This window comes from Rhizobacter fulvus (assembly GCF_964020785.1).
In genome coordinates this window covers 1,014,766-1,071,085 of the sequence record NZ_OZ224516.1, presented here as the reverse complement: position 1 = coordinate 1,071,085, position 56,320 = coordinate 1,014,766, and the positions used below count along the sequence as shown (strand labels likewise).

Annotated in this window: 49 protein-coding genes (2 of these 49 running past the window's edge); 23 read left to right on the top strand and 26 right to left on the bottom strand. The window is 69.8% G+C overall.

Annotated features, from left to right (window positions below):
• The 5 genes in view from era to nagZ are tightly spaced (at most 10 nt apart) and all read left to right on the top strand, a layout consistent with a single transcriptional unit that may run on beyond the window.
• A protein-coding gene (gene era / locus ACWH49_RS05165) for a GTPase Era (protein WP_448170490.1) crosses the window boundary here: on the top strand, positions 1-716 show its 3' portion. It extends 223 nt beyond the left edge of the window; the window shows 716 of its 939 coding nt (coding positions 224-939); its start codon lies off the left edge, out of view; the stop codon is at positions 714-716.
• A 10-nt stretch (positions 717-726) separates the two neighbouring features.
• Entirely contained in the window at positions 727-1,494 is a 768-nt protein-coding gene (recO, locus tag ACWH49_RS05160; RefSeq protein ID WP_448170489.1) for a DNA repair protein RecO, read from the top strand.
• A gap of 9 nt (positions 1,495-1,503) precedes the next feature.
• Positions 1,504-2,298 carry a pyridoxine 5'-phosphate synthase gene (locus ACWH49_RS05155; protein WP_448170488.1) on the top strand — a complete coding sequence of 265 codons (795 nt, stop codon included), beginning with the start codon at positions 1,504-1,506 and terminating at the stop codon, positions 2,296-2,298.
• Positions 2,295-2,699: a holo-ACP synthase gene (gene acpS / locus ACWH49_RS05150; RefSeq protein WP_448170487.1), complete on the top strand. Its 405-nt coding sequence runs from the start codon at positions 2,295-2,297 to the stop codon at positions 2,697-2,699. Before ACWH49_RS05155 ends, acpS begins: the two co-directional genes overlap by 4 nt.
• On the top strand, positions 2,696-3,787 hold the full coding sequence (gene nagZ, locus ACWH49_RS05145; protein WP_448170486.1) for a beta-N-acetylhexosaminidase: 1,092 nt from the start codon (positions 2,696-2,698) through the stop codon (positions 3,785-3,787). The genes acpS and nagZ overlap by 4 nt, the downstream gene beginning before the upstream one ends.
• Before the next feature lie 57 nt (positions 3,788-3,844).
• Here the strand turns inward: nagZ and ACWH49_RS05140 are convergent, their stop codons facing one another.
• A complete protein-coding gene (locus ACWH49_RS05140; protein WP_448170485.1) occupies positions 3,845-6,937 on the bottom strand; it encodes an Rne/Rng family ribonuclease in 3,093 nt (1,030 codons plus the stop codon).
• Positions 6,938-7,621: 684 nt separating this feature from the next.
• On the opposite strand from ACWH49_RS05140, the gene ACWH49_RS05135 reads away from it, so the two are divergent.
• From ACWH49_RS05135 to sppA, 4 genes are read left to right on the top strand one after another with little or no spacing between them, the layout of a single operon-like run.
• Positions 7,622-8,563 carry an RluA family pseudouridine synthase gene (locus tag ACWH49_RS05135; protein WP_448170484.1) on the top strand — a complete coding sequence of 314 codons (942 nt, stop codon included), beginning with the start codon at positions 7,622-7,624 and terminating at the stop codon, positions 8,561-8,563.
• A complete protein-coding gene (locus ACWH49_RS05130) occupies positions 8,560-9,210 on the top strand; it encodes an HAD family hydrolase (RefSeq protein WP_448170483.1) in 651 nt (216 codons plus the stop codon). The genes ACWH49_RS05135 and ACWH49_RS05130 overlap by 4 nt, the downstream gene beginning before the upstream one ends.
• Entirely contained in the window at positions 9,203-9,604 is a 402-nt protein-coding gene (locus tag ACWH49_RS05125) for a Rieske (2Fe-2S) protein (RefSeq protein ID WP_448170482.1), read from the top strand. The genes ACWH49_RS05130 and ACWH49_RS05125 overlap by 8 nt, the downstream gene beginning before the upstream one ends.
• Positions 9,605-9,632: 28 nt before the next feature.
• On the top strand, positions 9,633-10,637 hold the full coding sequence (gene sppA / locus ACWH49_RS05120) for a signal peptide peptidase SppA (RefSeq protein ID WP_448170481.1): 1,005 nt from the start codon (positions 9,633-9,635) through the stop codon (positions 10,635-10,637).
• Between the two features lie 22 nt (positions 10,638-10,659).
• On the opposite strand, the gene ACWH49_RS05115 is transcribed toward sppA, so the two are convergent.
• The 6 genes from ACWH49_RS05115 to ureE form a co-directional block, all read right to left on the bottom strand.
• Positions 10,660-13,074 carry a putative bifunctional diguanylate cyclase/phosphodiesterase gene (locus ACWH49_RS05115; RefSeq protein ID WP_448170480.1) on the bottom strand — a complete coding sequence of 805 codons (2,415 nt, stop codon included), beginning with the start codon at positions 13,072-13,074 and terminating at the stop codon, positions 10,660-10,662.
• Position 13,075: 1 nt separating this feature from the next.
• Positions 13,076-13,699: a methylamine utilization protein gene (locus ACWH49_RS05110; protein ID WP_448170479.1), complete on the bottom strand. Its 624-nt coding sequence runs from the start codon at positions 13,697-13,699 to the stop codon at positions 13,076-13,078.
• 124 nt (positions 13,700-13,823) lie between these two features.
• A complete protein-coding gene (gene ureG / locus ACWH49_RS05105; protein ID WP_448170478.1) occupies positions 13,824-14,489 on the bottom strand; it encodes an urease accessory protein UreG in 666 nt (221 codons plus the stop codon).
• Positions 14,490-14,591: 102 nt separating this feature from the next.
• Complete coding sequence (locus ACWH49_RS05100; protein WP_448170477.1) at positions 14,592-15,113, bottom strand: class IV adenylate cyclase; 522 nt, start codon at positions 15,111-15,113, stop codon at positions 14,592-14,594.
• A gap of 16 nt (positions 15,114-15,129) precedes the next feature.
• On the bottom strand, positions 15,130-15,855 hold the full coding sequence (locus ACWH49_RS05095) for an urease accessory protein UreF (RefSeq protein WP_448170476.1): 726 nt from the start codon (positions 15,853-15,855) through the stop codon (positions 15,130-15,132).
• 7 nt (positions 15,856-15,862) lie between these two features.
• A complete protein-coding gene (gene ureE / locus ACWH49_RS05090; protein WP_448170475.1) occupies positions 15,863-16,459 on the bottom strand; it encodes an urease accessory protein UreE in 597 nt (198 codons plus the stop codon).
• A gap of 222 nt (positions 16,460-16,681) precedes the next feature.
• Between ureE and ACWH49_RS05085 the strand changes: the two genes are divergently transcribed.
• From ACWH49_RS05085 to ACWH49_RS05065, 5 genes are all read left to right on the top strand, one after another.
• Positions 16,682-17,713, top strand: a complete 1,032-nt coding sequence (locus ACWH49_RS05085) for a porin (RefSeq protein WP_448170474.1) — start codon at positions 16,682-16,684, stop codon at positions 17,711-17,713.
• Between the two features lie 184 nt (positions 17,714-17,897).
• Positions 17,898-19,448: a hypothetical protein gene (locus ACWH49_RS05080; RefSeq protein ID WP_448170473.1), complete on the top strand. Its 1,551-nt coding sequence runs from the start codon at positions 17,898-17,900 to the stop codon at positions 19,446-19,448.
• A 78-nt stretch (positions 19,449-19,526) separates the two neighbouring features.
• Positions 19,527-20,216 (top strand): heavy metal response regulator transcription factor, encoded by a 690-nt coding sequence (locus tag ACWH49_RS05075; protein WP_448170472.1) that lies wholly within the window; start codon positions 19,527-19,529, stop codon positions 20,214-20,216.
• On the top strand, positions 20,213-21,724 hold the full coding sequence (locus ACWH49_RS05070) for a heavy metal sensor histidine kinase (protein ID WP_448170471.1): 1,512 nt from the start codon (positions 20,213-20,215) through the stop codon (positions 21,722-21,724). The genes ACWH49_RS05075 and ACWH49_RS05070 overlap by 4 nt, the downstream gene beginning before the upstream one ends.
• A 70-nt stretch (positions 21,725-21,794) precedes the next feature.
• Positions 21,795-22,181, top strand: coding sequence for a hypothetical protein (locus tag ACWH49_RS05065; protein ID WP_448170470.1), 387 nt, complete (start codon positions 21,795-21,797; stop codon positions 22,179-22,181).
• Positions 22,182-22,194: 13 nt separating this feature from the next.
• On the opposite strand, the gene ACWH49_RS05060 is transcribed toward ACWH49_RS05065, so the two are convergent.
• From ACWH49_RS05060 to ureA, 5 genes are all read right to left on the bottom strand, one after another.
• Positions 22,195-24,186 (bottom strand): ATP-binding protein, encoded by a 1,992-nt coding sequence (locus tag ACWH49_RS05060; RefSeq protein WP_448170469.1) that lies wholly within the window; start codon positions 24,184-24,186, stop codon positions 22,195-22,197.
• Positions 24,187-24,327: 141 nt separating this feature from the next.
• Positions 24,328-26,307: a sensor histidine kinase gene (locus ACWH49_RS05055; RefSeq protein ID WP_448170468.1), complete on the bottom strand. Its 1,980-nt coding sequence runs from the start codon at positions 26,305-26,307 to the stop codon at positions 24,328-24,330.
• A 112-nt stretch (positions 26,308-26,419) separates the two neighbouring features.
• Positions 26,420-28,135 (bottom strand): urease subunit alpha, encoded by a 1,716-nt coding sequence (gene ureC, locus ACWH49_RS05050; protein ID WP_448170467.1) that lies wholly within the window; start codon positions 28,133-28,135, stop codon positions 26,420-26,422.
• A 73-nt stretch (positions 28,136-28,208) separates the two neighbouring features.
• Complete coding sequence (locus ACWH49_RS05045; RefSeq protein WP_448170466.1) at positions 28,209-28,514, bottom strand: urease subunit beta; 306 nt, start codon at positions 28,512-28,514, stop codon at positions 28,209-28,211.
• Positions 28,515-28,528: 14 nt separating this feature from the next.
• Positions 28,529-28,831 carry an urease subunit gamma gene (gene ureA, locus ACWH49_RS05040; protein WP_056464993.1) on the bottom strand — a complete coding sequence of 101 codons (303 nt, stop codon included), beginning with the start codon at positions 28,829-28,831 and terminating at the stop codon, positions 28,529-28,531.
• 76 nt (positions 28,832-28,907) lie between these two features.
• Between ureA and ACWH49_RS05035 the strand changes: the two genes are divergently transcribed.
• Both ACWH49_RS05035 and ACWH49_RS05030 read left to right on the top strand, forming a co-directional pair.
• Positions 28,908-32,450: an ATP-binding protein gene (locus ACWH49_RS05035; protein WP_448170465.1), complete on the top strand. Its 3,543-nt coding sequence runs from the start codon at positions 28,908-28,910 to the stop codon at positions 32,448-32,450.
• Positions 32,443-33,438, top strand: a complete 996-nt coding sequence (locus ACWH49_RS05030) for a response regulator (protein WP_448170464.1) — start codon at positions 32,443-32,445, stop codon at positions 33,436-33,438. Before ACWH49_RS05035 ends, ACWH49_RS05030 begins: the two co-directional genes overlap by 8 nt.
• 2 nt (positions 33,439-33,440) lie before the next feature.
• Here ACWH49_RS05030 and ACWH49_RS05025 read toward each other — a convergent pair whose 3' ends face one another.
• Together ACWH49_RS05025 and ACWH49_RS05020 are read right to left on the bottom strand one after the other, a co-directional pair.
• On the bottom strand, positions 33,441-33,932 hold the full coding sequence (locus ACWH49_RS05025) for a hemerythrin domain-containing protein (protein WP_448170463.1): 492 nt from the start codon (positions 33,930-33,932) through the stop codon (positions 33,441-33,443).
• Positions 33,933-33,961: 29 nt separating this feature from the next.
• Positions 33,962-36,400 (bottom strand): catalase, encoded by a 2,439-nt coding sequence (locus ACWH49_RS05020; protein ID WP_448170462.1) that lies wholly within the window; start codon positions 36,398-36,400, stop codon positions 33,962-33,964.
• Positions 36,401-36,622: 222 nt separating this feature from the next.
• Here ACWH49_RS05020 and urtA point away from each other — a divergent pair, with 222 nt between their 5' ends.
• From urtA to urtE, 5 genes are all read left to right on the top strand, one after another.
• Positions 36,623-37,906 (top strand): urea ABC transporter substrate-binding protein, encoded by a 1,284-nt coding sequence (gene urtA, locus ACWH49_RS05015; protein ID WP_448170461.1) that lies wholly within the window; start codon positions 36,623-36,625, stop codon positions 37,904-37,906.
• A 10-nt stretch (positions 37,907-37,916) separates the two neighbouring features.
• Positions 37,917-39,503, top strand: coding sequence for an urea ABC transporter permease subunit UrtB (urtB, locus tag ACWH49_RS05010; protein WP_448170460.1), 1,587 nt, complete (start codon positions 37,917-37,919; stop codon positions 39,501-39,503).
• Positions 39,500-40,618, top strand: a complete 1,119-nt coding sequence (gene urtC / locus ACWH49_RS05005; protein WP_448170459.1) for an urea ABC transporter permease subunit UrtC — start codon at positions 39,500-39,502, stop codon at positions 40,616-40,618. The genes urtB and urtC overlap by 4 nt, the downstream gene beginning before the upstream one ends.
• On the top strand, positions 40,615-41,505 hold the full coding sequence (gene urtD, locus ACWH49_RS05000) for an urea ABC transporter ATP-binding protein UrtD (RefSeq protein WP_448170458.1): 891 nt from the start codon (positions 40,615-40,617) through the stop codon (positions 41,503-41,505). The genes urtC and urtD overlap by 4 nt, the downstream gene beginning before the upstream one ends.
• A gap of 561 nt (positions 41,506-42,066) precedes the next feature.
• On the top strand, positions 42,067-42,774 hold the full coding sequence (gene urtE / locus ACWH49_RS04995; protein WP_448170457.1) for an urea ABC transporter ATP-binding subunit UrtE: 708 nt from the start codon (positions 42,067-42,069) through the stop codon (positions 42,772-42,774).
• A 10-nt stretch (positions 42,775-42,784) separates the two neighbouring features.
• On the opposite strand, the gene ACWH49_RS04990 is transcribed toward urtE, so the two are convergent.
• Together ACWH49_RS04990 and ACWH49_RS04985 are read right to left on the bottom strand one after the other, a co-directional pair.
• Positions 42,785-43,516, bottom strand: a complete 732-nt coding sequence (locus tag ACWH49_RS04990) for a general secretion pathway protein GspB (protein WP_448170456.1) — start codon at positions 43,514-43,516, stop codon at positions 42,785-42,787.
• 12 nt (positions 43,517-43,528) lie between these two features.
• The gene (locus ACWH49_RS04985) at positions 43,529-45,211 is read right to left on the bottom strand and encodes an ExeA family protein (protein ID WP_448170455.1); all 1,683 of its coding nucleotides are present in this window, start codon (positions 45,209-45,211) and stop codon (positions 43,529-43,531) included.
• Between the two features lie 80 nt (positions 45,212-45,291).
• Between ACWH49_RS04985 and ACWH49_RS04980 the strand changes: the two genes are divergently transcribed.
• Positions 45,292-45,966 (top strand): glutathione S-transferase family protein, encoded by a 675-nt coding sequence (locus ACWH49_RS04980; RefSeq protein WP_448170454.1) that lies wholly within the window; start codon positions 45,292-45,294, stop codon positions 45,964-45,966.
• A 10-nt stretch (positions 45,967-45,976) separates the two neighbouring features.
• On the opposite strand, the gene ACWH49_RS04975 is transcribed toward ACWH49_RS04980, so the two are convergent.
• The 6 genes from ACWH49_RS04975 to ACWH49_RS04950 all read right to left on the bottom strand — a co-directional run bounded on the left by ACWH49_RS04975 (position 45,977) and on the right by ACWH49_RS04950 (position 50,878).
• A complete protein-coding gene (locus ACWH49_RS04975; protein WP_448170453.1) occupies positions 45,977-46,312 on the bottom strand; it encodes a hypothetical protein in 336 nt (111 codons plus the stop codon).
• 87 nt (positions 46,313-46,399) lie between these two features.
• Entirely contained in the window at positions 46,400-47,245 is an 846-nt protein-coding gene (locus ACWH49_RS04970; RefSeq protein WP_448170452.1) for an urease accessory protein UreD, read from the bottom strand.
• Positions 47,245-47,715 carry a nucleoside deaminase gene (locus tag ACWH49_RS04965; protein WP_056464979.1) on the bottom strand — a complete coding sequence of 157 codons (471 nt, stop codon included), beginning with the start codon at positions 47,713-47,715 and terminating at the stop codon, positions 47,245-47,247. Before ACWH49_RS04965 ends, ACWH49_RS04970 begins: the two co-directional genes overlap by 1 nt.
• A gap of 88 nt (positions 47,716-47,803) precedes the next feature.
• A complete protein-coding gene (locus ACWH49_RS04960; protein ID WP_448170451.1) occupies positions 47,804-48,568 on the bottom strand; it encodes an ABC transporter permease in 765 nt (254 codons plus the stop codon).
• Between the two features lie 439 nt (positions 48,569-49,007).
• The gene (locus ACWH49_RS04955) at positions 49,008-49,832 is read right to left on the bottom strand and encodes an ABC transporter ATP-binding protein (protein WP_448170450.1); all 825 of its coding nucleotides are present in this window, start codon (positions 49,830-49,832) and stop codon (positions 49,008-49,010) included.
• Between the two features lie 8 nt (positions 49,833-49,840).
• Entirely contained in the window at positions 49,841-50,878 is a 1,038-nt protein-coding gene (locus ACWH49_RS04950) for an ABC transporter substrate-binding protein (protein ID WP_448174307.1), read from the bottom strand.
• Between the two features lie 208 nt (positions 50,879-51,086).
• On the opposite strand from ACWH49_RS04950, the gene ACWH49_RS04945 reads away from it, so the two are divergent.
• Entirely contained in the window at positions 51,087-52,088 is a 1,002-nt protein-coding gene (locus ACWH49_RS04945) for an SGNH/GDSL hydrolase family protein (protein WP_448170449.1), read from the top strand.
• Positions 52,089-52,092: 4 nt separating this feature from the next.
• Here the strand turns inward: ACWH49_RS04945 and ACWH49_RS04940 are convergent, their stop codons facing one another.
• The 4 genes in view from ACWH49_RS04940 to ACWH49_RS04925 are tightly spaced (at most 23 nt apart) and all read right to left on the bottom strand, a layout consistent with a single transcriptional unit that may run on beyond the window.
• The gene (locus ACWH49_RS04940; protein WP_448170448.1) at positions 52,093-53,319 is read right to left on the bottom strand and encodes a M20 family metallopeptidase; all 1,227 of its coding nucleotides are present in this window, start codon (positions 53,317-53,319) and stop codon (positions 52,093-52,095) included.
• A gap of 5 nt (positions 53,320-53,324) precedes the next feature.
• Positions 53,325-55,106 carry a 2-oxo-4-hydroxy-4-carboxy-5-ureidoimidazoline decarboxylase gene (gene uraD / locus ACWH49_RS04935; protein WP_448170447.1) on the bottom strand — a complete coding sequence of 594 codons (1,782 nt, stop codon included), beginning with the start codon at positions 55,104-55,106 and terminating at the stop codon, positions 53,325-53,327.
• 23 nt (positions 55,107-55,129) lie between these two features.
• Positions 55,130-56,053, bottom strand: a complete 924-nt coding sequence (puuE, locus tag ACWH49_RS04930; protein ID WP_448174306.1) for an allantoinase PuuE — start codon at positions 56,051-56,053, stop codon at positions 55,130-55,132.
• Between the two features lie 15 nt (positions 56,054-56,068).
• Positions 56,069-56,320: the 3' portion of a GntR family transcriptional regulator gene (locus ACWH49_RS04925; protein ID WP_448170446.1), read on the bottom strand. The gene runs 498 nt beyond the window's last position; 252 of the gene's 750 nt are visible here — the last part of the coding sequence; its start codon lies beyond the right edge, outside the window — the gene reads right to left on this strand; it ends in the stop codon at positions 56,069-56,071.

The window sequence follows — 56,320 nt, the reverse complement described above, 5'->3', positions numbered from 1 at the left end:
CCGGCTTCCAGACCAAGCACAGCGCCGCGCTGAACCGCACGCTCAACCGCACCGTGACCGGCGTGCTGAGCGATGTCGATGTGGTGCTGTTCGTCGTCGAGGCCGGCCGTTTCGGGCTGGACGACGCGAAGGTGCTGGCGCTCATGCAGGACCTGGGCAAGAGCGGCGGCAAACCGGTCTTCCTGATCGCCAACAAGCTCGACACGGTGGTGCGCCGCGCCGACCTGGCGCCCTGGCTGAAGGGCATGCAGGATCGCCACGCGTTTGCGGAGTTCGTGCCGCTGTCGGCCAAGAAGGATGCCGACGTGCAGCGCCTGCTCGGCATCGTCAAGCCTTACCTGCCGGAGCAGCCCTGGCTGTACGAAGAAGACGCGCTGACCGACCGCACCGACAAGTTCCTTGCCAGCGAGATCATCCGCGAGAAGCTGTTCCGCCTGACCGGCGACGAGCTGCCCTATACCTCCACGGTTGTGATCGACAAGTTCGAGGAAGAGGGCAACCTGCGCCGGATCTCGGCCAGCATCGTCGTCGAGCGCGATTCGCACAAGGGCATCGTGATCGGCAACGGCGGCGAGCGCCTGAAGCGCATCGGCTCCGAGGCGCGCCAGGAACTCGAGACGCTGATGGATGCCAAGGTCTTCCTCGAGCTGTGGGTCAAGGTGCGTTCGGGCTGGGCCGACGACGAAGCGCACCTGCGTTCGTACGGCTACGAGTAAGTCGAACCGGATGGCGACGCGGGCCACGCGACCCTCCACGTCCCTGGCGGCCTTCGTGCTGCACCGCTACGACTGGAGCGAGTCCAGCCTGATCCTCGATCTGTTCACCCGCGAGCAGGGCCGGATCGCGGTCGCCGCGAAGGGCGCGAAGCGGCCGTATTCGCAGCTGCGCAGCGTGCTGCTGCCGTTCCAGCGCATCACCGTCTCGCTCGGCAAGGCGGTGCTGCACGAGGAGGGCGCGAGCGACGTGCAGACCCTGCGCGGCGCCGAATGGGCCGGCGGGGCCGCGATGCTCACCGGCGCCGCGCTGTTCAGCGGCTTCTACCTGAACGAACTGCTGATGAAGCTGCTCGCGCGGCACGACCCGCATGCCGCGCTGTTCGACGTCTACGCCGCCACCTTGCCCGGCCTGGCCGATCCGGACGACGCCCACGCGCAGGCGGCGTTGCGGGCGTTCGAGCTCAAGCTGCTGCAGGAGATCGGGCTGCTGCCGGACCTCAGTCTGCTCACCTCGACCCAGCAACCGGTCCAGCCGGCCGCCCGCTACGCCTTGCTGCCTGACGCCGGCGTCACGACCGCCCCGGGCGGGGACCTGCCGGGCGAGGCGCTGATCGGCCTGCAGGCCGCGCTCGAGCACGGCAGCCTGCCGGCGCTGCAGCAGGCCTGTCGCAGTTGCCTGGGCGCGCTGAAGCTGCCGCTGCGCGGGCTGATCCAGCATCACCTCGGCTCGACGCCGCTGCGCACCCGCCAAGTCCTGACCGGCCTGCAAAGCCTGTAAATTCGCGCCATGAATCCCCTCCTCACCACCGGCCTGGATGCGCACCGCGGCACGACCGCGCTGTCGGTCAACGTCAACAAGGTTGCGTTGTTGCGCAACACGCGCGATCTCGGCATCCCGAGCGTGCTGCGCGCCGCGACGTTGGCGCTGGAGGCGGGGGCCCACGGCATCACGGTGCACCCGCGGCCCGACGAGCGGCACATCCGCCGCCATGACGTGCACGAGCTGGCCGAGCTGATTCAGCAGTGGCCGCAGGCCGAATACAACATCGAGGGCAACCCCTTCCATAACCTGATGGGCTTCGTGCGCGACCTCGTCGCGCGCGGGCTGCCGTGCCACCAGGTCACCTTCGTGCCCGACAGCGTCGAGCAGTCCACCTCCGACCACGGCTGGCAGTTCCCGCACGACGCCGAGCGCCTCGCGCCGCTGATCGACGAGGCGCGGGCACTCGGCGTGCGCGTCAGCCTGTTCATGGACCCGCAGCCCGAGGCCATGGCGGCGGCGCGCGCGCTGCGCGCCGATCGCGTCGAGCTCTACACCGAGACTTATGCGCGTGCGCACCTCGCCGGCGAGGCCGCCAGCGTGCTGCCGGTCTTCACCGCGACTGCGCACGCGGCGCTCCGCGAAGGCCTCGGCATCAACGCCGGCCACGACCTGAACCGCGGCAACCTGACCGACTTCCTGCGCGCGGTGCCCGGCGTGCAGGAGGTCTCGATCGGCCACGCGCTGATCGCCGACGCGCTGGAACTCGGCTACACCGAGACGGTGCGCGACTACCTGCGCTGCATCCACGCGGCCGCATGATCTACGGCATCGGCACCGACATCTGCGACGTCAGGCGCATCGCCGCATCGCTGTCGCGCCGCGGCGAGCGCTTCGCCGAGAAGGTGCTCGGTCCGCACGAGATCCAGGTCTTCCGCAGCCGCCTGGCCAAGGTCGAGGCGCGCGGCATCAGCTACCTCGCGACCCGCTTCTCCGCCAAGGAGGCGTTCTCGAAGGCCATCGGCATGGGCATGCGCATGCCGATGACCTGGCGCCACTGCGAGGTCATCAAGGCCCCGAGCGGCAAGCCCGAGATCCGCCTGCACGGCGCGCTGGCCGAGTGGTTCGACGCGCGCGGCCTGCAGGCGCACGTCAGCGTCACCGACGAAACCGACTACGCGGCGAGCTTCGTCGTCGTCGAAACCAAAGAACCCCGACCATGAGCACCTCCGTGACGCATAGCCCCGTCGTCCTCGACATCGCCGGCACCACCCTCGGCACCGACGATCGCCGGCGCCTTCAGCACCCGCTGACCGGCGGGCTGATCCTGTTCGCGCGCAACTGGCAGGACCGGCTGCAGCTCACCGAGCTGACCGCCGAGATCAAGTCGATCCGGCCCGACGTGCTGATTTGCGTCGACCACGAGGGGGGCCGCGTGCAGCGTTTCCGCACCGACGGGTTCACGCACCTGCCGCCGATGCGCGTGCTCGGCGAGATGTGGATGAACGACGGCAAGCGCGGCCCCGGCAGCGGCGCGATGGCAGCGACCGATGCCGCCACCGCGGCCGGCCACGTGCTCGGCGCGGAGTTGCGCGCCTGCGGCGTCGACTTCAGCTTCACGCCGGTGCTCGACCTCGACCACGGCCCGAGCGGCGTGATCGGCGACCGCGCGCTCCACCGCGACCCGCGCGTCGCGACCGTGCTGGCGAAGAGCCTGATGCACGGCCTGCTGCTGGCCGGCATGCACAACTGCGGGAAGCACTTTCCGGGGCACGGCTTCGTCGCGGCCGACAGCCACCTCGAGATCCCGGTGGACAAGCGCAGCCTGAAGGCCATCCTCGCGGACGATGCACGGCCCTACGAGTGGCTCAGCACGGCGCTCACCAGCGTGATGCCGGCCCATGTGATCTACCCGAAGGTGGACGCGCTGCCGGCCGGTTTCTCGGCGCGCTGGCTGAAGGACATCCTGCGCCAGCAGCTCGGCTTCACCGGCGCGATCTTCAGCGACGACCTGAGCATGGCCGGGGCGCGCCGCATCAACGGTGCCGAAGTCACCTACGCGGAGGCCGGCGCGATCGCGTTGGCGGCCGGTTGCGACCTGGTGCTGCTGTGCAACCAGTCCACGCCTGGCGACACGGCGATCGACGCGCTGCTCGACGGTCTGCTCGACGCGCAATCCAAGGGCCTGTGGCAGCTCGACCCGGACAGCGAGTCGCGCCGGCTCGACCTGCTGCCGCAGACGGCGCCGCTGACCTGGGACGAGCTGATGCACCACCCGGCCTACCAGCGCGCGCTCGAACGCCTGCCCTGACATGAAAAAGCGCCGCCGGGCGTGAGCCGCGGCGGCGTCGGCGCGCGCGTCGCGCGGTCAGGCTTGCGGCTGCGAGCCCTGCGCGGTTTCGAACGGCAGCTTGATCTGCGAGAGGTCCTTTCGGGTCTCGACCAGCACCAGCGGACCGTCGTCCACGACGATCGCCGGCTTGCGCTCGCGCGGCACGTGCACCGGCTTCGGCTCACTGGCCATCGCCGCCTGCACTGCGCGGACCTTGTCGGCGTCGGAGTTCACCCACTGCAGGCCCGCGGCTTCCGCGACGGCCTGGAGCGAGTCGGTCGGCAGCACGAAGGCCTGCACCGGCGCGGCGACGGGCGCCGGCGCGGACGCCGACATCGTTGCCGGTGCCGGTGCCGGTGCCGGGGCCGGGGCCGGGGCCGCGGCGGCGGGTGCAGCCACCGGCGCGTCGGCCAAGGCGGCCGGCGCCTCGACCGCGGCCGCCACATCGGTGGGCTCTATGGCGGTTGGCGCCAGCGCCACCGGTTCGGCGATCACCGGTGCCACCGATGCCGCGAACTCGGCCTCGTGGAACGCTGCGGTGGCGAGTTCGCCACCCTGGATCAGGCCCTCGGCGGCGACTGCATCGCCTTCCGGCGTGCGCTCGCGTCGGTTGCGGTCGCGCCCGCGGCCACGGCGACGGCCTTCGCCGCCTTCGCTGCCCTCGGGGCGCGGTGCGCCGGCCTCGGACTCGACGACGGCCTCGGTTGCCGCCAGCTCGTCTGCGACCGGCTCTTCGGTGTGCTCGGCGGCCGAGACGGCCTGGCCACCGTCGGACACCGCGGCGCCGTTCTCTTCACGATCACGCCCGCCGCGACCGCCGCGGCGATTGCGACGGCGACCGCCCTGGCGCTCGCCCTGGGCTTCACCGCCTTCGGGCGATTCGGCACCGGGCAGGGTGTCGACGAAGCCTTCCTGCGCGGTCGTTGCCGACTCACCGACTGCCGCGTCGGCCACCGGACGCGGACCACGGTCGGGGCGCGGTCCACGCCGGCCTTCGCCACCGCGTTCACCGCGTTCGCCACGCGGCGGACGCTCGTCGGTGCGTGCTGCCGTCGCGTCGAGCGCGTCGGTGCGCACGGCGCCTTCCTCACCGGCAGGACGTTCGGCGTTGCGGTCCGGTCGACGGCCACGGCCCTCGCCGCGATTGCCGTCACCGCGCGCTTCGCCGCCTCGCTCACCGCGGTTCTCGCCACGTTCGCCGCGGCCTTCGCCGCGCTTGCCGTCCCGGTTGCCGTCGCGACCGCCCTCGCGAGCGCCATCGCGGCCGCCGCGCCCGCCGCGGCCACCACGGTCGCCGCGACCTTCGCGTTCACCGCGGCCACCCTCGGCCGGCTTCGCGGATGCAGCGACCGGCGCGGGAGCCGGTGCCGCGACCGGCGCCGGTGCCGGCTCGACGCCGAACATCTTCTTGACCCAGCCGAAGAACCCGCCGCCCGCCGGGGCAGGTGCGGGGGCCGGCGCGGCGACGACCGGCGCCGGTGCGGGCGCGGCCACGACAGGCGCCGGCTTCGGCGGCGCGATCGGCGCCGGCGTCTCGGGCAGGATGCCCTTGATGACCGGCTCCTGCTTGGCCTTGGTCTTCTCGCGGCGCGTGATGCCGACTTCCTCTTCCGGCTCGTCGATCATCGTGTAGCTGGCTTGCAGGTTCTCCAGGCGCGGGTCGTCGTGACGCAGGCGTTCGAGCCGGTAGTTCGGCGTCTCGAGCGTCTTGTTCGGCACCAGCAGCACGGTGACGCGCTGCTTCAGCTCGATCTTGGTGATCTCGGTGCGCTTCTCGTTCAGCAGGAACGAGGTCACTTCCACCGGCACCTGCACGTGCACGGCGGCGGTGTTGTCCTTCATCGACTCTTCCTGGACCATGCGCAGGATCTGCAGCGCGCTGGATTCGGTGTCGCGGATGTGGCCGGTGCCGTTGCAGCGCGGGCAGGTGATGTGGCTGCCTTCGCTGAGCGCCGGGCGCAGGCGCTGGCGGCTGAGTTCGAGCAGGCCGAACTTGCTGATCGAGCTGAACTGCACGCGGGCGCGGTCTTGCCGAAGCGCATCGCGCAGCCGGGTCTCGACTTCGCGGCGGTTCTTCGACTCTTCCATGTCGATGAAGTCCACGACGATCAGGCCGCCCAGGTCGCGCAGGCGCATCTGGCGCGCGATCTCGTCGGCCGCTTCGAGGTTGGTGCGGGTGGCGGTCTCTTCGATGTCCGAACCGCGGGTCGAGCGGGCCGAGTTCACGTCGACCGAGACCAGCGCCTCGGTGTGGTCGATCACGATGGCGCCGCCCGAGGGCAGGTTCACGGTGCGCGAGAACGCGGTCTCGATCTGGTGCTCGATCTGGAAGCGGCTGAACAGCGGCGCGTCGTCGCGGTAGCGCTTGACCTTGTGGGCCGTCTCCGGCATCACGTGGGCCATGAACTGCTGGGCCTGGTCGTAGATGTCGTCGGTGTCGATCAGGATCTCGCCGACATCGGCGGTGAAGTAGTCGCGGATCGCGCGGATCACCAGGCTCGACTCCTGGTAAATCAGGAACGCGCCCTTGCCGGCCTTGGCCGCACCGTCGATCGCGGTCCACAGCTTCAGCATGTAGTTCAGGTCCCACTGCAGCTCGGGCGCGGTGCGGCCGATGCCGGCGGTGCGGGCGATCAGGCTCATGCCCTTCGGGTACTCGAGCTGGTCGAGGTTCTCCTTCAGCTCCTCGCGGTCCTCGCCCTCGATGCGGCGCGACACGCCGCCGCCGCGCGGATTGTTCGGCATCAGGACGAGGTAGCGGCCGGCCAGCGAGACGAACGTGGTCAGTGCCGCGCCCTTGTTGCCGCGCTCTTCCTTCTCGACCTGGACCAGCAGTTCCTGGCCGTTGCTGATGCAGTCCTGGATGCGCGCGTCGCGCACCGAGGCGCCTTCGCGGAAGTAGTTCTTCGAGATTTCCTTGAACGGCAGGAAGCCGTGGCGGTCTTCGCCGTAGTCGACGAAACAGGCCTCGAGCGAGGGCTCGACGCGGGTCACGACCGCCTTGTAGATGTTGCCCTTGCGTTGCTCACGGCCTTCGATCTCGGTCTCGAAGTCCATCAGCTTCTGGCCATCGACGATCGCCAGGCGGCGCTCTTCGGGCTGCGTCGCGTTGATCAGCATGCGTTTCATGGGTGCACTCCTTCGCCCGGCCGCCCGTGGAGTGGGGCGGGCCGCGCATCACCAACAGCCGCTTCCCGGCGGGTGCCGGTGGGCGACGATCCGATGCACGAGAAACGAGAAACGAAGCGAAGGGTGTCGCCCTGGACTGCGGTGTCGGGATCGGTCAGTGGACCGGCCGAGCGCCCTGCAGCGTTGGCGCGTGCGTGACAGCGTCGCCGCCGCATGTCGGCCACCGGCGATCCACGCCGGGCAGGCCCGCCGCACCGCAGGCTCTTGGCCGGGGCAGCAGGCGCGCGCAGCGCCGTGGTTCGGGGGTGGGGATCAACATCGGTCGGGGTCCGCTGGACGCCGGCAGAAACATGGGACTCCGGTGCCGTGTCCGGCGACCGGAGCCGGTCTCCTGCCTGGGTAAACCTTTGGTCTGAGCTCGTTCTTGTTTGCTCTGCCGCTTCGGGCCCTGGGCCGCGCCGTCACGTGGGGGCGGCGCCCGCTTGGGGCTTCGAGGCGTTGCATCACCATTTGTCGTCGGGCCTTTCGGGCCCAACCACCTCGTGTCGGCTGGGTGCGATGCTTCGGAGACTAAACTCTGAAAAATCAAACACTTACAGCAGCAACGTGGTGCGACGCATTATAGGGGCCAATCCGGTCCCACCGGCCGGGGTCAAAACCCCGGCATCCGCCCCGGCTTTGGCGGTGCGGCGCGTCCTGATCGACGAGGCGTCCGAAGGCCAGCGGCTGGACAACTTCCTCGTCAAGCTGCTCAAGGGCGTGCCCAAGACCCATGTCTACCGGGTGATCCGCTCGGGCGAGGTGCGGGTCAACAAGGGCCGGGCCGACGTCGACACCCGGCTGGCGCTGGGCGACGAGATCCGCGTGCCGCCGGTACGGGTGGCCGACCGCAGCGACGCGCCCTTGGCCCCGGCGCGCGAGTTTCCGGTGGTCTACGAGGACGAGTTCCTGATCGCGATCGACAAGCCGGCGGGCGTGGCGGTGCACGGCGGCAGCGGCGTCAGCTCGGGCGTGATCGAGCAGCTGCGCCAGGCCCGTCCGACCGCCAGGTTCCTCGAACTGGTGCATCGGCTCGACAAGGAGACCTCCGGGCTGCTGCTGATCGCGAAGAAGCGGTCGGCGCTGGTCGCGCTGCAGGACCAGCTGCGCCAGCGCGAAACCGGCAAGACCTACGCGGCGCTGGTGATCGGCGCGTGGCCGGCCTCCAAGAAGGTCATCGACGTCGCGCTGCACAAGTTCCTGACCGCCGAGGGCGAGCGCCGCGTCCACGCGGTCGCCGAGGACAGCATTGAGGCCAAGCGCTCGATCACGCTGGTGCGCGTCGCACAGACGTTTGCCGCCTACACGCTGCTCGACGTGACCATCAAGACCGGCCGCACCCACCAGATCCGCGTCCACCTGACGCATGAAGGCCACGCGATCGTCGGCGACGAGAAATACGGCGATTTCGCGCTGAACAAGGCGCTGGCGCGCGGCGAGGCGGTGAAGGGCGCCCGCTTCGACCGGATGTTCCTGCACGCCCGCAGACTCCGCTTCGCGCACCCGGGTTCGGGCGAGACGATCGAGCTCGAGGCGCCGCTGCCGGCAGAATGCGAGGCTTTGCTGAAGGCGCTGGCTTCCACATGAATTTTGACTTGGTCGTCTTCGACTGGGATGGCACGCTGTTCGATTCGACCGCGCTGATCGCCCGCTGCATCCAGGCCGCGTGCGCCGATGTCGGCGCTGCGGTGCCGAGCGACGAGCGCGCCAGCTACGTGATCGGCATGGGCCTGATCCAGGCGCTCGAATACGCCGCACCCGACCTGCCGCGCGAGCGCTACAAGGCGCTCGGCGAGCGTTACCGCCACCACTACTTTGCCCGCCAGCACGAGATCGTGTTCTTCGACGGCACGCTGGCGATGCTGCAGGCGTTGAAGGCGCGCGGCCAACTGCTCGCCGTAGCGACCGGCAAATCCCGCCGCGGCCTCGACGATGCGCTCAACACCTCGGCGCTGCGCGGCCTGTTCGACGCGACCCGCACCGCGGACGAGACCGCGTCCAAGCCCGACCCGCGCATGCTGGTCGAGCTGATGGACGAGTTCCAGGTCGCGCCGGCGCGCACGCTGATGGTCGGCGACACCACGCACGACCTGCAGCTGGCGCGCAATGCCGGTACCGCCAGCGTCGCGGTCAGCTTCGGCGCCCATGATCCGGCCACGTTCGACGGCCACGGCGCACGCCACGTCGCGCATTCGACGGCCGACCTGCACAACTGGCTGCTGCGCCATGGATGAGCCCACCGCCGCGCCCGCGACCGCGCGGCCCGAGCCGCTGCCGCTGTGCGCCTCTGGCGAACTGGTCGAGAAGGGCAACGCGTTCGTGTTCGACGTGCTGCATTTCCGCGAACCGGCGCGCGCCTTCGTGCTGCGCTTCGACGGGCGGATCGTGGCGTACCTGAACCGCTGCCTGCACGTGCCGACCGAGATGGATTGGCAGTACGGCGAGTTCCTCGACAGCGGCAAGGAGTTCATCATGTGTTCGATCCACGGCGCGGTCTACGAGCCGTTGACCGGCCGCTGCGCCGGCGGCCCGTGCGGCCGCGGCAAGCTGACGGTGATCGAGGTCATCGAGCGCGACGGCCAGGTCTATTGGTATCCTTCCCGCGACACCCAACCCGCCTTCGCCTGACCTTGCGGCGCGAGGCTCAAAGGCCCCCATGAGCACCCCAGAAGACCAACTGCCGCCCTTCGGTGCGGCCCCCGCACCCGTTGGCGCCACGCCCGTCGCCACCCCCTCGAGCCAGTGGGACGGTGTCGCCGAGCAGTTTGCGCGCGACATGCTGCGCGACCGCCGCGCCGACCGCCGCTGGCGCAACTTCTTCCGCCTGTCGTGGCTGCTGCTGGTGATGGCGATCGCCTACGCGCTGTTCGCGGCGCGCAACCACGCCGCCACGCCGACCGGCCCGCACACGGCGCTGATCGAGGTGCGCGGCGAGATCGCCGCCGGCGCCGAGGCCAGTGCCGAGAATCTGCTGCCCGGCATCAAGACCGCGTTCGAGGACGACGGCGCCAAGGCGATCGTGCTGCGCATCAACTCGCCGGGCGGCAGCCCGGTGCAGGCCGGCATCCTGTACGACGAGATCCGCCGGCTGAAGAAGCTGCACCCGACCAAGAAGGTCTACGCGGTCGTCGAGGAGACCTGCGCGTCCGGCGCGTACTACATCGCCGTCGCGGCCGACGAGATCTATGCCGACAAGGCCTCGATCGTCGGCTCGATCGGCGTGCTGATGGACAGCTTCGGCGCGACCGGGCTGATGGACAAGCTCGGCGTCGAGCGCCGCCTGATCACCGCCGGCGAGAACAAGGGCATCGGCGACCCGTTCTCGCCGCTGCAGCCCAAGCACCGCGCCTACCTCCAGGCGATGATCGACCAGATCCATCAGCAGTTCATCGCGGTCGTTCGGCAAGGGCGCGGGACGCGGCTGAAGGAGGGCCCCGACACTTTCAGCGGTCTGTTCTGGAACGGCGAGCAGGCGCTCAAGAACGGGCTGATCGACCACCTGGGCAACCTCGACTACGTCGCGCGCGACGTGATCAAGGCCGAGGAGGTGATCGACTACACGCCGAAGGAAAACGTCGCCGAACGGCTCGCCAAGAAGTTCGGCGCCGCGATCGGCTCCGGGGCCGTCAAGGCGATGCCGGGCGGCGTCACGGTGCGCTGACCCGAGAACGCGGCCGCCGCGCTCAGCGCGTGAACGCCGCGAATTCGCTGCGCAGCTGCGCCTGCGGTGGCTCCCAGCGCCCGACCCAGTCGGCGAATTCCAGCTCCGGCATCGGCCGGGCCATGTAGTAGCCCTGCGCCTCGTCGCACTCGAGCGCCCGCAGCAGCGCCCAGGTCTGGGCGTTCTCGACGCCCTCGGCCACGACCGACAGGCCGAGGTTGTGGGCCAGGTCGACGGTCGAGCGCACGATCTTGAGGTCGGCGCGGTCGTGCTCCATCGCCATCACGAAGCTCTTGTCGATCTTGAGTTCGTGCAACGGCAGGCGCTTCAGGTACGCGAGCGAGGAATAGCCGGTGCCGAAGTCGTCGATCGACAGGCGCAGGCCCATGTCGTGCAGGCGTTGCAGCGTCTGCAGTGCGCGCTGCGGGTCGTCCATGATCGCGCTCTCGGTGATCTCCATGCACAGCGTGCGCGGGTTCATCGCGTCGCGCGCCAGCATCTTCTCGAGCTTGGCGGGCAGGTCCTGGTCGAGCAGGTCGCGGGTCGACAGGTTGATCGCGAACTTCAGGTCCAGCCCCTGCGCGCGCAACTCGCCGCTGCGGGCGGCGCAGCGCTCGATCATCCAGCCGGTCAGCACGCGGATGAAGCCGGTCTGCTCGGCGAACGGGATAAAGCGCATCGGCGCGACCATGCCACGGGTCGGGTGCTGCCAGCGCACCAGCGCCTCGGCGCCGAGCACCGCGCCGCTGGCGAGCGACACCTTGGGCTGCAGGAACAGACGGAGTTGGTCGTGGTCGACTGCCGTGCGCAGTTCGCTCAGCAGCGACAGCGACTCCTGGCTCGCCGAATCCAGGCTCGGGTCGTAGACCTTCACGCCGGACTGGCGGTCCTTGGCCGCGTACATCGCGACCTCGGCGCGGCCGAGCAGCGTGTCCGGATCGTCGCCGTGCGCCGGGTAGATCGCGATGCCGACCCCGGCGCCGACGTCGACGGTCTGGTCGTCCAGCGTCAGCGGCAGTTCCAGCGCCTGCTGCAGGCGGTGGGCGATCGTGCAGGCGGTATCGGCATCGGTGTCGGGCAGGCACACGGCGAACTCGTCGCCCGACAGGCGTGCCACGCAGTCCGCATCGCGCAGCACGCCGCTCGACAGCCGCACCGCGATCTGGCGCAGCACCCGGTCGCCGAAGGCGTGGCCGAGCACGTCGTTGACATGCTTGAAGCGGTCGAGGTCGAGCATCAGCACCGCGCACGGCGCACCGCTCGCGCGGGCGCGGACGAGCAGGTCGCCGAGCAGGTTGCGGAACTGCTGCCGATTCGGCAGGCCGGTCAGCTCGTCCCAGTAGGCCAGCCGGCGGATCTGCGCCTCGCGCTGCTGCATGCCGATGCGCATCGCCTCGAACGATTGCGCGAGGTCGTGCACTTCGTCGCGGCTGGTCACGGTGACGGGGGTTGCGTAGTCGCCGGCCCCGAGCCGTTCGGCGCTGGCCGACAACTGCTTGATGGGGCCGGTGACGCGGCGCGCCGTGATCAGGCTGCCGACCCCGAACACCACCAGCCCGGCCAGCGTGATCGCGAGCAGCGTCAGCTGCAGGCGCCGGTAGGGCGCCACCGCCTCGTCGATCGAACGCATCACCACCGCAGCGACCTCGTGCGTGCCATTGCGCGCCAGCGGCACGATGTTCGCGCCAGTGGCCTCGCCTTCGATCTCGAAGCGCTGCGGCCCGGCGTCGGTGCGGATCAGCGCGCCCAAGGGTCGAAGCACGGCGCCGCGCTCGCCGATCGGTAGCACGTTCCAGGCGCCGTCCAGCGGCCGGGCGAGCAGCGCGATCTTCACCGACGACAGTTCCTCCACGTCGTGCAGCAGTTCGCCCGTCACCGCGAAGCCCATCGACACGTGGCCGATCAGCTGCGGCGCGCGTACCGGCACGGTGACGAGCTGGAACGGCCGCCCGTCGAGCACGCGCACGGTGCTGTGGCGGGGCTCGGCCATGCCGGCCCGCAGGTTGGCGCGCACCAGCGGCATCACCTCGGCGTCGTCCGGCCGGGTGGAGGCGATCAACTGCTGCTGACCGTCGGTGAACAGCGCCGCATTGGCGCCGATGCGCTGGCCCTGGTTGTCGAGCGCATCGAGGATCGTGGCGCGGTCGTTGCTGGCGATCGCCGAGCGGAAACCGTAGTCGGCCGCCAGCAGGCGCGCCGCCTCGGTCAGCTGCTGCTCGTTCTGCGCGAGCAGCCGGCGCAGCACGTTCTCGCCGGTCCGCAGCTCGGCGGCGATCTGCACACGCGCGTTCGCGTCGATCGTGTGGCGGATCGTGACAAAGCTGGCCAGTTGCACCAGCAGCAGCAGGCTCAGGAACAGCGCGACGATGCGCACGTCGAGACGTCGCGCGAGCGGTCGCAGCAGACGGCGCGCCGTGCGCGCGGCGAGTTGCCGCATCTCAGACACCGCTTTCCACCGGCACGGCGATCGTCGCGCGCTCGGCGCCGCTGCCGACGTGCACGGCCTGCTCGATCCAGGTGCCGAACTCGGTGAGCCCGGGGTGCCAGGCGCGCAGGCGGTGTTCGCCGGGCGGCAGCTCGATCTGGGCGACGCCCGCGGCGTCGGTCTTCGCGAAGTACGGCGTGTCCACGACCACGACCCACGCGCTCATGCGGTCGTGGATGTTGCAGCCCAGGGTGGCGATCCCGGGCTTGTCGAACACGACCGGCGCGGCCGGCGTGCCGGCGTACAGCTTCAGCTCGAACTTCTGGATCGGCGAGAACGAATAGACGTGATGGCGCACCGTGTCGAAGTTCGGGAACTGCACCGCGGTGCCGGTCTGGAAGACGATCAGCTGCGGCTGGAACTGGCGCTCGCGCTGCGCGATCTGCACCATCGTTCCCGGCGCTGCGGCGGCCCGCGTGCCCTTGACGACCACCGCCACGATCGCCGAGGCGAGCGGCTTGCCGTTGCTGCCGGTCACGATCACCGTGAGCGGGCCGGCTTGCGCGGCGGTCGTGAACAGGCACAGCACTGCGGCGGCGGGCGCGGCCCAATACCATCGGAACGGAGAGGTCGGCATGATCTGGCGCAATCGAAGGCAATGATTCGCCTGACTGTGCCCGCGATGGCGCCCCCGCGATGGCCGCAACTGCGGTCCTTTTGGCCCCCAGTTCGCCCGAACGCGGCTCGGACGGGTGAACGGATCAGGCGGTTTCGGCGGCGGGCCGCAGCATGCCCTTGGTCTCGATGAAGCGCACGACCTCGGCCAGCCCGGTGTTCGTCTTCAGGTTGCTCATCACGAACGGCCGGGCACCGCGCATGCGCTGCGTGTCGGCCGCCATCACGTCGAGGTTGGCGCCGACGTAGGGGGCCAGGTCGGTCTTGTTGATCACGAACAGGTCGCTCTTGGTGATGCCCGGGCCGCCCTTGCGCGGGATCTTCTCGCCGGCCGCGACGTCGATCACGTAGATCGTCAGGTCGCTCAGCTCGGGGCTGAACGTGGCGGCCAGGTTGTCGCCGCCGCTCTCGATGAAGACGATGTCGGCGTCGGGGAACTTCTCGAGCATGCGATCGACCGCCTCGAGGTTGATCGAGGCGTCCTCGCGGATCGCGGTGTGCGGGCAGCCGCCGGTCTCGACGCCCATGATCCGATCGGCTTCCAGCGCGCCGGCCACCGTGAGGAGGCGCTGGTCCTCCTTGGTGTAGATGTCGTTGGTGACGACAACCAGATCGTAGGTGTCGCGCATCGCCTTGCACAACATCTCGACCAGCGTGGTCTTGCCCGAACCGACCGGACCGCCGACGCCGACGCGCAACGGGGGGAGGCGGCGGGTGCGGTTCGCGATGTGGTGCAGGGCGGGGGAGTTCATGCGGTCGATTATGGTGGCGCGATGTCACCCGCGAAGTGGAGTTCGACGCCGCTGCCGGCCGGGTCTTCTTCGGCCTGATCCGCTTCGGTCAAGTGCGGGACGCTAACTCGTCCCAGCCGCGTCAAGCAGGTCGACATACGCGCCCGACACCAGCCGGCCCGGGTCGATCTGCAGCCGATGCAGCAGGTCGTGCGCGACGGCGACGCCGTCCTCCGCGTTCTCGCCGTCGCGCAGCACGACTTCGAGTTCGAGGAAATCGCCGAGCCCGTCGACCCGGTCGAGGTGCACCCTCGTGCGGCCCACCAGCAGCAGCGTGCGCTGCTTGACGACCCGGCCGCCGATCCCGAGCGCGCGCTCGAGGGTGGCGCGCAACGCATCGGGGTCGGCGACCGGCGTGATCGCGTAGTCGGAAGTCTTCGGGCCGGTCGCGTCCGGCCGCTCGTATGCGATCAGCTCGCCTCGCCCGTCGGCGAACACCCGCAGCTTGAGTCGGCCGCTCGCGCAGGCGAAGAACGTGTCGTCCTGCGCGATCGGCTCGGGCGGGCCGTCGGCGAGCGCGCGCGCGCGCGGCAGCACCGCCTCGACGCTGTCGATGCGGGCCTTGATCTCGACGTTCCGGGCCATCCTGTCGTGCCGTGGGTCAGGACCGAAACAGTCGCGAATACTGCATCTCGTGCTGCGCCGACAGGATCGCCAGCATCGGCGTGAACGCCTGGCGCTCACTGTCCAGCAGCGCCGTGGCGCGGTCGACGGCGCCGGGAATCGCGTCGACCAGCGTGGCCAGGATGCGCTGGCCGGCGCTCTGGCCGAGTGGCACGGCTTTCAAGGCGGCCTGCACCATGTTCTCGGCCCAGCCGAACGCGAAGCTCAGCAGCGCCTCGCGCAGCGGCGCGCCAGTCTGTTGCGCGGCCAGCGCGAAAGCGACCGGCCAGGTCGGCGCGGGTGCGAGCGCCCTCAGTTGCGCGACACGGTCGTCTTCGGCAGCGCCGCGGTTCTTCAGCCACTCGACCATCGAGCGGCCCATCTGCTCGGTCTGCTGGCGCAGTTCCGCGGTCTCACGGGTCGTGGTGACCCACGTGTTCAGCTCGACGATGTGCACGATGTCGCCACGCGCCCACGCCTTGAAGGCCTTCGCGACGACCGCGATGTCGCTGCGCGCCAGGTTCAACTGCAACTGGTCGCGCAGCCACGCGCCGGCTTGCGCCTCGCCGGTGACGAGGCCGGCCTCGACCGCCGCCTCGAGCGCCTCGGAATAACTGAAACCGCCGACCGGCAGGGCCGGCGAGGCCAGCCACATCAGCTGCAGCAGCGCGTGGGCTGAGGCAGACGGCGCGGGGCGCGCAGCGGTTCGGCGACGACGGGGCATCGGCCGGTCAGTGCCGGTGGCCGTGGTCGTGACCATGGTCGCAATCGGGGCCGTGGACGTGCGGCTTCGGCGCTGCCGCGGCAGCCGGCGCGTGCGCGTGGCCATGGCCGTGATCGGGGCCGTGACCCTCGTGCCCATGCGCATGCCCACCCGCCGCGTAAGCACCGCCCTCCGGCTCGAACGCCTCGTTCGCGTCGCGCACGTTCAGGTGCATCTGGCGCAGCATGTCGGCGAGCACGTGATCGGGTTCGAGCTTCAGGTGATCGGGCTTCAGTTCGAGCTGCACGTGGCGGTTGCCGAGGTGGTACGCGGCGCGCAGCAGGTCGAACGGCGACCCGTGCTCGGTGCACGCGGTCACCACCATCACCGGCTGCGGCGCCGCGGCGACGACGACCATCGAGCCGTCCTCGGCCACCAGCACGTCGCCGCCCCGCACCACCGTGCCGCGCGGCAGGAACACGCCGAGCGCACGGCCTTGCGAATCGGTCGCGTCGAAGCGGCTTTTCTGGCGCACGTCCCAGTCGAGCGCGACGGTGGCGGCGCGCTTGACCAGCACCGGTGCCAGGCCGCGGCCGCCGGCCAGGATCTTGTTGACGTGGAGCATGGGATTCAGCGTTCGAGTTCCGGACAGCCTCTAGTGTGACAGCGGCGTCCTGTGGCGGTCACGGAACGCATCGTTCCTGTTTGCGGGGGGTGGCGCGAGCATCCCCTGGGGGGTTCGCGCAGCCCACGTGCTCGCGGTGCGCCCGCTTCCTAAGCTTCGTCATGTCCTCGCTCTCGTGGCATGGGACATGGACATGTCCGAAACACCAATCAAAGGAAGAGCATGAAGAAATTTGCAGTCCTGGCAGTGTTCGCTGCCATCTCGGGTGGCGCCTACGCGCAGTCGTCGGTCACCTTGTTCGGCATCATCGACGAAGCCGCCCGCTACACCAAGAACGGCGACCTGAAGCTGAAGTCGCTGGTCAGCGGCGGCATCAACACGAGCCGCATCGGCCTGCGTGGCGTCGAGGACCTGGGCGACGGCCTGAAGGCCGGCTTCTGGATCGAGTCGGGCCTGAACGCCGACAGCGGCACCGCGGGCGACAGCGCCGGCCGCTTCTGGAACCGCCGTTCGACCGTCAGCCTGATGGGCAACTTCGGTGAAATCCGTCTCGGCCGCGACTTCACGCCGACCTACACCGGCTACAGCGACTACGACGCGTTCGGCGACAACGGCGTCGCCGCGTCGGGCAAGTTCGATTCCAGCCTGGGCACCGCGCGCGACACGGGCACCCGGGCCGACAACCAGATCATGTACCTGCTGCCGAGCAACATCGGCGGCGTGTACGGACGGTTCGCGGTCGCCGCAGGCGAGGGCACGGCCGGCAAGAAGTACTTCGGCGGTCGCGTCGGCTACGCCGCGGGCCCGCTCGACGTGTCGGTCGCCTACGGCCAGACCACGGTTGCGCCGCTGTTCGGCGAGGACAAGTTCAAGGTCGCGGATGTCGGCGCGTCGTACGACCTCGGCGTCGTGAAGCTGATGGGCTACTACACCCAGAACAAGTTCGCGAACCAGAAGCTCGCGACCTACAGCCTCGGCGCGATCGCTCCGATCGGCCTGGGCCAGCTGAAGGCGTCGTTCACGCACGCCAACGCCTCGGGGACGACCGCTCTGGGCACCAATGTCGATGCGAACGACGCGAACCAGTTCGCGGTCGGCTACATCTACAACCTGTCCAAGCGCACCGCCGTGTACGGCACCGCCGCGTACGTGAAGAACAAGGGTGCTGCCACGTTCAACGTGAACTCGGCCCTGGCCCTGGCCGGCGGCCAGAAGTCGACCGGCGCGGAAGTCGGCGTCCGCCACTCGTTCTGATCCGGCGATCTCGTCGCCCGGCCTGCCGGGCGATCGATCGCGAGGGCCGCATGCCGCAGGGCGTGCGGCCCTTTTCACGTGCTTGACATATTTAAGTAGTGTTCATTACGAAACTGTAATCCGACCGCCATCTTCGGGACAGCGCCCGATTTCTATCGTCTTGGCATCCCCATCGAGGACCGCCATGCGCCGCCAAGACATCCAGTTGCTCGCCCTCGCCCGCCAGGGCGACCCCGCTGCCCGCTGCGAAGCGGGCCGCCGCTACCTGCTCGGCACCGACGGCTTCGCGCAGCACATCGCGACGGGGCTGGATTACCTGAACCACCCTGCGGTGCGCGACCTGCCGCAGGCGGCGCGCATCGTCGCCGAGAGCCTCGCGCTCGAAGACCTTCTGCAGCTGCGGCAGGAAGGTGCGCTGGCGCAGGCCGCCGCCGCCGGCAGCGCGCCGGCACAGGTCAAGCTGGGCGTCTGGCTGTGCGTGCGCCACGGCCGCCTCGACGAGGGCGCGCGCTGGCTCGATCGCGCCGGTGCCGCCGGGCACGAGGCGGCGGTGCGCGCGATCGCGGCGCTGCGCCAGCCCGACGCCGACGACCCGATGACCGCGTTCCTTGCCACGCTGACGGATTCGGGCGACCTGAAGGGCGCGCTGGTCGCGACCATCGCCGCGCAACAGGCCTTGGCCGAGCGCGACCTCCCGCGCCTGGCGGCCAGCCTGCGCACTGCACTGGCACTCACGCCCACGACGACGCCCGAGCTCGCGGAACTGGTCGCGGCCGCGGTGCGGCTGGCCGAGCAGTCCGCGCATCCCATTCTCGGCATCGAGGCCGCCGCGATCGAGGCTGCACTCGATCACCGCACCAGCCGCGGCGACCGCGACGCCGCGTATGCGCTGGGCCGGGCGCTGTGCGGCATCCCGTGCGGCGTGCTCGAACCGGCCACGCTCGCGGCCGGCCCGAACATGCGCAAGGGCGTCGCGCTGCTGCTGCGGGCCGCCGATGCGGGCGTCGAGGCCGCGTGGCTCCACCTGTACCGGACGCATGGCGACCACAGCCTGTCGGTCGCGAACCCGCAGATGGCGCGCTTCTGCCTCGAGAAGGCCGCGTTCGGCGGCCAGGTGGAAGCGCAACGCAAGCTCGGCGCGCTGATGCTGCGCGTGGCCGACACGCTGGAGGATTCGGAGCAGGCGATCGAGTGGCTGCACCGTGCCGCCGCCGCGCAGGACGCGCATGCCGTCGGCCTGCTGCAGTCGCTGGTGCTGCCGCTCGAAGGGGACGATGCACAGGCCGACGCGGCGATCGCGCTGGTCCGCCGCGACGACCCGTGGCTCGCAGTGCGCATGCAGCTCGCGCGCCGCTTCGGCCTGACCAAGCTCGAGGCGCTGTGCGTCGATCCGGCCGACGGCCTGCGGCCGTGGGGCCTGGTGGTCGGCAAGAACCCGTTCATCGCGCAGATTCGCCTGTCCGCGCCGCGCGCGATTCCCGCGCTCGGCGACGCCGCGATGGAGGCTGCGCGCAGCGCCGCGTCGTTCTTCGGCCAGGCCAGCCGCGATGCGCAGGCGTTCGAGGGCGACCTGCGGCGCCGTTCGCTGCGCCAGCGCCGCGCGTTCGAGCGCCACGGGCTGGACGAGGCGATGTTCTTCGCCAACGCGACCTCGATGACGCTGGAGGCGCTCCGGCTCGGCCCGAAGTGGGCGTTCCGTGCCAGGGAGCCATTGCAGCTCGCACTGGCCGCGTAGCTCGCCGTCGGCGCCCGATCGCCGATACTGACGCCCCATGCAAGCCCTTCGGCCCCGCCACCCGCGGGGCCGCTGTCCATGCGCATCCTGATCGTCGAGGACGAACCGAAGACCGCCGCCTACGTCCGCAAGGGGCTGAGCGAGCACGCCTATGTGGTCGACGTGGCCGACAACGGCATCGAGGGGCTGCATCTCGCCACGTCGGGGAGCTACGACCTGATCCTGCTCGACGTGATGCTGCCCGGCGCCGACGGCTGGACCGTGCTGGAAGCGCTGCGCCGCCAGCGTCAGACGCCGGTGCTGTTCCTCAGCGCGCGCGACGCGGTGGCTGATCGCGTCAAGGGTCTGGAACTCGGCGCCGACGACTACCTGGTCAAGCCGTTCGCGTTCTCCGAGCTGCTGGCGCGCATCCGCACGCTGCTGCGGCGCGGCGCCGCGCAGGTCGAGCAGCACGCGCGCATCGCCGATCTGGAGCTCGACCGCGTGCGCCGCCGCGTCAGCCGCGGCGGCACGCGCATCGACCTGACGGCCAAGGAGTACGCGCTGCTCGACTACTTCGTCCGCCATGTCGGCGAAGTGGTCTCGCGCACGCTGATCGCCGAGCACGTCTGGGACATGAACTTCGACAGCGACACCAACGTCGTCGACGTCGCGGTGCGGCGCCTGCGCGCCAAGCTCGACGACCCGTTCGCGACCAAGCTGATCCAGACGATCCGCGGCGTCGGCTACGTATTTGAACCGCGCGATCCGCGTGACGAGGCACCTTGAAACTGCACTGCCTGCGCAGCCTGAAGCGCTCGCTGACGGCGCAGATCAGCCTGTCGATCGCGGTGATCTCGATCGTGCTGGTGGCCGGCAGCGGCCTGCTGATCAACCGGCTGGCGACGCGCGAACTGCGCGAGGGCAACGAACTGATCATGTTCGCGAACCTCGCGCTGTTGCGCGAGGACCTGGCCGCCGCCCGCTTCGACCTGACGCAGACGCCGCAGCGACTGGTCAAGCGCATCGATCTGCAGCTCGGCCACCTGCACATGGCGCTGCTGGACGCGCAACGCCACGTGATCGCGGCGTCCGAGCGCTTCGAGATCCCGCTGGCGGCGCTGCCAAAGAACCCGATGGCGGTCGACGACCTGCCGGCCGGCATCGAGCATGCCGACGTGCGCGCGCTCGGCAAGGCGCTGGGCCCGCTGACGACGGTGTGGACCTCGCCCGACCACCGCAGCTTCCGGCTTCTGTTCGCGCGCATCCCGGTGCCGGCTGGCTCGCTCGCGGGTGACGCCACGCGCACGCTGCTGGTGGTGTTCGCGTACGAGCTGACGCAAACGCGCGAGATCGTCAAGAACGAGCTGCAGATCTTCGTCGGCACGCTCCTGATCGGCGCGCTCGCGGCCGGCGCGCTCGGCGTGTGGATCGCGCGCCGCATCGTCGCCGGGCCGCGGCGCCTGGCGGCCGCCGCCAACCGGATCAGCGAGCGGCCGATGAGCGAACGGCTGTCGGTTGTCGATACGCCGACCGAACTGGTCGAGTCGACGCACGCGTTCAACCGCATGCTCGATCGACTGGAGGCCTCGTTCCGGCGCCTGTCCGAGTTCTCGTCGGACCTGGCGCACGATCTGCGCACGCCGATCAACAACCTGCTGGGCGAGGCGCAGGTCACGCTGGCCAAGCCGCGCAGCGCCGACGAGTACCGCGCGGTGCTGGAGTCGGCGGTCGAGGACTACGAGCGGATCTCGCGGCTGATCGAGAACATGCTGTTCCTGGCCCGTGCCGACGACCCGCACGCGGCGACCCACCGGCGCTGGATCGACCTGCAGCCGGTGCTGGAGCGCGGGCGGGGCTACTTCGAGATGCTGGCCGAGGAGCGCGGCGTGGCGCTGGAGCTGCGCATGCACGGCGTCGAGCCGGCGTGGCAGCAGGTGTGGGCCGACGAGACGATGCTGGTCCGCGCGCTCGGCAACCTGGTCTCGAACGCGCTGCGCTATGCGCCGCGCGGCAGCGCTGTCATCGTCGAGACCACGCCGCACGACGGCGGGGGCTGCACGCTGGAGGTCTCGAACGACGGGCCGCCGATCGCCGACGCGCACCTGGAGCGGGTGTTCGAGCGCAGTTTCCGGGTCGACGAGTCGCGATCCGGTTCGGCGGCAGGTTCGGGGCTGGGCCTGGCGATCGTCAAGTCGATCATGGAGCTGCACGGCGGCAGTGCCAGCGTGATCAGCGGGGCCGGCCGGCGCACCTTGTTCCGGCTCTGGTTTCCCGGGCCGAGACCGGTTCCATGACACAGCGGGGCCGGGGCGGCCGTCCTAGAATGGCCGACTTGGGATGCGGCTTGAGCCGAGGACAGTCGAGATGCAGGCGAACAAGGTCGAGGTGACGATCGAGGAAGTGAAGGACTCGAACCCGGGCTCCGCCGCGGGCGCGCCCAGCGTGGTGATCGAGACCGAATCCACCGTCGACGGGCGCGTGCGCGACGCCTCGATCGAGGTGCGGGATGCGGATGCGCCGGCCGTCGCGGCGGCGCTGCTGAACGCCGATTCGAGCGGGCCGTCGGTGATCAGCGCCGAGCTGCCGTTGGCGGTGCAGTGCCTGGCGGTCGGCGTGGTGCATGCGGCCAGCCCCGGGCAGGTGCGCCTGCACCTGCAGTTCGAGTCGGGGCAGGTGCTGCCGATCGAGATGTCGGGCGAAGCCGCCGCGGCCCTGTCGCGCACGCTGGCGATGCACACCACGAATCACTGAAGCCGACCGAGCGTCAATCCTGGCCGATCTCGGCCGGGGAACGCGTCGCCTGCGCGGCCCGCGCCAGGTCGAGCTCGAACCAGAACACGCTCCCCGTGCCTTTCTGGCTGGTCGCGCCGATGCGCCCGCCCATGGCTTCGACGAGTTGCTTGCACAGCGCCAGGCCCAGGCCGGTCCCGCCGTAATCCTGGGCGATGGTCTGGTCGGCCTGAACGAATTCCTGGAACAGGCGCTTCAGGGCGTCCTCGGAAATGCCGGTGCCGGTGTCGCACACCTCGAAGCGCAGCCGAGCCGAGCCGGCGGGCGCGCCGCCGAGCAGTCGCAGGCGAACGTCGACGCGCCCGGTTCGCGTGAACTTGAGCGCGTTGGACAGGAAGTTGACCAGCACCTGGCGGATGCGCAACGCGTCACCGACGACGTGCTCGGGCAGCCCGGGATCGAGCTGCGCCGTGACGGTCACCCCCTTGGCTTCCCCCTGCGCCACGTAAGCCGCGGTCGCCTGCGCCAACCAGGGTTCGAGCTCGAACGGCTGCGGGTTGAGCTGGAACTGGCCGCGTTCGATCTTGGCGAGATCGAGCACGTCGTCGATCAGCCGCTGCAGCGTGGAGGCCGAGTTGCTGATCGCCGAGGTGAAGCGGCGCTGCTTTTCGTCGAGGTTCGACATCAGCAGCAGCGAGCTCATCCCCATCACGCCGCCGATCGGGTTGCGCAGTTCGTGTACCACGTGCGCCAGGAACCGCGGCACCTGCGGGGGCGCAGCCCGCTGGGACTGGGCCTGTACTTCGCGCGCGATTGCCTCGAGACGGCGCTCGTCGACGGCCGACAACGGCGGCGCCTTGGCCGGATCGCGCTCGAGCTGCTCGGCGAGGTAGCGGGCGCGGGCCGACAGGTTCACCAGCGGCAGGCAGGTCTCGCGGGCGGCCATGGCCGCTTCGGCAGCGGCGGGCATGTCGCCCAGCGCCTCGCAGGACTCGCGCAGCAGGTCGAGCAGCTGGACGCGGTCGTAGGTGGAGCGGATGTGGATCAGGCTCCGGTCGCGCTCGGTCTCGGCCAGTGCCCGGGCCTCGGCGTGGCGCCGCTGCGCGCAGAGCATGCGCAGGCGCATCAGCGGCGCGATCGGGAAGCCGTCCTTCGCGAGTGTGAGGTAGCGCTCGGGCAGGGCGTCGAGCCAGGCCTGCGCCTCGTCGAGCCGTCCGACGCCCAGCAGCGCCAGTGTCAGCCGCGCGCGCTGCGGGTCCACCAGGTCCATCGCACCTTCCCGGCTGGTGTCTTCCGCGAAGACCTCGTATGCCTCCTGATGCCGGCCCAGCATGTCGAGCGCGACAACGGTCTGCGTCGTCGCCACCAAGGCGACCTCCGAAAGCGTCTCGGTGCGCCAGATGTCCCGTGCGCGATGCAGGTAGGGCAGACCCTTTTCGGGATCGAGTGTCTCCTGCGTGAGGAACGCGCCCAGGCAGATGCACGCGCTGGCGATCCACAGCGGCCGGCCGGCCTGTTCGGCCAGTTGCAACAAGCGAAAGCGCAGCCGCAGCGTGTCGTCGTAGTGCCCCAGCCACTGGTGCGCGAACGAGAGGTAGTACACCGACACGCTGCGCTCGAATGCCGGGCGCACGTCGGGCGAGAGCCGGTCCAGGCGCTGGCAGATCGCGATGGTCGCCATGTGGCGACCGTCGTACATGCAGGCCGACGCTTCGAGGTCGTCGAGCAGCCACAACGCGCGCGGCACGCCCAGCGTCGCGCAGAGCGCGCGGGCCGCGTCCACCTGCGCCATCACCTCGGCCTGCGGCACGGCGCTGACCAGGCCGAGCAAACGATAGAACTGGGCCAGGGCTTCGGTCTCGGCGTCGCCGGTTTCGCGGGCGCGTTGCGCGGCCTGCTCGGCGATGCGCGCCATCGGCGTGTCGCGCCCCAGGCCCCCGCTGCCGAGCAGACGCTCGGCCTGACGCAGCAACTCGCTCGCGGGCACCGTGCGCGAGATGTCGAGGTCGGAGTCGGAAGGGGGCATGTCTCGCAACATCCTGGCTGCGAAACATTCTGACGCGTTGTGCGCCTTCTGCGCAACGGATGGCCTGTTCCCCGCTAACTTTTCAACGAATAGCGATGCTGCGGGATTGCTGAACGAGTCAATGACGATTTACCGCAATCGTCAAGCGCGCCCGGCCCGGGCAGGAGTTCGCGCCGCCTGCCGGGCGCAGGCCAGATCCAGCTCGAACCAGAACAGGCTCCCCACGCCTTTCTGGCTGCTCGCGCCAATGTGCCCGCCCATCGCCTCGACGAGTTGCTTGCACAGCGCCAGGCCCAGGCCGGTGCCGCCGTAGTGCTCGGCGATCGTCTCGTCGGCCTGCACGAATTCCTGGAACAGGCGCTGCAGCGCCTCTTCGGAGATGCCGGTGCCGGTGTCGCGCACCTCGAAGCGCACCCGCACCGCATCGCGCGCAGCGCCGGCGAGCCGGCGCGCCTCCACGTCGACGCGCCCGGTGCGGGTGAACTTGAGCGCGTTCGACAGCAGGTTGACGAGCACCTGGCGGATCCGCAGCGCGTCGCCGACGACCCGCGCCGGCAGCCCGAAGTCGAGCCGCGTCGAGACGACCACGCCCTTGGCCTGGCCCTGCGCCACGTAGGCTGCGGTGGCCTGTTCCAGCCAGGGTTCGAGCGCGAACGGCTGCGGGTTGAGCTGGAACTGGCCGCGCTCGATCTTGGCGAGATCGAGCACGTCGTCGATCAGCCGCTCCAGCGTCGAGGCGGAATGGCTGATCGCCGAGGTGAAGCGGCGCTGCTTCTCGTCCAGGTCGGACATCAGCAGCAGCGAGCTCATGCCCATGACGCCACCGATCGGGTTGCGCAGCTCGTGGACCACCTGGGCCAGGAACCGTGGCACCCGCGGCGCGGCGGCCCGGGCCGACTGGGCCCGCACTTCGCGCGCGATCGCGTCGAGCCGGCGCTCGTCGACCGCGGAGAGCGGCGGCGCGTTGGCCGGGTCACGCTCGATCTGCACGGCCAGGTAGCGCGCGCGCGCCGAGCGGGTGACCAGCGGCAGGCAGGCCTCGCGTGCCGCCGTGGCGGCCTCCGCAGCCGCCGCCCGGTCGCCCAGGGCCTCGCACGCCTCGCGCAGGTGGTCGAACAGCTGCACGCGGTCACAGGTCGAATTCATGTGGATCGCGACCCGGTCGCGCTCGGCCTCGGCCAGTGCGCGCGCCTCGGCATAACGCCGCTGCGCGCACAGCAGCCGCAGCCGCATCAGAGGCGCGACCGGGAACCCGTCCTTGTCGGTCGTCCGGTACGCCGGCGTCAGCTGGTCCAGCCAGGCTTGCGCCTCGTCGAGCCGGCCGACGCCGATCAGCGCCAGCGTGAGCTGGGCGCGCTGGGAGGCGACCACGGCCATCGCTCCCGGCGCCGCGGTGTCTTCGGTGAAGACGTCGTAGGCCTCCTGGTGCCGGCCCAGCATGTTCAGCGCGACGATCGTCCGGGCCGTGACCATCAGCTTGATGACCGCCATCGGCTGGTCGCGCCAGAGTTGCCGGGCCCGCTGGAGATACGGCAGGCCCTGCTCGGGATCGAGCATCGTCTCGGTCAGGAACTCGCCGAGGCAGACGCACGCGCCCGCCAGCCAGATCGGCCGGCCGGCCTCCTCGGCGAGCTGCAGGAAACGGTACCGCAGCCGCATCGTGTCGTCGTGGTGGCCCAGCCATTCATGCGCGAACGACAGGTTGTAGGCCGCGAAGCTGCGCTCGAAGGCCGGCCTCGACTCGGGGGCCAGCCGCTCGAGCCGCTGGCAGATCGCGATGCCCTCCATGTGGCGACCGTGGTGGATCCGCACCCAGGCCTCCAGGTCGTCGAGCAGCCACAGCGCACGCGGCACGCCGAGCGGCTGGCAGTGACGGCGCGCGGCCTCGACCCGGTCCAGCATCTCGGCTTCCGGCAGCGCGAAGACCTGGTCCCACAGGCAGTAGTACTGGGCCAGTGCCTCGGTCTGCCGGTCCCCCGTCTCGCGGGCCCGCCGGACCGCCTGCTCGGCCAGCCGGGTCATCGGCGTCGCGCCGATGCCGCCGCTGCCGAGCCGGTTCTCGGCCTGGCGCAGCAACTCGCTGGCCGGGATCGTGTCGTCGAAAGCGTCGGGTGAGGGCATGTCTCGCGTGGCGTGGGCCAGCGGACGAGTTTGACGCTTCGACGCGCTTGGCGCGCCGCGCTGTCCGTCGCAATGCCAACTTTGCTACGGACGCTTCACACGCGGGCGCTCCTTAGAACAGGAAGTAGCGCTGCGCCATCGGCAGCTCGGTGGCCGGCTCGCAGGTCAGCAGCACGCCGTCGGCGCGCACCTCGTAGGTCTGCGCATCGACCTCGATCGTCGGTGTGCCGGCGTTGTGGATCATGTCCTGCTTGCCGATCGCGCGGGTGTTCTTCACTGCTTCGACGCGCCGGCGCAGGCCCAGTCGCTGCGCCACCCCACCCGCCACGGCGGCCTTCGACATGAAGGTGATGCAGGTGGTGTCCATCGCCGCGCCGAACGCGCCGAACATCGGGCGGTAGTGCACCGGCTGCGGGGTCGGGATGCTGGCGTTCGGGTCGCCCATCGCGGCCGCGGCGATCATGCCGCCCTTGATGATCAGGCTCGGCTTGACGCCGAAGAATGCCGGCTTCCAGACGACGAGATCGGCAAGCTTGCCGACCTCCACCGAGCCGACCACGTGCGAGATGCCCTGCGTGATCGCCGGGTTGATCGTGTACTTCGCGATGTAGCGCTTGACGCGGAAGTTGTCGTGGCGCGCGTTGTCTTCCGGCAGGCTGCCGCGCTGCGCCTTCATCTTGTGCGCGGCCTGCCAGGTGCGGATGATGACTTCGCCGACCCGGCCCATCGCCTGGCTGTCCGAGCTCATCATCGAGAACACGCCCAGGTCGTGCAGGATGTCCTCGGCGGCGATCGTCTCGCGCCGGATCCGGCTCTCGGCGAAGGCCAGGTCCTCGGCGATCGAGGCGTCGAGGTGGTGGCAGACCATCAGCATGTCGAGGTGCTCGTCGACAGTGTTGACGGTGTACGGCATCGTCGGGTTGGTCGACGACGGCAGCACGTTCGGCAGGCCGGCGACCTTGATGATGTCCGGCGCGTGGCCGCCGCCGGCGCCCTCGGTGTGGAAGGTCGCGATCGTGCGGCCCTTGAACGCGGCGACCGTGTCTTCGACGAAGCCCGACTCGTTCAGCGTGTCGGTGTGGATCGTGACCTGCACGTCGTGCCGGTCGGCCACGCTCAGGCAGTTGTCGATCGCGGCCGGTGTCGTGCCCCAGTCCTCGTGCAGCTTGAGGCCGTAGGCGCCGGCCTCGATCTGCTCTTCCAGCGCGCCGGGCAGCGAGGCGTTGCCTTTGCCCTGGAAGCCCAGGTTCATCGGGAAGCTCTCGGCCGAACGCAGCATCGAGTGGATGTGCCACGGCCCGGGCGTGCAGGTGGTCGCGAAGGTGCCGGTGGCCGGGCCGGTGCCGCCGCCCATCATCGTCGTCACGCCGCTCATCAGCGCCTCCTCGATCTGCTGCGGGCAGATGAAGTGGATGTGGGTGTCGATGCCGCCGGCGGTGATGATGTTCCCCTCGCCGGCGATGATCTCGGTGCCCGGCCCGATCACGATGTCGACGCCCGGCTGAACGTCGGGGTTGCCGGCCTTGCCGATGCCGGCAATCAGGCCGTTCTTGATCGCGATGTCGGCCTTGACGACGCCCCAGTGGTCGATGATCAGCGCGTTGGTGATCACGGTGTCGGCCACGTCCGCGGCGAGCCGCTGGCTCTGGCCCATGCCGTCGCGGATGGTCTTGCCGCCGCCGAACTTCACCTCTTCGCCGTAGCCGCCGGCTTGGAGGGTGAAGTCCTTTTCGACCTCGACGATCAGACCCGTGTCGGCCAGGCGCACGCGGTCACCGGTGGTCGGGCCGAACATTTCGGCGTAGGCGCGGCGGGTGATCTTGACCATGATGTCTGCTTCTCTCTTGGGCGGAGGTGGGTGTTGGCTACTTCTTGATCACGAAGAACACCAAGGGCACGTATCAAAGCGCCCCTTGAACCAACCCGCGAAACCCGTAAACCGCCCGAGCACCCGCGTAGTCCACCAGCTCCACCGTCCGCTGCTGCCCCGGCTCGAACCGCACCGCGGTGCCGGAGGCGATGTTCAGCCGCATGCCGCGCGCCGCGGCGCGGTCGAATCGCAGTGCGGCGTTGGTCTCGGCGAAGTGGTAGTGCGAGCCGACCTGGATCGGCCGGTCGCCGGTGTTCTCGATCACGAAGGTCGCAGTGCGCCGGCCCGGGTTCAGCGCGTGGTCGGGGCCGTCGGTCAACAGTTCGCCAGGGATCATGGTGCTGCGCGCCTCTACGCAATGGGTTGGTGCACGGTCACCAGTTTGGTGCCATCGGGGAAGGTGGCCTCCATCTGGATCTCGGGGATGAGTTCGGCCACGCCGTCCATGACGTCGGCGCGGGTCAGCACGGTCTTGCCCTCGCTCATCAGCGCGGCCACGCTCTTGCCGTCGCGCGCGCCTTCCATGATCGCGGCGCTGATCAGCGCCACCGCCTCGGGGTAGTTGAGCTTCAGTCCGCGCGCCTTGCGCCGCTCGGCCAGCAGCGCGGCGGTGAAGATCAGCAGCTTGTCCTTCTCGCGCGGGGTCAGTTCCATGGGGTGTGGCGGGTAGCAGGAGACGTGCCGGATGCTAGTGCAGGTCGGTGGCACAGGGCTTGCACCAAGACGGTTCATGAGCGCCTTGCTGACCCCGGCCGACGACGCCGCACGCCCGCGCGTGGGGCAGGGCGTGGCCGCGCCGCCGGGTGCGACCGCGGTGCAGCAGGTCATCAAGGTCCGGCGCGACTACAACGCCTGGGTCGCGCGCGAGACGATGGAGGATTACGCGCTGCGCTTCACGCCGCGCTCGTTCCGCAAGTGGTCGGCGCTGCGCGTGGCGAACACCGCGTTCGGTGCGGCCTCGTTCCTGGTGCTGGAGGCGGTCGGCGGCACGCTGCTGGTCGACTACGGCTTCGTCAACGCGTTCTGGGCGATCCTGGCGACCGGGCTGATCATCTTCCTCGCCGGCTGGCCGATCAGCGTCTGCGCGGCCCGCCACGGCGTCGACATGGACCTGCTGACGCGCGGCGCCGGTTTCGGCTACATCGGCTCGACGATCACCTCGCTGATCTACGCCAGCTTCACGTTCATCTTCTTCGCGCTCGAGGCGGCGATCATGGCGTACGCGATCGAGCTCGCGTTCGACATCCCGCCGGCCTGGGGCTACCTGCTCTGCTCGCTGGTCGTGATCCCGCTGGTCACGCACGGCGTCACGACGATCAGCCGGCTGCAGGTCTGGACCCAGCCGCTGTGGCTGCTGATGCTGATCGTGCCGCTCGCCTACGTGTTGCACCAGCACCCGGGGGTGCTCGCCGAGATCTGGCAGTACGGCGGCCAGGGCGCCGACGGCACGCCGCGCGCGCCCGGCTTCGACCTGCTGAAGTTCGGCGCCGCGATGACGGTGGGCATCGCCCTCATCACGCAGATGGGCGAACAGGCCGACTACCTGCGCTTCATGCCCGAGCCGTTGCCGAAACAGAAGGCGCGCTGGTGGGCCGGCGTGATCATCGGCGGCCCCGGCTGGGTCGTGCCGGGCGTGCTGAAGATGCTGGCGGGCTCGCTGCTCGCGTACCTGGCGATCGGCTACTCGGTGCCGCCCGACCGCGCCGTCGACCCGACGCAGATGTACCTGGTCGCGTACAACGCGGTGTTCTCGCAGTACGGCCTGGCGGTCGCCGCGACCGCGCTGTTCGTGTTCGTCTCGCAGCTCAAGATCAACGTCACGAACGCGTACGCCGGCTCGCTCGCGTGGTCCAACTTCTTCGCGCGGCTGACCCACAGCCACCCGGGCCGCGTGGTCTGGATGGTGTTCAACACCGCGATCGCGCTGATGCTGATGGAGCTCAACGTGTTCCAGGCGCTCGGCAAGGTGCTGGGGCTGTACTCGAACATCGCGATCAGCTGGATGATGGCCGTGGTCGCCGACCTGGTGATCAACAAGCCGATGGGCTGGTCGCCGAAGGGCATCGAGTTCAAGCGCGCGCACCTGTACGACGTCAACCCGGTCGGCGTGGGCGCGATGGGCGTGGCGTCGCTGCTGTCGATCGTCGCCTACCTCGGCGCGCTCGGGCCGCTGGCCCAGGCGTTCTCGGCGCTGATCGCGCTGGTCACCGCGCTGCTCGTCTCGCCGCTGATCGCCTGGTGGACGAAGGGCCGCTACTACCTGGCGCGCTCACCGTCACTCGCGACCGACGCCGGCAGCTACAAGCGCCTGACCCGTTGCGTGATCTGCGATCGCGACTACGAACGCGACGACCTCGCGCACTGCCCGGCCTACCAGGGCGACATCTGTTCGCTGTGCTGCACGCTGGACGCCCGCTGCAACGACCTGTGCAAGCCGCATGCGCGGCTGTCGGTGCAGTGGAACCAGCTGCTGCGCACGCTGCTGCCGCGCGCCGCGTGGCCCTACATCGAGACCGGCCTCGGGCACTACCTGCTGCTGATGGCCGTGGTGGTGCCGCTGCTGGGGGGCCTGTTCGCGACGCTCTACACCCAGGAGTTGCCGGCGCTGCTGGAGGCTGGCGGGGCCGGCGCGGCGGCGCTGCGGCTCGGCTTCGTCAAGGCGTTCGCGGCGCTGCTGCTGGTCAGCGGCATCGTCGCCTGGTGGCTGGTGCTAACCCACAAGAGCCGCCAGGTGGCGCAGGAGGAGTCGAACCGCCAGACCCAGGCGCTGAACGAGCAGACCCGGGTGCTGAACGAACAGGCGCAGACGCTGCGGCGCGAGATCGAATCGCACCGCCGCACCGATGCCGAACTGCAGCTCGCCAAGCGCAGCGCCGAGCTGGCCAACCAGGCCAAGAGCCGCTACATCACGACCGTGAGCCATGAGTTGCGCACGCCGCTGAACAGCATCCTCGGCTATGCGCAGTTGCTGGAGGAGGACGCGTCGGTGCCGCCGCACCGCCACCAGGCGGTCAAGGTGATCCGGCGCGGCGGCGAGCACCTGCTGTCGCTGATCGAGGGCACGCTGGACATCGCGCGCATCGAGGGCGGCAAGCTGCGGCTCGAGAACCGGCCGATGCGCTTTCGCGACTGCGTGCAGGAGACTTCGCGCATGTTCGAGCTGCAGGCGGCGGCCAAGGGCATCGAGTTCCGGCCCGTGCTGACCGAGCCGCTGCCCGAGGTGGTGCGCGCCGACGAGAAGCGGCTGCGCCAGATCCTGATCAACGTGCTCGGCAACGCGGTCAAGTTCACCCATGTCGGGCGGGTCGAGTTCCGCGTCGGCTATGCGCGCGAGATGGCGGTGTTCGAGATCGAGGACACCGGCCCGGGGATCGCCGCCGACGAGATCGAGCACGTGTTCGAGCCGTTCGCGCGCGGCTGGGAGGCGAGCGCCGCGGCCAGCGGCGGCACCGGGCTGGGCCTGACGATCGGCAAGATGCTGACCGACCTGATGGGCGGCGAGATGACGGTGCGCAGCGCGCCGGGGCAGGGCACCTTGTTCCGCATCCGGTTGTTCCTGCCGGAGGTGAGCGGCGTGCGGGTCGAGCGCGAGCTGCCGCGCATCGCGCGCACCGGGTACGCCGGCTGTCGGCGCCAGGTGCTCGTGGTCGACAACGAGGAGGTCGATCGCGACCTGCTCGCCAACCTGCTGGAGCCGCTCGGTTTCGAGATCCGCAAGGCCGCGTCGGGACAGGCCTGCCTCGACATCCTGCGCGACCACCGGCCCGACGCGATCCTGATGGACCTGGCGATGCCCGGCATCGACGGCTGGGCGACCGTGCGGGCCATCCGCGAGCAGCGGCTCAGCGAGGCACCGATCGCGATCGTCTCGGGCAACGCGTTCGACAAGGGGCTGGACAACGACGTCGGCATCGCGCCCGAGGATTTCGTGCTCAAGCCCGTGCGCGTCGGCGAGCTGCTGGACTGGCTGGGTGCGCGCCTGCAACTCGACTGGCACGAGGCGCCGTGGCGCGCGCCGGCGCTCTCTGCACCGCCGGCGCCGGCCGATCCCCGCACCCTGCCCGAGGCCGAGCACCTGCGTGCGCTCGACCAACTGGTGAGCCTCGGCTATTACCGCGGCATCGTCCGTAAGCTCGACGAGATCGAGGCCCGCGACACCGGCCGCACCGCTTTCACGCAACACCTGCGCGCGCTGGCGCAGCAGTTCCAGCTCGATGCGATGACGCGCGTGATCCGCCAGGCCCTCAACGACCAGCAGGCCCCGCATGAATGAACCCCTGCCCGACCGCAGCGAATCGGCCGTCGTGCTGATCGTCGACGACGTGCCGGACAACCTCTCGGTGCTGCACGACGCGCTCGACGAAGCCGGTTACACCGTGCTCGTCGCGACCAACGGCGACAGCGCGCTGCAGCGCGCCGTGCAGGCGCAGCCCGACGTGGTGCTGCTCGATGCGGTCATGCCGGGCATGGACGGCTTCGAAGTGGCGCGACGATTGAAGGCGCACCCGGTCACCGCGCCCATCCCGATCATCTTCATGACCGGCCTGACCGAGACCGAGCACGTGGTCGCGGCATTCGCGGCGGGTGGCGTCGACTACGTGACCAAGCCGATCCGCGCCCAGGAGGTGCTGGCGCGCATCAGCGTGCACATGAGCGGCGCGCGCGAGCGCCTGCACGAGAAGCAGCAGGCCACCCAGGCGCGCAACGCGCTCGACGCGTTCGGCCACGCGACGATGGCGATCCGCCTCGACGACGCGACCGGCGCGGTGCGCGCGGTCTGGCAGACGCCGCTGGCGCGTCAGCTGATGCACGACTACTTCGCCGCGCCGCCCGCGCAGATCCCGCGCCCCGTGCTCGACTGGTTGCGGGCAGAGTCGTCCGCGGCCAGCGACGGGCGCGAGCCACGTCCGCTGTCGGTCAACCGCCAGACCGATGCCGGCACCCGCCAGCTCGTGTTCGCGCTGCAGCAGCGCACCGGCGACGACGACCTGCTGATCGTGATGCGCGAGGTGTCCGACGCGGCCGTCGTCGACGCGATGGTGCAGGCGTTCAAGCTCACGCTGCGCGAGGCCGAGGTGCTCTACTGGGTCGCCAAGGGCAAGACCAACCGGGACATCGGGGACATCCTCGGCAGCAGTACCGCGACCGTCAAGAAGCACCTCGAGCGCGTCTACGTGAAGCTCGGCGTCGAGACCCGCACCGCCGCCGCCAACCTGGTGATGGGCCGGCTGCGCCAGCTCAACCTGGGCGTCGCCGCCTGAGCTCAGGCGGCCGGGACCGCCTCGGCCTGCAGCGCCTGCTGACGCTCGCGCAGCTGATCACCGAGGACGTTCAAGTCCAGCCCCGGCGCCGCCTTGGCTTTCGGGAACAGTTCGTCTCGCTCTTCCTTGACGTGGTGCTCGATGGCGACGTTCAACTCCGCCACCAGCGTGTCCATGGCCGGGTTCGCTTCGCCGAGCGCACGGATGTCCGCGATCAGCTGCTTGGCTTCCTGGTGCTCGGCGGCGGCTTCGTCCAATTCGTCCGCCTCGTCCGGGAGTGCCCGCCGCAGGGCGGGGTAGAAGATTTCTTCCTCGATCTGGGCATGGACGGTCAATTCATCGCAGATCTGGGTGGCGAGCGCGATGCGCCGCGCCTGGGAGGTCGGCGCATCGGGCGACATCGCCAGACGGGCGTACTCGACGAACAAGTGCTTGACGGCGATGTGGTCCGCGTCCAGCAGCTGGCACGCGTTCTTGGCGGGGTAGTCGGCCATGGTGGTTCCTGGTTGATTCGGGAGTCGGGTCACAGCAGCGGCGGGTCCATCTCGCGGCCGAAGTGACGGTGCATCGCCATGGCGTCCATGAAGGCGTCCATCGCGGCGGTGCCGGCGCCGGCTTCGGCCACGATCAGGCCCGTGCCGCCCTGGGCCAGGCTCTTGTCCAGGCTGATCGGCAGCCCGGCCTGCAGCAGCAGCCGGCGCGCTTCGCCGACCGCCAGGATCGGCTTGCAGTGGCGGAACTGGTCCTTGACGAACTCCATCGTGTGGCCGTCCTGGGCGAGCGCGGCGATCGCGGCGGCGCCGTCGGCGAGGATCAGCGCATCGAACAGGAAACCCGGTTCGTTTTCCATGGACGCATCGGCATCGAGCGCGTCGCCCGACGCGGCCGGGATCGGCCCGATTCGCGGTCCGACGATGCGCGCGACGGCGCCCCGTTCCAGCAGGCGGGCTTGCGCCTCGCGCACGAACTCGGCCTCCACGCCGGGTGCGACGACGATGGCGACCTTGCGGCCCGCGAGCGAGCCATCACCCGGGCGATGCAGAAGCGACAGCGCTGGCGACTTCAACACCTCGGGCGTCGCCACGTCGGGCAGCGCCTTGGGCAGCGGGTCGGGCAACGTCTCCATGCCCAAGCCCTTGGCGACCTTCTTCGCCAAGGCCTCGGAGGCATTGCGCAACATCGCGACGGTGCGTTCGCGGATCGCCGGAACGGTCACCTTCGAGAGCTCGAACCGGAACGCGTTGGCGATGTGATCCTGCTCCACCGGCGACTGGCTCTCGAAGAACAGCGTCGCCTGCGTGTAGTGGTCGGCGAACTTCTCGGGTTTCGCGCGGACCTTGCCCTGCGCTTCCTTCGACGAGATGCTCGCGGCCACCGACACGAACCCGTGCGCCGCACCGGCCTGGAACGGGCAGCCGCCCGCGAGCGAGTTGGGTTCGTACGACACGCGTCCGCGCGGGATCGCCTGGCGGTGCATGCCGTCGCGCTGGTTGTTGTGCACTGGCGCGAGCGGCGCGTTGATCGGAATCTCGTGGAAGTTGGGACCGCCCAGGCGGGAGATCTGCGTGTCCACGTACGAGTGGATGCGTCCGGCCAGCAGCGGATCGTTCGAGAAGTCCAGCCCCGGGACGATGTGCGCGGTGCAGAACGCCACCTGTTCGGTCTCGGCGAAGAAGTTGTCCGGGTTGCGGTTCAGCACCATGCGGCCGAGTGGGCGGATCGGCACCAGCTCTTCCGGCACGATCTTCGTCGCGTCGAGGATGTCGAAGCTGAATTCCTCGGCCTGCTCCTCGGTGAAGACCTGCACGCCCAGCTCGTACTCCGGGTAGGCGCCGGACTCGATGCGCTCGTAGAGATCGCGGCGGTGGTAGTCGGGGTCGGCGCCCCAGATCTTCACCGCCTCGTCCCAAACCAGCGAATGCGTGCCGGCCTTCGGCGTCCAGTGGAACTTGACGAACACCGACGTGCCCTGCTCGTTGACCATGCGGTAGCTGTGCACGCCGAAGCCCTGCATCGTGGCGTAGCTGCGCGGGATCGCGCGGTCGGACATCACCCACATCAGCATGTGCGTCGACTCCGGCATCAGCGAGACGAAGTCCCAGAACGTGTCGTGCGCGCTGGCGGCCTGCGGCATCTGGTGGTGCGGCTCCGGCTTGACGGCGTGGACCAGATCCGGGAACTTCATCGCGTCCTGGATGAAGAAGACCGGCATGTTGTTGCCCACCAGGTCCCAGTTGCCGGCGTCGGTGTAGAACTTGACCGCGAAGCCGCGCACGTCCCGCGCGGTGTCCTTCGAGCCGCGCTCGCCCGCGACGGTGGAGAAGCGGACGAACACCGGCGTGATCTTCCCGGCTTCCTGGAACGGGGCGGCCATCGTGAGGTCCGTGGCCGCGTCGTAGCTCTCGAAGAAGCCGTGCGCCGCGGACCCGCGCGCGTGGACGATGCGCTCCGGAATGCGCTCGTGGTCGAAGTGCGTGATCTTCTCGCGCAGGATGAAGTCTTCCAGCAGCGCGGGGCCGCGCACGCCGTACTTCAGCGAATTTTGGTTGTCGGCGATCTTGACGCCCTGGTTGGTCGTCAAGGTCTGGCCGGCCGAGTCAACCCGCACCCGATCGAGCGAATCGATCGTCGCGTTGACGCCCTCGGGCGCGACGCTGCCGACCTTGCCGGAGGTGTTGCTCTCGGACAAGGTGCTGCCGGTCGGCAGGCGTGACGCGGGCTCGACGGTCGTGCCCGCCTGGGGCGAGACGCCGTTGGCAAATCCGTGCTCGCCCGCCTTGGTCGGGTTGAACGCCATTCCGGCGGCAAGCTGCTCGGTCTGCGCGGCCTTGTTGACGGCGGCATCCGACGCGTCGGACGCAGTCACGCGCGACGGTCCGCTGTCGATCTGGCGGGCGGCCGACTTGGCCGCGACGGCCTTGCTCTTCGCCGGCGGCGTGGCGGGTTTGGTGGTCTTGGGCATCGGGGGGTTTCCGGGTTCGAGGGGAGGGCGACGTGCCAAGAACCACCTTAGTCACCGCCTTCACGCGCCGGTGTAGGACAACGACCGCGATCGCTTGTACGCCATCGGGCGTATTCCGCGTCGGCCCGAGTCTTCGTAACCTGCGTTTGACGCAATGCAGCATGGCCTTGCCGCTTGCGGGTCCCGACCCCGTCCAACCGAAACCTTCAGGAGCGTGAATCCATGAATACATCCCGCCGCCAAGCCGGCAAGACCCTCACGGCCGTCGCGCTGGGCGTTGCCGCCCTGGGCTTCAGCTCGCTCGCCAGCGCCGCCGACACGATCAAGGTCGGCGTGCTGCACTCGCTGTCCGGCACGATGGCCATCTCCGAGACGGTGTTGAAGGACACCGCGCTGATGGCGATCGACGAGATCAACGCCAAGGGCGGCCTGCTCGGGAAGAAGCTCGAGGCGGTCGTTGTCGATCCGGCCTCCAACTGGCCGCTGTTCGCCGAGAAGGCCAAGCAGCTGATCGGGCAGGACAAGGTCGTCGTGACCTTCGGCTGCTGGACCAGCGTGTCGCGCAAGTCGGTGCTGCCGGTCTACGAGGAGATGAACAGCCTGCTGTTCTACCCGGTGCAGTACGAGGGTGAGGAGCTCTCCAAGAACGTGTTCTACACCGGCGCGGCGCCGAACCAGCAGGCCATTCCCGCCGTCGAGTACCTGATGAGCAAGGCCGGCGGCGGCGCCAAGCGCTGGGTGCTGCTCGGCACCGACTACGTCTACCCGCGCACGACCAACAAGATCCTGCGCGCCTTCCTGCACAGCAAGGGCGTGAAGGACGAGGACATCGACGAGAAGTACACCCCGTTCGGCCACTCCGACTACCAGACCATCGTCGCCGACATCAAGAAGTTCGCAGCCGGCGGCAAGACCGCGGTGGTCTCGACCATCAACGGCGACTCGAACGTGCCGTTCTACAAGGAACTCGGCAACGCCGGCCTGAAGGCCAAGGACGTGCCGGTCGTCGCCTTCTCGGTCGGCGAAGAAGAACTGCGCGGCGTGGACACCAAGCCGCTCGTCGGCCACCTGGCGGCGTGGAACTACTTCATGTCGATCAAGAGCCCGGCCAACACCGCGTTCATCAAGAAGTGGAGCGACTACGCCAAGGCCAAGGGCATCGCCGGCCACAAGGACAAGCCGCTGACGAACGACCCGATGGAAGCCACCTACATCGGCATCAACATGTGGGCGCAGGCGGTCAAGAAGGCCGGCTCGACCGACACCGACAAGGTCATCGCGGCAATGGCCGGCCAGACCTTCCCGGCGCCGAGCGGCATCACCTCGAAGATGGACGAGAAGAACCACCACCTGCACAAGTCGGTGTTCATCGGCGAGATCAAGGCCGACGGCCAGTTCAACGTGGTCTGGAAGACCCCGGGCCCGGTCAAGGCCCAGCCGTGGAGCCCGTTCATCCCCGAGAACAAGGGCAAGAAGGACGAGCCTGCGCTGATGGCGAAGAAGTAAGGACCTCGTGATGACGCGTCGCCTGTTGCCGTGGTGGGGAGCCTTGCTGTGTGCCGTGCTGTGCGGCGGCCCGGCGCTGGCCCTCACGCCGCAGCAGGCGCGCGCGCTCGCGGTCGGCGAGACGGAGGACCGGATCGCGGCGTTGAACAAGGTGCTGGAGGGCGCGGACGAGAAGACCGTCGCGCTGATCCAGGCCCTGTCCGACGACGCGGTCAAGTTCACCGACACCGCCGTGTTCGTGGTCAAGGACGACAAGGGCCGTGACCCGGTCACCGGCGCCGAAGTGCCGGTGCCCGACACCGCCGAGGACGTCGTCAACAACAACCAGATGCGCGGCGAGCTCGATGCCGCGCTCGCGTCCATCAAGCTGTTCTCGGCCGACACCAAGGTGCGCGCCGAGGCGGTCAAGACGCTCGCCGGCGAGCCCGACGAGGCCAAGCTGCCGATCGTCGAGAAGGCCTACGCGGCCGAGCCGGTGCCCGCGATCAAGGCGGCGCTCGCCGCCGTGCGCTCGGCGATGCTGCTGGGCAGCGCGGACGCCGCCAAGCGCCTCGACGCCGCGAAGGCGCTCGGCGCCACCGGCACGCCCGCTACCAAGACGCTGCTGATCGAGCGCCAGAAGGTCGAGACCGACGCCGCCGTGAAGGGCGCGATCGTCGCGTCGCTGGACCAGATCGAAGGCCGCCTCGCGTGGGGCGAGCGGCTCGGCGTGATCTTCACCGGCATCAGCCTCGGCTCGATCCTGCTGCTGGTGGCGCTGGGCCTGGCGATCACCTACGGCCTGATGGGCGTGATCAACATGGCGCACGGCGAGCTGATGATGATCGGCGCCTACGCGACCTACGTGGTGCAGAACGTCTTCAAGACCTTCCTGCCCGGCGCGTTCGACTACTACGTGCTGCTGGCGATCCCGGCGTCGTTCCTCGCCGCGGCGCTGGTCGGCGCGGCGCTGGAGCGCAGCGTGATCCGCTGGCTGTACGGCCGCCCGCTCGAGACGCTGCTCGCGACTTGGGGCATCAGTCTCGTGCTGCAGCAGGGCGTGCGCTCGCTGTTCGGCGCGCAGAACGTGCCGGTCGAGAACCCGGCGTGGCTGTCGGGCGGGGTCGACGTGATGAGCAACCTGACGCTGCCGTTCAACCGCATCGCGATCATCGCGTTCGCGGTGCTGGTGCTGCTCGGCGTCTCCGCGATGATCGCGCGCACCCGCCTCGGCCTGTTCGTGCGCGGCGTGACCCAGAACCGCAAGATGGCGGCCTGCATGGGCGTGAACACCGCGCGCATCGACACCTACGCGTTTGCGCTCGGCTCGGGCATCGCCGGGCTGGCGGGCTGCGCGCTGTCGCAGGTCGGCAACGTGGGGCCGGACCTGGGGCAGGGCTACATCGTCGACTCGTTCATGGTCGTCGTGCTGGGCGGCGTCGGCCAGCTCGCCGGCACGGTCTACGCGGCCGTGGGCCTGGGCGTGCTGAACAAGCTGCTCGAAGGCTGGCAGGGCGCGGTGCTCGCGAAGATCATGGTGCTCGTCTTCATCGTGATCTTCATCCAGAAGCGGCCGCAGGGCATCTTCGCGATGAAGGGCCGGAGTGCCGAGGCATGAGCGCCGTGCTGTCCACTCCGATCCCCGTCGCCGGCCCGCCGCGCGGGCTGCTGACCGGCATGGCCTGGAGCGGCGTGCTGGCGGCGATCGTCGTCGTCGCGGTGCTGGTGCCGGTCTTGAACCTGGTGGTGCCGGCCGGCAATGCGTTCCACCTGTCCGAGTACGCGGTGCAGCTGATCGCCAAGATCATGTGCTACGCGATCTGCGCGCTGGCGATGGACCTGATCTGGGGCTACACCGGCATCCTGTCGCTCGGCCACGGCGTGTTCTTCGCGCTCGGCGGCTACGCGATGGGCATGTACCTGATGCGCCAGATCGGCCGCGACGGCCAGTACCGCATGGACATGCCGGACTTCATGGTCTTCCTGAACTGGAAGACGTTTCCGTGGACCTGGGCGCTCAGCGATTCGTTCATCGCGCAGATGCTGCTGGTGGTGCTGGTGCCGGGCGTGTTGGCCTTCGTGTTCGGGTACTTCGCGTTCCGCTCGCGGATCAAGGGCGTCTACTTCTCGATCATCACGCAGGCGATGACCTATGCGGCGATGCTGCTGTTCTTCCGCAACGAGACCGGCTTCGGCGGCAACAACGGCTTCACGGACTTCAAGCGCATCCTCGGCTTGCCGATCGCGACCCCGAGCATGCGGATGCTGCTGTTCGTGATCACCGGCATGACGCTGATCGTGTTCTTCCTGTTCGCAAGGGCGCTGGTGAACAGCAAGTTCGGCCGCGTGCTGCAGGCGATCCGCGACGCCGAGACCCGTGTGATGTTCACCGGCTACGACCCGCTGCGCTACAAGCTCGCGATCTGGGTGATCTCGGCGGTGATGTGCGGCATCGCCGGCGCGCTGTATGTGCCGCAGGTCGGCATCATCAATCCGGGCGAGATGTCGCCGGCGGCGTCGATCGAGATCGCGATCTGGGCGGCGGTGGGCGGGCGCGGCACGCTGATCGGGCCGATCGTCGGCGCGTTCTTCGTCAACGGCGCGAAGAGCTGGTTCACGCAGGCGTTCCCGGAGTTCTGGCTCTACTTCCTCGGGCTGCTGTTCATCCTCGTGACGATCTTCCTGCCGCAGGGGATCATCGGCCTGCTGCGCCGCAAGAAGGACAACGCATGACCCCCGAACTGATGGCCGCCGGTGCGCGCATCAAGGCGATCCACGAGGGCCGGCCGGTGCCCACCAGCACCGAGTCGGGCGGGCGCGAGACCAGCTACGGCCGCATCGCGACCGGCGAGCTCGATGTCACGCACGGGGCGATCCTTTACCTCGACGACATCACCGTGAGCTTCGACGGCTTCAAGGCGCTGAACGCGTTGAGCCTGTCGATCAGCGCCGGCGAGATGCGCTGCATCATCGGCCCGAACGGCGCCGGCAAGACGACGATGATGGACGTGATCACCGGCAAGACCCGGCCCGATCTGGGCAAGGCGTTCTTCGGCTCGACCATCGACCTGCTGCGCCTGCGCGAGAACGAGATCGCGTCGATCGGCATCGGCCGCAAGTTCCAGAAGCCGACCGTGTTCGAGTACCTGACGGTGTTCGAGAACCTCGAACTCGCGCTGAAGGCGGACCGCGGCGTGCGCGCGTCGATGTTCTTCCGCCTGAACGGCGAGCAGCTCGACCGCATCGGCGCGATTCTGACGCTGATCCACCTGAAGGACAGCGCGCAGCGCGTCGCCGGGTTGCTGTCGCACGGCCAGAAGCAGTGGCTCGAGATCGGCATGCTGCTGATGCAGGACCCGAAGCTGCTGCTGCTCGACGAGCCTGTCGCCGGGATGACGGACGAGGAGACGGAGCGGACGGCTGAGCTGTTTCTTTCTCTCGAAGGCAACCACTCGCTGGTCGTTGTCGAGCACGACATGAAGTTCATCGGCGAGCTGACGCAGAACGGTCGCAACGGGAAGAAGGTGACGGTGCTGCACGAGGGGAGCGTGCTGGCCGAGGGGTTGCTGTCGGAGGTTCAGGCGAACGAAAAGGTGGTCGAGGTGTACCTTGGGCGCTGAGCTGTCACGGTCGCGCGCGTCGCGGCAGGCGGCACCCGGCAGGGGCTCATTCGGTGGCGGTCGGCGCTGCGCGCCGACTGCGCTCCGGTGCTCGCTTCGGGGCCGTCCTCGCCAACTCACTGCGCTCACTTCGTTCGCTCCGTTCAGACAGGCGCTCGGAAGTCAGACAACAAGCGCGCTGCGCGCGCCGGCCCCGCAGCTGCGCTCCTCACCGCCACCCAAATCGCCCCTGCCGGGTGCCGCCTGCCGCGACTCCCACCACCTGAGCACTTCGCCTGAAACGCCCCGACGGTTGCAGCAAAGGCGCGCCCGGGTGGGCTGCGCAACGCCTGGGAGGCGTCGAGCAGCGCAGGGCGTGTGGCCGCGCGCGCAGCGCGCTTGTTGTCTGACTTCCGAGCGCCTGTCTGAACGAAGCGAACGCAGTTCGCGAAGTGAGTTGGCGAGGAGGCCACGCGCCCGAGCAGCGCAGAGCAGTCGCAGCGAAGCTGCGACCGCCTCCGTGGCGCTGCGCAGCCCACCCGGGCGCGCCTTTGCCGCTCCAACAGAACCGGGACAAGCAGCGTGCTGAAAGTCGAAGGCATCAACCAGTACTACGGCGGCTCGCACATCCTGCGCAACCTGAGCATGGAAGCGAAGGTCGGCGAGGTCACGGTGATCCTCGGCCGCAACGGCGTCGGCAAGACGACGCTGCTGAAAAGCATGATGGGCGTCGTGCCCGTGAAGACCGGAGCGATCAGCCTCGACGGCGCGCCGATCACCAAGGACACGCCCTACGAGCGCGTGCGCAAGGGCATCGGCTACGTGCCGCAGGGTCGCGAGATCTTCGGCCGGCTCACCGTGCAGGAGAACCTTCGCATGGGGCTGGCCTACAAGAGCGGCTCGACGCCGATCCCGGCCGAGCTGTTCGAGCTGTTCCCGGTGCTCAAGCAGATGATCAACCGGCGCGGCGGCGACCTGTCCGGCGGCCAGCAGCAACAACTGGCGATCGCTCGGGCGCTGGCCGCGGGGCCGAAGCTGTTGATCCTCGACGAGCCGACCGAGGGCATCCAGCCGTCGATCATCAAGGACATCGGCCGCGTGATCCGCATGCTCGCCGACCGCGGCATGAGCGGAGGGCAGAAGATGGCGATCGTGCTGGTCGAGCAGTTCTACGACTTCGCCGCCGAACTCGCCGACCAGTACATCGTGATGGAGCGCGGCGAGATCATCCAGCGCGGCCGCGGCGCCGACATGGAAGCCGAGGGCGTGCGCGCGCTGATGTCGATCTGAGCGCAGCGGCTCAGAACGCGATCTCGTAGCGGTAGCCGCGGAACGCGAGCACCGCGGCCTTGACCTTGATCTGGCTCAGCACCAGCTCCGGCCCGATGCGGTCGCCCTCGTGCAGCACCTGGCCGTTCACGATCAGGATGCGGTTGCCGGGCGTCGATGAGTACATCGAGCCGCCCACCGTGATCACCGGCAGCTGGCGGCGGATGTCGTCCGGCAGCTCGTTGACCGCATAGACGCGGTTGGCCGACGCCGCTGTCGCGGCGGCAGGTGCGGCCTGGGCTGCGCCCGTCTCCGCCGCTGCAGGGGTGGCCGGTGACGGCCTGGCCACCGCCGGCTTCGGTGCGCGCGCCACCGGCGCCGGGGCTGGCGCGGGTTTGGCCAGTGCCGGTGCGGGGCGTGCGGGTGCCGTCTGGGTGACTGCCGCCGGCGCAGGCACGGCGGCCATGGTCGTCGCGGATGAGGGCGCCGTGGGCGCAACCGCGCTCGGCGTCGGGGCCACGGCCGGACCCACCGGCGCCTGCGCTACCACCTCGCGCGGCGCGCCACGCAGCAGCGACCACGCCAGCGCGGCGAGCAGAACCAAGATCACGACGCCCGCGCCGATCCAGCCCCACGGCGTCGCGGCGGCACGCGCCGGTGCCGGCGCCGGACTGCCGAACGCCGGCTGCGCATGGATGCCCGGCACATGGCCGCGTTCGCGCTCGGCATCGGCCTTGCGCAGCGCATCGAGGATGTAGGACATGGCGAGTGATCCTCAGGGCGTCGGGGCGGCGCCGCGCAGGCGCGGTTCGTCGACGCCGGTCGCGCGGTTGAGCTGCATGAAGGTGGTCGGACCGGCGATGCCGTCGGCCTTGAGGCCCTGGGCGAGCTGGAAGGCGGAGACCTGCGACTTCCACTCCGAATCGCTGGCCGCGACCGGCAGGCCGTTGAGCGCCGCGAGCTGACGCGCGACGCCGGCGGCCGGCGCACCGGAACCGGCGTCGATCACCTTGCCGGTCATGCCGACCGGCACGCGCCAGAAGGTCGCGAAATCGCCGCGCCACAGGCTGGCTAGCGAAACCAGCTTGATCGTCTGGGCGGTCTCGCCGATGCGCAGCGTCGCGGTGTCGTTGCCCAGGCCGGTCAGCAGCGCATACACGGGGCGGTCGGCCTCGTCGCGCAGCGTCACGATGCCGGGGCGATCGAGCTGGCGGATCAGCGCGAGCGTGCTGTTCGCGCTGCGGAAGCACTGCAGCTGGCTGCGCTGCGCCACCGTGCACGGCTCGCCGTCCTCGAGCGTGACTTTCCAGGCGGGCGCCAGCTGCCGCCAGGCGTCGCGCTCGTCGCGCGTCAGGGTCTTGAATCGTTGCGGCAATTCCGCGGCGGTCAGGAACCCCTGGGCCGCGCCGTCAGCCGGCGCCGCGCTGGCGGCCGCGGAGGCGCCGGCCGCCGCGAGACGCGCCGCGGCAGAGGCGGCCGATGCGGACGGCGCGGCCGTGACGGCAGTCGACTCGCCGCGCGGCCAGCCGAAGGACACGACCAGCGCGATCACCGCCGCGCCGGCGCCGACCAGCGCGGCCGTGTTCCAGAACTGGCGCCGGTTCGCGGGCAGGTGGGCGCGCAGGCCGGCGCCGTCCCTGTCGAACACCTCGGCGGCGGCCTTGTCGACGATCGCGCGGTCGACCTGGCCCTTGCCGCTGGCGTACGCGCCCAACAGCGCGCGGTCGCACAGCAGGTTGATGCGCCGCGGCACGCCGCGCGAGAGTTCGTGGATGCGCTGCATCGACTTGGCGTCGAACGGCATCGCCACCGTCATGCCGGCGACCGACAGGCGGTGGCGGATGTAGCGCTCGGTCTCGTCCTCGGTCAGTGCGCCGAGGTGGTAGCGCGCGATCACGCGCTGCGCGAGCTGCTCGAGCTCCGGCTTGGCCAGCAGGTCGCGCAGTTCGGGCTGGCCGATCAGGATGATCTGCAGCAGCTTGCGCTCGTTGGTCTCGAGGTTGGTCAGCAGGCGCAGCTGCTCCAGCACCTCGGCCGAGAGCATCTGCGCCTCGTCGATGATCAGCACGTTGTTCTGCCCGACCGCATGGGTCTTGAGCAGGAACTCGTTGAGCGGATCGAGGTAGTCCTTGACGGTAGGTTCGCCGCCGTGCGCCGGCGCCGGCTTCGGGATGCCGAACTCCTCGCACACCGACTGCAGCAGCTCGGGCACCGTGAGCTTCGGGTTGAAGATGTAGGCGACGTTGGTGCGCCGCGGGATCTGTTCGAGGAAGCAGCGGCACACCGTGGTCTTGCCCGCGCCGATTTCGCCGCTCAGCAGGACGAAGCCGCCGCCGCCGTTCACGCCGTACAGCAGGTGCGCCAGCGCCTCGCGATGGCGCTCGCTCATGAACAGGTAGCGCGGGTCCGGCGCGATCGAGAACGGCTCGTGCTTCAGACCGAAAAAGGGCGCATACATGGGGGCCGAGAATACCGCGGGCACGGCGCCAGCGGCCCGGTCACAATCCCGACCAGTTGAAAACCGGAGTGCCTCGCCCCATGCTGACCGTCCACCACCTGAACAACTCGCGCTCGCAGCGCGTGCTGTGGCTGCTCGAGGAGCTCGGCGTGCCGTACGAGATCCAGAAGTACGAACGCGACGCGAAGACGATGCTCGCGCCACCGGCGCTGTTGAAGGTGCACCCGCTCGGCAAGTCGCCGGTGATCACCGACGGCGACGTGACCGTGGCCGAGACCGGCGCGATCGTCGAGTACCTGCTGGAGCGCTACGGCCAGGGCCGCCTGGTGCCCGCCGCCGACACGCCCGAGAAGCGGCGCTGGACCTACTGGCTGCATTTCGCCGAAGGGTCGGCGATGCCGCCGCTGCTGCTGAAGCTGATCTTCGAGCGCATCAAGGTCACGCCCATGCCGTTCTTCGTGAAGCCGATCGCGCGCGGCATCTCGGACAAGGTGCTGGCCGCGATGGTCGAGCCGAACCTGAAGCGCCAGCTCGATTTCATGGAGGCGGAACTCGGGCGCAGCGAGTGGTTCGCCGGCCCCGAGTTCAGCGCCGCCGACATGATGATGAGCTTCCCGGTCGAGGCGGCGGCGCAGCGCGCCGGGCTTGATTCAAGACGGCCGAAGCTGATGGCCTTCCTGAAGCGCATCCACGCGCGCCCCGCCTACAAGCAGGCGCTGGAGCGCGGCGGCCCCTACAGCTTCGCGAACGACTGAGGTCGGGGCGTCAGAGCGCGCCCATCCGGTCGCGCAGCACGCTGGCGCCGTCGCGCTGCACGGGTTCGGCGGCCGGGCGATGACGGATGTCGGCCTCGCGCTCGCGCATGATCTCGGCGATCGTGCGCTTCTTCGGCGCGTCGGCGTCGGCCTCGTCGGCCGCGGCCACCAGCGCGCTCGCCGGGGGCCGGCTCGTCGGAGCGACGGCCTTCACCACCGGGCATGGCGTGGAGCGGATCACCAGGCGCCCGTCGATGCGGCACGGCTGGGCGGCGTGTGCCGCCGCAGCGCTCCACAGCAGCAGCGCGAGCGCGCCGGGGACGACGTAAGAGGTGGGCTTGTCCATGCCTGGAAGTCTAGGGAGCGGCCGCGCGCGGCGGGGCGCGCCGTCCGGTAACAGAGTGCGCCGTTCGCGCACGAAATCACGACGCGTTCAGGTGCGCCAGACCCGCGGCGTCGTCGCCGGCAACTGCCAGGCCAGCTCGCGCCAGGCCGCGCGGATGCGGGTCAGCACCGTCATCGCCGGCTCGACCCGCGGCGCGAGCACGCGCAGCACGACGATGCCGTCGTGCACGGCGGTCGCGCCCGCACGTGCCGCGAGCGGATCGGCCGACGCGGCGGCGCGCGCGGCCTCGAGCAGCGCGTCGCGGCGCGGCGCGGCGAGCGCGCCGCCGGCGGCGAACCAGACCGTGCCGAGCACGCGTTGCCCGGCCCAGCCGAGCGGCGAGTCGAGCAGCAGCGAATCCGCCGCGTCGATCACGCCGCGTTCCAGCCAGCGCCCGGGCAGCGCGAGCGACTGCGTGAAGCGGCCGCGCACGAACGGCTGGTCGGCGTTGGGCAGGCCGAGCGCGAGCAGGTCCCAGCCGATCATCTCGGCACCCGGCGCGAGATCGAAGCGCATCAGGTTCTCGGCGATGCAGCCGCTGTAGGCGATGGTCTCGAGCGGCAGCCACTCGAGGCGGGCGCCGGCTGCCACGGTGGCGTGCAAGGTCTGGGTCGACGGAGCGCCGGTGCTGCGGTAGAAGCGGGTCGCACCGGGTGTCGTGATCAGCGCGTGCGCGTCGTCGCCCAGGGTCACGGTGATGGTCAGTGCATCGCCTCCCACCAGCCCGCCGGGCGGGTGGACGAGCACGTTGTGGCAGATCGAATCGCCTTCCGGATACAGGCTCGCGAGCACGCGCAGCGGGCCGTCGTGGCGGTCGTGGAGCACGGTGCGCGGCGCGCCCCGCAGTTCGTCGCGCCGATAGGCCAGCGTCAGCGCGCCTTGCCAGTGCGGCATCAGGCAGCCGCGTCGCGCTGCCAGAACGTGACGTGCAGCGCGGCGATCTCGGCCTCGACTTCGGGCACCGGGCCCCAGACGCGGATGTCCTTCTGGCCGGCGGCGAACACGGCGCGGCAGGGCAGGTCGAGCGTGGCGTTCTCGGGGTGGTTGCCGGTGAAGTCGAGCAGGCGGCGCTCGTCCATGCCGTAGACCAGCCGTCCGATGTGCGCCCAATACTGCGTGCCGGCGCACATGCAACACGGCTCGACGGTCGTGTAGAGCGTGCAGCCCCACAGCTCCTCGGTCGTGAAGGCCTTCGAGGCCATGCGTGCGAGCACCGCCTCGGCGTGGTTGACGGAGTCGACGTTGCCCTGTTCGCTGAGCACCGTCTCGTGGTCGGGGCCGACCAGCACGGCGCCGAACGGGTGGTGGCCGTTCTCCAGCGCGCGGCGGGCGATCGCGTTCGCGGTGCGCAGGTGACGTTGCATCTGCTGCGGCGTGGGGTCGATGCCCGGGGGAGCCGGTCGGGTGGGGTTCACGGGTGGGGGCGGGGGCTGGCGAAACCTCAAGTCTGCATCAGGAATGCGCGCCCCGGTGCGCCCAGGCGGTGGTGCGCTTCTCGATCACCGCGAACAGCTCGTACATCGCCATCGCCATCGCGCCGACGACGACCAGGCCGGCGAACGCGAGCCCCATCTGCATCGACGAGCCGGCCGAGATCAGCAGGTAGCCGATGCCCTCGTTCGCTGCCGTCATCTCCGACACGGTGGTGCCGACGAACGCGAGCGTGATCGCGACCTTCAGCGACGCGAAGAAGTACGGCATCGAGCGCGGCAGGCCGACCTTGACCAGCACGTCCCAGCGCCGCGCGCCGAGCACGCGCAGCACGTCTTCGAGCTCGGGTTCGAGCGTCGCCAGGCCGGTCGCGATGTTGACCGTGATCGGGAAGAACGAGATCAGGAACGCGGTCAGCACCGCCGGGCCGACACCGATGCCGAACCACACCACCAGGATCGGCACGAACGCCGCCTTGGGCAGCGCGTTGAAGCCGGTCATCAGGGGGTACATCGCCGCATAGGCCATGCGCGAGCTGCCGATCACGAAGCCCAGCAGCACGCCGACGACGATCGAGATCCCGAACCCGACCATCGTGACCCAGAACGTGCGCCACGCGTGGGCCGCGATCAGCGGGCCCTGCTCGATGATCTTCGCGATGATGGCGCTGGGGGCCGGGAAGATGAATTCGGAGATCGCGAAGCCGCGGCAGATCGCCTCCCACAGGATCAGCACGATGACGAGCAGCACCCAGGGGGCGATGCGTTCTTGTTGTTGTCTCGTCATGTGGTCTGCCTTCTCGACTTTGTGGCGGCAAAGGCGCGCGCGGGTGGGCTGCTCCGCGCCACGGAGGCGGTCGCCGCTGCGCGGCGACTGCTCTGCGCTGCTCGACGCCTCCCAGGCGCTCCACAGCCCACCCGCTCGGGCCTTTGCGGCAACCGAGGTGGCGTCTCGTTGGAAAGGCCTCGGTGGTGGCCCTCGCGGCAGGCGGTACCCGGGAGGGGCGATTTGTGGGGCGGTGAGGAGCGGAGCTTCGAGGTCGGCGCGCGCAGCGCGCTTCGTTGTCTGACTCGCCGCGGTTGTTTGGGCGCAGTGAGCGAAGCGAACGGAGGGAGTTCTGCGGCGCGACCTCGAAGTGAGCACCGCAGCGGAGTCGTCGCGAAGCGGCGACCGCCCCACCATGAGCCCCTGACGGGTGCCGCCTGCCGCGACGCGCCGAGCTCGATCACGACGCCAACTCCGGCGTCACCCCAGTCAACGGCTTGCGAATCGCCCCGATGTGCTCGCGCAGCTCGAGCACGATGTCGGTGAACTCCTTCGTGTAGGTCAGTTCGAGCTCACGAGGCCGCGGCAGTTCGATCGCACGCTTCGCGACGATGCGCCCCGGCGACCGGCTCATCACATAGACGGTGTCGGCCAGGAACACCGCTTCCCGCAGGTCGTGCGTCACCAGGATCACGTTGAACTGCTGCACCGCCTGCAGGTCGCGAAGGATGCACCACAGCTCCTCGCGGGTGAAGGCGTCGAGCGCTCCGAACGGCTCGTCGAGCAGCAGCATCTTCGGCTCGTGGATCAGCGCGCGGCAGATCGACGCGCGCTGCTGCATGCCGCCCGAGAGCTCCCATGGGAACTTGTCTTCGTAGCCGCCGAGGCCGACGCTCTGCAGCAGCTTGCGGCCCTTCTCCTCGTACTCGGCGCGCTTTTCGCGGAACGACGAGCGGTAGGGCTCGACGATCTCCAGCGGCAGCAGCACGTTGCCCAGCGTCGTGCGCCACGGCAGCAGCGACGACGACTGGAACGCCATGCCGGTGATCTTCAGCGGGCCGCTGACCTCGCGGCCGTCGATCAGGATCTGGCCCTTGGACGGCATCTTCAGCCCGGTCGCGAGCTTCATGAAGGTCGACTTGCCGCAGCCCGACGGCCCGACGATCGCGATGAACTCGCCGCGCTCCACGCTCAGCGAGATGTCCTCGACCGCGAACTGTCGCTTCGCGAGCAGCTCCTCGTTGTAGGCCAGCCAGACTCCGGAGAAATCGACGAACGCCGCCATCGCCGCGCTTACTTCTTCGCGACCTTGAAGATGTCCCGGTCCGCGGCAGGCGGCAGGAACGAACCGTTCCAGATCGTCGCGCTGTCGACCCGTGCCTTGGTCGCGAACGCGTCGGACACTTGGCTGCCCATCAGGCTCAGCCGCGGTGCCGAGATGTTGCCGAAGCCCTCGGCCTTGGCGTTCGGCGTCAGCACGGTCGCATCGAGCGCGAGCTTGAGGCGGCGCTCCTCGAGCGCGGCGTCGACCAGGCCGTCGCGCGCCTTCACGGTGGCGACCGCCGCTTTCGGGTCGGCGATCACGTCTTTCATGCCCTTGGTGAATGCGCGCAGGAAGGCGCGCACGGCCTCCGGGTTCTTCTTGAGAAAGGCGTCGGAAACGATGATCGCGTTGCCGTAGAGCTTCACGCCGTAGCTCGGGTAGGGCAGCACCACGATGTCGTCGGTCTTGACGCCGCGCGCCTCGAGGTTGAGCAGCGAGGTGAACGAGAAGCCCGTGATCGCGTCGATGTCGCCGCGCACCAGCATCGTCTCGCGCAGGCTCGGGTCCATCGCCGTCCAGGTCACGTCGGTCACGCTGTTGGCCTTGGCGAAGATCGGCCAGGCCTTGCGGCCGGCGTCGAACACCGGCGCGCCTAGCTTCCTGCCCTTCAGGTCGGCCGGGGTCTTGATGCCGGACTTCTTCAGCGCCAGCACCGCGGCCGGCGTGTCGTTGTAGACCATCATCACCGCGACCGGCTTCGGCGCGGTCGGGTTGTTGGCCTGGAACTCCATCAGCGCAGCCAGGTCGGCGAAGCCCATGTCGTAGGCGCCGGAGGCGACGCGCGTCACCGTGCCGCCCGAGCCGTTGCCGGCGTCGACCGTCACGGCCAGCTTCTCGGCCTTGAAGTAGCCCTTGGCCTCCGGCACCAGGAACAGCGCGGCCGGGCCCTCGAAACGCCAGTCGAGCTGGAACTTGACGGGCACGTCCTGCGCGCGGGCGGGCAGGGCGGCGAGCGTGAGCGCGAACGCGAGGGCGGCGAAAACGGCGCGGCGGGGTGAGGTGGTGATGAGGTTCAAGCGGGCTCCAGCGGGTGAATCGGGCAACGGCAGGGGACCATGCAAATTCTGTGCGCACCCGGAAGGTGCGCGTCCCGAGACGAACCCGCAGCCCGCGCCACCCCCCGGCTTCGGGGGGAGCGGCGGGCCGGCCCCGATGGCGGCGCCGGGAGCGCGTGCTAATTTGGGCCGACAACCACAACCCCTCGTCAGGAGACCCATGAACCGCTCTTCCTTCCGCAGGCTGGTCACCGCCGGCGCCCTCGCCCTGGCGACGCTGGCGAGCCTGCCGGCACACGCCGGCCCCTTCGGTGCGCTCTACGTGTTCGGCGACAGCCTGTCCGACGACGGCAACAACGCCCTCGCGATCGGCACCAACGCCGCGCAGGCGATCCCGAACAACGGCTATGTGCCGGCGCAGCCCTATGCCTCGGGTACCTACAGCAACGGCGCGGTCTGGGCCAACTACTACGCCAACCTGCTGGGCGTGCCGCTGACGGCGTCGCTGGCGGGCGGCGGTGACTACGCCTTCGGCGGCGCGACGACCGGCCCGGACCCGAGCGGCTTCCCGTACAGCCTGCGCACCCAGACTTCGCAGTACCTGGCGACCAGCGGCGGCACCGCGCAGGCCGACGCGCTGTACGTCGTCGCCGGCGGCGGCAACAACGCGCGCGCGGCGCTGACCGCGATCGGCGGCGGCGCGGACGCGGCGACGACCATCGCCGCGGCGGCGGCCGGCTTCGCGAACGACATCGGCCTCATCGTCGACCAGCTGCAGGCGGCCGGCGCGCAGCACATCGTCGTCTGGAACGCCCCGAACCTCGGCCTGGCGCCGGCGGTGGTGGCCGGCGGCGGCGCCTCGCTCGGGTCGTTCCTCGCAGGCGCGATGAACGGTGCGCTCGCGGCGCGGCTGAATGGCGAAGTCGGCGTGAGCACTTTCGACCTGTTCGGACTGGGTGGCCAACTGGCGGCGAACCCGGGGGCGTTCGGCCTGGCGAACGTCACCGATGCCTGCGGCGCGGTCGCCGGCGCCGACTGCAGCACGTACGCCTACTGGGACGGCATCCACCCGACGACCGCCGCCCACCTGGCGATCGCCAATGCGATGTTCGCCGCCACCGTGCCGGTGCCGGAGCCCGAGACGTATGCGCTGATGGCCATCGGCCTGGTGGCGGTCGGCTGGGGCGCGCGCCGCCGCGCGAAGGTGTCGACGGTCGCCTGAGCCGTCAGCGGCTCGAAAGCAGATCGAACAGCGTGCGCGCGACCACCTTGGTCGCGCGCCGCAGGTCCTCGAGCACCAGATGCTCGTCGGCGCGCTTCGCGTTCGACTCGAACACGGTGCGCGGCCCGGCGCCGTAGATCGCCGCCGGGATCCCCTGCTCGCAGTACAGCCGCACGTCGGTGTAGAGCGGCGTGCCCGAGGTCGGGATCGGCTCGCCGAACACCGCCTCGCCGTGCTTCTGCAAGGCCGCGACCAGCGGCTCGTTGCCGGGCAGCGGGCGCATCGAATTCGCGAGCAGCAGGCGCTTGATCTCGACGCTGATGCCCGGCTGCGCCGCGGCGGCGTCGGCGATCACCTGGCGGATCGTCGCCTCGACCTCGGCCGGATTCTCCTCGGGGATCATCCGCCGATCGAGCCTGAGCACGACCTTGCCCGGCACGACGTTGGTGTTGGTGCCGCCCTCGATCCGGCCGACGTTCAGGTACGGGTGGGTGATGCCCTCCACCTTCGACGTGACCTGCCGGTAGAGCGTGTTCTGGTGGTACAGCGCGTTCAGGATCGCGACCGCGCCCTGCAGCGCGTCGACGCCGGTGTGGGGGATCGCGGCATGCGCCATCCTGCCGTGCACCGTCACCTCCATCTGCAGGCAGCCGTTGTGCGCCGTGACCACCTGGTAGGCGAAGCCCGCCGCGAGCAGCAGGTCGGGCTTCGTCAGCTTGTTGCGCAGCAGCCAGCCGGGGCCGAGCTCGCCGCCGAATTCCTCGTCGTAGGTGAAATGCAGCTCGACCGCGCCCTTGAGCGGCGCATGCAGCGATTCGAGCGCGCGCACCGCGAAGGTGTAGGTCGCGAAATCGCTCTTGCTGACGGCCGAGGCGCGGCCGTAGAGCTTGCCGTCGACGATCTCGCCGCTGTAGGGGCCGTGGGTCCAGCCTTCGCCGGGCGGCACGACATCGCCGTGCGCGTTCAGCGCCACGGTGCGGCCGCCGCCCGCGTAGGGGCGGCGCACGATCAGGTTGGTCAGCGAGGTCAGGCCGTACGCTTGCACATCCGCCGCGGGCACGGGGTAGGCCTCGGCCTGGAAACCGAAGCCCTTCAGCAGTTCCGCGGTGCGCTCGGCATGCGGTGCATTGTTGCCGGGCGGCGTGTCGGTCGGCACCTGCACCAGGGCCTGCAGGAATTTCACCTCGTCGTCGAAATGCGCGTCGATCCACGCGTCGAGTTGTTCGTACATGTCGTTCATCCTTCGGTCAGCTGCTGCATCAGGTGCGCGAACGCCTCGACCGCCAGCTGCATGTCGTCGTTGGTGCTCGATTCGAGCGGGTTGTGGCTGATGCCGGCGTTCTGGCCGCGCACGAACAGCATCGCCTGCGGCATCGCCTCGTGCAGCTTCATCGCGTCGTGGCCGGCGCCGCTGGGCATGAGGAAGACCGGGAGCCCGGCGGCCTCGACCGCGCGTTCCCAGCGCCGCTGCCAGGACGGGTCGCTGGGGGCGGCGGCGGCCCGCATCGTCTCCTCGATCGAATACGAGAGGCCACGCCGGTCGCAGATCGCCCGCAGCGCGGCCAGCGTGTCGTCGGCGCAGGCGTCCCGCACCTCGTTGGTGGTGGCGCGGATGTCGAGCGTGAACTGGCAGCGTCCGGGCACGACGTTGGTCGAGCCGTTCGGCACGGTCAGGATGCCCATCGTGCCGACCAGGTTCGGTTGCTCGGCCGCGCGCCGTTCCAGGAACAGCGCGAGCTCGGCGACCGCGGTGGCGGCGTCGCGGCGGGAGTCCATCGGCGTGGTGCCGGCGTGGCTCGCCATCCCGATCACCTCGCCGAGGTAACGCACGCTGCCGTTGATCGAGGTGACGACGCCCAGCGGCAGGTCGAGCGCATTCAGCACCGGGCCCTGCTCGATGTGGACTTCGACGAAGCCCTGGTAGCGCGCCGGGTCGCGCTGCAGCGCGCGGATCGCGGGCAGGGTGGCGGGCAGGCCGGCGTGGCGCATCGCGTCGCGCATCGAGATGCCGTCGGCGTCGAGCTGGTCGAGCCAGGCCGGGTTGAAGTGGCCGGTGAGCGCGCCGGAGCCGAGGAAGGTCGCCTTGTAGCGTTGGCCTTCCTCCTCCGCGAAACCGACGACCTCGAGCCCGTACGGCAGGCGCTTGCCGGCCCGGTGCAGTTCGCGCACGCAGATCATCGGCACGAAGATGCCGAGGCGCCCGTCGTACTTGCCGCCGTTGCGCACGGTGTCGTAGTGCGAGCCGGTCAGCAGGCGCGGGCGTTTGCGGTCGGTGCCGTGGTAGACACCGACGACGTTGCCGACCGCGTCGATCGTCACCTCGTCGAAGCCGCACTCGCGCATCCACGCCTGCAGTTGCGCGGCGCAGGAGCGGTGCGCGTCGGTCAGGTAGGTGACGGTGAGCTCGCCGCGCTCGGCGTAGCCGGGGTCGGTGTGACGGGCGAGGATCTCGGCGCAGTCCCAGGCCTGGTTGCCCAGCGTCGGCTCGACGCCGAACTTGTCGTTCAGCCGGATCTCGGCGATGCGGTGGATGTTGCGGATGCACTCCTCGCGTTCGTAATCCGGGTGGTGGCCGAGCCGGCGCTCGAAGGTCTCGATGATCCGGGCGCGCGTCAGCCCGGTGCCGCGCGGCCCGCGCACCGCCACCGTGAACGGGAAGCCGAAGCGGGCGTTGTAGGCGGCGTTGAGGTGCTGGATGCGCGCGAATTCGTCCGGCGAGCAGTCGGTCAGGCCGGCGCGGCTCTGCTCGCCGGTGGACTCGGCCGTCAGCGTCTTGGCGACCATCGCCTTGCCGGCCAGCTCCGGGTGGGCGCGGATCAGCGCGACCTGCTCGTCGACGCCGGCCTCGCGCAGCACCGTGACGAGCGCGTACTTCAGCTGCGCCAGCGTCGCGAACGGGCGCTTCGCGGCGGCCTGCTCGGCGATCCACGGCGAGTGTTCGTAGACGCCGTCGAGGGCCGCGGTGAACTCGGCCGGCGTGGCACGGTTCAGTTGATCGAGCGTGAGCGGGGAAGCCATCGGTGTCTCCGGTAGGTCGGGTGTCACGGCGCCGGATGGGTCGCGGCCCAGTGGCGGGCGATGTCGATGCGGCGGCAGATCCAGACCCGGTCGTGCTGCTGCACGTGATCGAGGAAGCGCTGCAGCGCCTTGAAGCGCCCCGGCCGGCCGAGGATGCGGCAGTGCATGCCGATGCTCAGCATCTTCGGCGTTTCGTCGCCTTCCTCGTACAGCACGTCGAACGCGTCGCGCAGGTACTGGAAGAAGTGGTCGCCGGTGTTGAAGCCCTGCATCGACGCGAAGCGCATGTCGTTGGTGTCGAGCGTGTACGGCACGACGAGGCGCGGGATCGTGCTGCCGTCGCTCTTCTCGACCGGCATCCAGAACGGCAGGTCGTCGCCGTAGTAGTCGCTGTCGTACTCGTAGCCGCCGTGGTCGGCCACCAGCCGCTTGGTGTTCGGGCTGTCGCGGCCGGTGTACCAGCCGAGCGGCCACTGGCCGTTCGTCAGGTCGCGGATGATCTGCGTGCCCAGCTCGATGTGGCGGCGCTCGCGGGCCTCGCTCATGTGCTGGTAGTGAATCCAGCGGTACGAGTGGCAGGCGATTTCGTGGTCGAGGTCGAGGAAGGCCTGGGTCAGCTCCGGGTTGCGCTGCAGCGCCATCGAGACGCCGAACACCGTGAGCGGCAGCCCGCGCTTCTCGAACTCCTTCAGGATGCGCCAGGCGCCGACCCGGGAGCCGTACTCGTACATCGACTCCATCGACAGGTGCCGCATCTCGAACGCCTGCGCGCCGATGATCTCGGAGAGAAACGTCTCCGACGACGGATCGCCGTGCAGCACGCAGTTCTCGCCGCCTTCCTCGTAGTTCAGCACGAACTGGACGGCGATCTTTGCGTCGCCGGGCCAGCGCGCGGCCGGCGGGTTGCGGCCGTAGCCGATCAGATCGCGCGGGTAGTCTTTGGTCATCATCGAGGGGTTCCTCTAGCGCCCGGCGGGCAGCAGCACGGCGCCCAGATCGGGCGTGCGCGGATCGAGCCGCAGGTTGCGCTCGACGTTGTGCAAATGGGCTTCCATCAGGCGCACCGCGGCGCGCGCATCGCGACGCGCCAGCGCGTCGACGATCGCGACATGCTCGCTGGCCGAATGCTCGGCCGAGTGCGCCGACTGGTACATCAACGCGATCAGCGCGCAGCGCGAGACCAGGTCGCTGAGCATGCCGGCCAGCACCTCGTT

Excerpts from the sequence above, each read along its gene's own strand:
- ACWH49_RS05130 (WP_448170483.1), top strand. The coding sequence starts at position 8,560 with ATGAATTTTGACTTGGTCGTCTTCGACTGGGATGGCACGCTGTTCGAT.
- uraD (WP_448170447.1), bottom strand. The coding sequence starts at position 55,106 with ATGGCTTCCCCGCTCACGCTCGATCAACTGAACCGTGCCACGCCGGCC.
- ACWH49_RS05095 (WP_448170476.1), bottom strand. The coding sequence starts at position 15,855 with ATGCCCCGTCGTCGCCGAACCGCTGCGCGCCCCGCGCCGTCTGCCTCA.
- ACWH49_RS05035 (WP_448170465.1), top strand. The coding sequence starts at position 28,908 with ATGAGCGCCTTGCTGACCCCGGCCGACGACGCCGCACGCCCGCGCGTG.
- ACWH49_RS05020 (WP_448170462.1), bottom strand. The coding sequence starts at position 36,400 with ATGCCCAAGACCACCAAACCCGCCACGCCGCCGGCGAAGAGCAAGGCC.
- ACWH49_RS05085 (WP_448170474.1), top strand. The coding sequence starts at position 16,682 with ATGAAGAAATTTGCAGTCCTGGCAGTGTTCGCTGCCATCTCGGGTGGC.
- ACWH49_RS05075 (WP_448170472.1), top strand. The coding sequence starts at position 19,527 with ATGCGCATCCTGATCGTCGAGGACGAACCGAAGACCGCCGCCTACGTC.
- ACWH49_RS05080 (WP_448170473.1), top strand. The coding sequence starts at position 17,898 with ATGCGCCGCCAAGACATCCAGTTGCTCGCCCTCGCCCGCCAGGGCGAC.
- urtA (WP_448170461.1), top strand. The coding sequence starts at position 36,623 with ATGAATACATCCCGCCGCCAAGCCGGCAAGACCCTCACGGCCGTCGCG.
- ureE (WP_448170475.1), bottom strand. The coding sequence starts at position 16,459 with ATGCTCCACGTCAACAAGATCCTGGCCGGCGGCCGCGGCCTGGCACCG.
- ACWH49_RS04975 (WP_448170453.1), bottom strand. The coding sequence starts at position 46,312 with ATGGACAAGCCCACCTCTTACGTCGTCCCCGGCGCGCTCGCGCTGCTG.
- ACWH49_RS05055 (WP_448170468.1), bottom strand. The coding sequence starts at position 26,307 with ATGCCCTCACCCGACGCTTTCGACGACACGATCCCGGCCAGCGAGTTG.
- sppA (WP_448170481.1), top strand. The coding sequence starts at position 9,633 with ATGAGCACCCCAGAAGACCAACTGCCGCCCTTCGGTGCGGCCCCCGCA.
- ACWH49_RS04980 (WP_448170454.1), top strand. The coding sequence starts at position 45,292 with ATGCTGACCGTCCACCACCTGAACAACTCGCGCTCGCAGCGCGTGCTG.
- ACWH49_RS05060 (WP_448170469.1), bottom strand. The coding sequence starts at position 24,186 with ATGCCCCCTTCCGACTCCGACCTCGACATCTCGCGCACGGTGCCCGCG.
- ACWH49_RS04940 (WP_448170448.1), bottom strand. The coding sequence starts at position 53,319 with ATGTACGAACAACTCGACGCGTGGATCGACGCGCATTTCGACGACGAG.
- recO (WP_448170489.1), top strand. The coding sequence starts at position 727 with ATGGCGACGCGGGCCACGCGACCCTCCACGTCCCTGGCGGCCTTCGTG.
- ACWH49_RS05100 (WP_448170477.1), bottom strand. The coding sequence starts at position 15,113 with ATGGCCCGGAACGTCGAGATCAAGGCCCGCATCGACAGCGTCGAGGCG.
- ACWH49_RS04990 (WP_448170456.1), bottom strand. The coding sequence starts at position 43,516 with ATGTCCTACATCCTCGATGCGCTGCGCAAGGCCGATGCCGAGCGCGAA.
- ACWH49_RS04970 (WP_448170452.1), bottom strand. The coding sequence starts at position 47,245 with ATGCCGCACTGGCAAGGCGCGCTGACGCTGGCCTATCGGCGCGACGAA.
- ACWH49_RS05025 (WP_448170463.1), bottom strand. The coding sequence starts at position 33,932 with ATGGCCGACTACCCCGCCAAGAACGCGTGCCAGCTGCTGGACGCGGAC.
- ACWH49_RS04945 (WP_448170449.1), top strand. The coding sequence starts at position 51,087 with ATGAACCGCTCTTCCTTCCGCAGGCTGGTCACCGCCGGCGCCCTCGCC.
- puuE (WP_448174306.1), bottom strand. The coding sequence starts at position 56,053 with ATGACCAAAGACTACCCGCGCGATCTGATCGGCTACGGCCGCAACCCG.
- ACWH49_RS05110 (WP_448170479.1), bottom strand. The coding sequence starts at position 13,699 with ATGCCGACCTCTCCGTTCCGATGGTATTGGGCCGCGCCCGCCGCCGCA.
- acpS (WP_448170487.1), top strand. The coding sequence starts at position 2,295 with ATGATCTACGGCATCGGCACCGACATCTGCGACGTCAGGCGCATCGCC.
- ACWH49_RS05155 (WP_448170488.1), top strand. The coding sequence starts at position 1,504 with ATGAATCCCCTCCTCACCACCGGCCTGGATGCGCACCGCGGCACGACC.
- ACWH49_RS05115 (WP_448170480.1), bottom strand. The coding sequence starts at position 13,074 with ATGCGGCAACTCGCCGCGCGCACGGCGCGCCGTCTGCTGCGACCGCTC.
- urtC (WP_448170459.1), top strand. The coding sequence starts at position 39,500 with ATGAGCGCCGTGCTGTCCACTCCGATCCCCGTCGCCGGCCCGCCGCGC.
- ACWH49_RS05140 (WP_448170485.1), bottom strand. The coding sequence starts at position 6,937 with ATGAAACGCATGCTGATCAACGCGACGCAGCCCGAAGAGCGCCGCCTG.
- urtD (WP_448170458.1), top strand. The coding sequence starts at position 40,615 with ATGACCCCCGAACTGATGGCCGCCGGTGCGCGCATCAAGGCGATCCAC.
- ACWH49_RS04960 (WP_448170451.1), bottom strand. The coding sequence starts at position 48,568 with ATGACGAGACAACAACAAGAACGCATCGCCCCCTGGGTGCTGCTCGTC.
- ACWH49_RS05065 (WP_448170470.1), top strand. The coding sequence starts at position 21,795 with ATGCAGGCGAACAAGGTCGAGGTGACGATCGAGGAAGTGAAGGACTCG.
- ureA (WP_056464993.1), bottom strand. The coding sequence starts at position 28,831 with ATGGAACTGACCCCGCGCGAGAAGGACAAGCTGCTGATCTTCACCGCC.
- ureG (WP_448170478.1), bottom strand. The coding sequence starts at position 14,489 with ATGAACTCCCCCGCCCTGCACCACATCGCGAACCGCACCCGCCGCCTC.
- nagZ (WP_448170486.1), top strand. The coding sequence starts at position 2,696 with ATGAGCACCTCCGTGACGCATAGCCCCGTCGTCCTCGACATCGCCGGC.
- ACWH49_RS04985 (WP_448170455.1), bottom strand. The coding sequence starts at position 45,211 with ATGTATGCGCCCTTTTTCGGTCTGAAGCACGAGCCGTTCTCGATCGCG.
- urtB (WP_448170460.1), top strand. The coding sequence starts at position 37,917 with ATGACGCGTCGCCTGTTGCCGTGGTGGGGAGCCTTGCTGTGTGCCGTG.
- ACWH49_RS04955 (WP_448170450.1), bottom strand. The coding sequence starts at position 49,832 with ATGGCGGCGTTCGTCGATTTCTCCGGAGTCTGGCTGGCCTACAACGAG.
- ACWH49_RS05125 (WP_448170482.1), top strand. The coding sequence starts at position 9,203 with ATGGATGAGCCCACCGCCGCGCCCGCGACCGCGCGGCCCGAGCCGCTG.
- ACWH49_RS05030 (WP_448170464.1), top strand. The coding sequence starts at position 32,443 with ATGAATGAACCCCTGCCCGACCGCAGCGAATCGGCCGTCGTGCTGATC.
- ACWH49_RS04965 (WP_056464979.1), bottom strand. The coding sequence starts at position 47,715 with ATGCAACGTCACCTGCGCACCGCGAACGCGATCGCCCGCCGCGCGCTG.
- ureC (WP_448170467.1), bottom strand. The coding sequence starts at position 28,135 with ATGGTCAAGATCACCCGCCGCGCCTACGCCGAAATGTTCGGCCCGACC.
- ACWH49_RS05045 (WP_448170466.1), bottom strand. The coding sequence starts at position 28,514 with ATGATCCCTGGCGAACTGTTGACCGACGGCCCCGACCACGCGCTGAAC.